The 57671-nt window shown below is 57.4% G+C and carries 47 protein-coding genes and 1 pseudogene (1 of these 48 running past the window's edge); 34 read left to right on the forward strand and 14 right to left on the reverse strand.

Translation table 11 applies throughout. The features are described from left to right. The first annotated feature begins 87 nt into the window (after positions 1 to 87). Complete coding sequence (locus BGIM_RS0105685) at positions 88 to 945, forward strand: class I SAM-dependent methyltransferase (protein ID WP_020468832.1); 858 nt, start codon at positions 88 to 90, stop codon at positions 943 to 945. A 1-nt stretch (position 946) separates the two neighbouring features. On the opposite strand, the gene BGIM_RS0105690 is transcribed toward BGIM_RS0105685, so the two are convergent. Both BGIM_RS0105690 and BGIM_RS0105695 read right to left on the reverse strand, forming a co-directional pair. Further along, positions 947 to 1666, reverse strand: coding sequence for a UDP-2,3-diacylglucosamine diphosphatase (locus BGIM_RS0105690; protein WP_020468833.1), 720 nt, complete (start codon positions 1664 to 1666; stop codon positions 947 to 949). Positions 1667 to 1796: 130 nt separating this feature from the next. Beyond that, on the reverse strand, positions 1797 to 2171 hold the full coding sequence (locus tag BGIM_RS0105695) for a hypothetical protein (protein ID WP_020468834.1): 375 nt from the start codon (positions 2169 to 2171) through the stop codon (positions 1797 to 1799). Between the two features lie 130 nt (positions 2172 to 2301). Between BGIM_RS0105695 and ptsP the strand changes: the two genes are divergently transcribed. Next, a complete protein-coding gene (gene ptsP, locus BGIM_RS0105700; RefSeq protein WP_020468835.1) occupies positions 2302 to 4050 on the forward strand; it encodes a phosphoenolpyruvate--protein phosphotransferase in 1749 nt (582 codons plus the stop codon). Between the two features lie 8 nt (positions 4051 to 4058). Here ptsP and BGIM_RS0105705 read toward each other — a convergent pair whose 3' ends face one another. Then, complete coding sequence (locus tag BGIM_RS0105705; protein WP_020468836.1) at positions 4059 to 5321, reverse strand: TIGR02996 domain-containing protein; 1263 nt, start codon at positions 5319 to 5321, stop codon at positions 4059 to 4061. Positions 5322 to 5338: 17 nt separating this feature from the next. Further along, complete coding sequence (locus BGIM_RS0105710) at positions 5339 to 6181, reverse strand: zinc metalloprotease (RefSeq protein WP_020468837.1); 843 nt, start codon at positions 6179 to 6181, stop codon at positions 5339 to 5341. Positions 6182 to 6358: 177 nt separating this feature from the next. Here BGIM_RS0105710 and BGIM_RS0105720 point away from each other — a divergent pair, with 177 nt between their 5' ends. From BGIM_RS0105720 to BGIM_RS0105750, 7 genes are all read left to right on the forward strand, one after another. Continuing rightward, a complete protein-coding gene (locus BGIM_RS0105720; RefSeq protein ID WP_020468839.1) occupies positions 6359 to 7933 on the forward strand; it encodes an AAA family ATPase in 1575 nt (524 codons plus the stop codon). Between the two features lie 186 nt (positions 7934 to 8119). Continuing rightward, positions 8120 to 10903, forward strand: coding sequence for a tetratricopeptide repeat protein (locus BGIM_RS0105725; RefSeq protein ID WP_020468840.1), 2784 nt, complete (start codon positions 8120 to 8122; stop codon positions 10901 to 10903). 142 nt (positions 10904 to 11045) lie between these two features. Then, on the forward strand, positions 11046 to 15089 hold the full coding sequence (locus BGIM_RS0105730) for a PVC-type heme-binding CxxCH protein (protein WP_020468841.1): 4044 nt from the start codon (positions 11046 to 11048) through the stop codon (positions 15087 to 15089). Then, entirely contained in the window at positions 15086 to 15556 is a 471-nt protein-coding gene (locus tag BGIM_RS0105735) for a carboxypeptidase-like regulatory domain-containing protein (protein ID WP_020468842.1), read from the forward strand. The genes BGIM_RS0105730 and BGIM_RS0105735 overlap by 4 nt, the downstream gene beginning before the upstream one ends. Before the next feature lie 324 nt (positions 15557 to 15880). Further along, positions 15881 to 16777 (forward strand): DUF1559 domain-containing protein, encoded by an 897-nt coding sequence (locus BGIM_RS0105740; RefSeq protein WP_020468843.1) that lies wholly within the window; start codon positions 15881 to 15883, stop codon positions 16775 to 16777. Positions 16778 to 16871: 94 nt separating this feature from the next. Further along, the gene (locus tag BGIM_RS0105745) at positions 16872 to 17345 is read left to right on the forward strand and encodes a hypothetical protein (RefSeq protein ID WP_157368629.1); all 474 of its coding nucleotides are present in this window, start codon (positions 16872 to 16874) and stop codon (positions 17343 to 17345) included. A 134-nt stretch (positions 17346 to 17479) separates the two neighbouring features. Next, complete coding sequence (locus BGIM_RS0105750) at positions 17480 to 19051, forward strand: UxaA family hydrolase (RefSeq protein ID WP_020468845.1); 1572 nt, start codon at positions 17480 to 17482, stop codon at positions 19049 to 19051. Between the two features lie 52 nt (positions 19052 to 19103). On the opposite strand, the gene BGIM_RS66960 is transcribed toward BGIM_RS0105750, so the two are convergent. Next, the gene (locus BGIM_RS66960) at positions 19104 to 19997 is read right to left on the reverse strand and encodes a DUF1559 family PulG-like putative transporter (protein WP_086026090.1); all 894 of its coding nucleotides are present in this window, start codon (positions 19995 to 19997) and stop codon (positions 19104 to 19106) included. A gap of 183 nt (positions 19998 to 20180) precedes the next feature. Between BGIM_RS66960 and BGIM_RS0105760 the strand changes: the two genes are divergently transcribed. Together BGIM_RS0105760 and BGIM_RS0105765 are read left to right on the forward strand one after the other, a co-directional pair. Beyond that, complete coding sequence (locus BGIM_RS0105760; RefSeq protein WP_162136222.1) at positions 20181 to 21428, forward strand: tetratricopeptide repeat protein; 1248 nt, start codon at positions 20181 to 20183, stop codon at positions 21426 to 21428. Further along, positions 21428 to 22144, forward strand: coding sequence for a hypothetical protein (locus BGIM_RS0105765; protein ID WP_020468848.1), 717 nt, complete (start codon positions 21428 to 21430; stop codon positions 22142 to 22144). Before BGIM_RS0105760 ends, BGIM_RS0105765 begins: the two co-directional genes overlap by 1 nt. A 3-nt stretch (positions 22145 to 22147) precedes the next feature. Here the strand turns inward: BGIM_RS0105765 and BGIM_RS57010 are convergent, their stop codons facing one another. After that, positions 22148 to 24313: an HTTM domain-containing protein gene (locus BGIM_RS57010; RefSeq protein WP_020468849.1), complete on the reverse strand. Its 2166-nt coding sequence runs from the start codon at positions 24311 to 24313 to the stop codon at positions 22148 to 22150. Between the two features lie 2 nt (positions 24314 to 24315). Then, positions 24316 to 25701, reverse strand: a complete 1386-nt coding sequence (locus BGIM_RS0105775; RefSeq protein ID WP_020468850.1) for a magnesium transporter — start codon at positions 25699 to 25701, stop codon at positions 24316 to 24318. 494 nt (positions 25702 to 26195) lie between these two features. Between BGIM_RS0105775 and BGIM_RS62520 the strand changes: the two genes are divergently transcribed. The 4 genes from BGIM_RS62520 (at position 26196) to BGIM_RS0105795 (ending at position 29668) form a co-directional block, all read left to right on the forward strand. Continuing rightward, positions 26196 to 26726: a hypothetical protein gene (locus BGIM_RS62520; RefSeq protein WP_020468851.1), complete on the forward strand. Its 531-nt coding sequence runs from the start codon at positions 26196 to 26198 to the stop codon at positions 26724 to 26726. 323 nt (positions 26727 to 27049) lie between these two features. Beyond that, entirely contained in the window at positions 27050 to 27595 is a 546-nt protein-coding gene (locus BGIM_RS0105785) for a DUF2617 family protein (RefSeq protein ID WP_020468852.1), read from the forward strand. Positions 27596 to 27683: 88 nt separating this feature from the next. Beyond that, the gene (locus tag BGIM_RS48875; RefSeq protein ID WP_020468853.1) at positions 27684 to 29264 is read left to right on the forward strand and encodes an NADH-quinone oxidoreductase subunit N; all 1581 of its coding nucleotides are present in this window, start codon (positions 27684 to 27686) and stop codon (positions 29262 to 29264) included. Further along, positions 29261 to 29668 (forward strand): hypothetical protein, encoded by a 408-nt coding sequence (locus BGIM_RS0105795; RefSeq protein ID WP_020468854.1) that lies wholly within the window; start codon positions 29261 to 29263, stop codon positions 29666 to 29668. Before BGIM_RS48875 ends, BGIM_RS0105795 begins: the two co-directional genes overlap by 4 nt. A 10-nt stretch (positions 29669 to 29678) precedes the next feature. On the opposite strand, the gene BGIM_RS0105800 is transcribed toward BGIM_RS0105795, so the two are convergent. Together BGIM_RS0105800 and BGIM_RS0105805 are read right to left on the reverse strand one after the other, a co-directional pair. Further along, positions 29679 to 30482 carry a fused DSP-PTPase phosphatase/NAD kinase-like protein gene (locus tag BGIM_RS0105800; RefSeq protein WP_020468855.1) on the reverse strand — a complete coding sequence of 268 codons (804 nt, stop codon included), beginning with the start codon at positions 30480 to 30482 and terminating at the stop codon, positions 29679 to 29681. Positions 30483 to 30598: 116 nt separating this feature from the next. Continuing rightward, positions 30599 to 31105: a Clp protease N-terminal domain-containing protein gene (locus tag BGIM_RS0105805; protein WP_020468856.1), complete on the reverse strand. Its 507-nt coding sequence runs from the start codon at positions 31103 to 31105 to the stop codon at positions 30599 to 30601. A gap of 317 nt (positions 31106 to 31422) precedes the next feature. Here BGIM_RS0105805 and BGIM_RS0105810 point away from each other — a divergent pair, with 317 nt between their 5' ends. The 8 genes from BGIM_RS0105810 (at position 31423) to rpsT (ending at position 39888) form a co-directional block, all read left to right on the forward strand. Further along, a complete protein-coding gene (locus BGIM_RS0105810; RefSeq protein ID WP_020468857.1) occupies positions 31423 to 32529 on the forward strand; it encodes a thiamine pyrophosphate-dependent dehydrogenase E1 component subunit alpha in 1107 nt (368 codons plus the stop codon). 39 nt (positions 32530 to 32568) lie between these two features. Next, positions 32569 to 33627, forward strand: coding sequence for an alpha-ketoacid dehydrogenase subunit beta (locus BGIM_RS0105815; RefSeq protein WP_020468858.1), 1059 nt, complete (start codon positions 32569 to 32571; stop codon positions 33625 to 33627). A 36-nt stretch (positions 33628 to 33663) separates the two neighbouring features. Then, positions 33664 to 34902, forward strand: a complete 1239-nt coding sequence (locus BGIM_RS0105820; RefSeq protein ID WP_020468859.1) for a dihydrolipoamide acetyltransferase family protein — start codon at positions 33664 to 33666, stop codon at positions 34900 to 34902. Between the two features lie 138 nt (positions 34903 to 35040). Further along, positions 35041 to 36498: a c-type cytochrome gene (locus BGIM_RS48880; protein WP_052639680.1), complete on the forward strand. Its 1458-nt coding sequence runs from the start codon at positions 35041 to 35043 to the stop codon at positions 36496 to 36498. Next, positions 36498 to 37601 carry a hypothetical protein gene (locus BGIM_RS0105830; protein WP_020468860.1) on the forward strand — a complete coding sequence of 368 codons (1104 nt, stop codon included), beginning with the start codon at positions 36498 to 36500 and terminating at the stop codon, positions 37599 to 37601. The genes BGIM_RS48880 and BGIM_RS0105830 overlap by 1 nt, the downstream gene beginning before the upstream one ends. A 143-nt stretch (positions 37602 to 37744) precedes the next feature. Further along, positions 37745 to 38596, forward strand: coding sequence for a 30S ribosomal protein S2 (gene rpsB, locus BGIM_RS0105835; protein WP_020468861.1), 852 nt, complete (start codon positions 37745 to 37747; stop codon positions 38594 to 38596). A 152-nt stretch (positions 38597 to 38748) separates the two neighbouring features. Further along, the gene (gene tsf, locus BGIM_RS0105840; protein ID WP_020468862.1) at positions 38749 to 39591 is read left to right on the forward strand and encodes a translation elongation factor Ts; all 843 of its coding nucleotides are present in this window, start codon (positions 38749 to 38751) and stop codon (positions 39589 to 39591) included. 33 nt (positions 39592 to 39624) lie between these two features. Next, positions 39625 to 39888 carry a 30S ribosomal protein S20 gene (gene rpsT / locus BGIM_RS0105845; RefSeq protein WP_020468863.1) on the forward strand — a complete coding sequence of 88 codons (264 nt, stop codon included), beginning with the start codon at positions 39625 to 39627 and terminating at the stop codon, positions 39886 to 39888. Between the two features lie 162 nt (positions 39889 to 40050). Here rpsT and BGIM_RS0105850 read toward each other — a convergent pair whose 3' ends face one another. Both BGIM_RS0105850 and BGIM_RS0105855 read right to left on the reverse strand, forming a co-directional pair. Next, complete coding sequence (locus tag BGIM_RS0105850; RefSeq protein ID WP_020468864.1) at positions 40051 to 40560, reverse strand: hypothetical protein; 510 nt, start codon at positions 40558 to 40560, stop codon at positions 40051 to 40053. Positions 40561 to 40673: 113 nt separating this feature from the next. Further along, positions 40674 to 41495, reverse strand: a complete 822-nt coding sequence (locus BGIM_RS0105855; RefSeq protein WP_020468865.1) for a sugar phosphate isomerase/epimerase family protein — start codon at positions 41493 to 41495, stop codon at positions 40674 to 40676. Between the two features lie 101 nt (positions 41496 to 41596). On the opposite strand from BGIM_RS0105855, the gene BGIM_RS0105860 reads away from it, so the two are divergent. Beyond that, positions 41597 to 42562: an ROK family protein gene (locus BGIM_RS0105860; RefSeq protein WP_157368630.1), complete on the forward strand. Its 966-nt coding sequence runs from the start codon at positions 41597 to 41599 to the stop codon at positions 42560 to 42562. Continuing rightward, the gene (locus BGIM_RS0105865; protein WP_020468867.1) at positions 42559 to 43212 is read left to right on the forward strand and encodes a phosphoribosylanthranilate isomerase; all 654 of its coding nucleotides are present in this window, start codon (positions 42559 to 42561) and stop codon (positions 43210 to 43212) included. The genes BGIM_RS0105860 and BGIM_RS0105865 overlap by 4 nt, the downstream gene beginning before the upstream one ends. 1 nt (position 43213) lies before the next feature. On the opposite strand, the gene BGIM_RS0105870 is transcribed toward BGIM_RS0105865, so the two are convergent. Then, positions 43214 to 43945, reverse strand: coding sequence for an ATP-binding cassette domain-containing protein (locus tag BGIM_RS0105870; protein WP_020468868.1), 732 nt, complete (start codon positions 43943 to 43945; stop codon positions 43214 to 43216). 154 nt (positions 43946 to 44099) lie between these two features. Between BGIM_RS0105870 and BGIM_RS68170 the strand changes: the two genes are divergently transcribed. The 3 genes and pseudogenes from BGIM_RS68170 to BGIM_RS68180 all read left to right on the forward strand — a co-directional run. After that, on the forward strand, positions 44100 to 46829 hold the full coding sequence (locus BGIM_RS68170) for a WD40/YVTN/BNR-like repeat-containing protein (protein ID WP_052639682.1): 2730 nt from the start codon (positions 44100 to 44102) through the stop codon (positions 46827 to 46829). Between the two features lie 141 nt (positions 46830 to 46970). Then, entirely contained in the window at positions 46971 to 47183 is a 213-nt protein-coding gene (locus BGIM_RS68175) for a superinfection immunity protein (RefSeq protein WP_040888265.1), read from the forward strand. A gap of 1081 nt (positions 47184 to 48264) precedes the next feature. Continuing rightward, a pseudogene (locus tag BGIM_RS68180) lies at positions 48265 to 48630 on the forward strand (arsenosugar biosynthesis-associated peroxidase-like protein); the annotation flags it as partial. Between the two features lie 199 nt (positions 48631 to 48829). Here BGIM_RS68180 and BGIM_RS62525 read toward each other — a convergent pair. Together BGIM_RS62525 and BGIM_RS48905 are read right to left on the reverse strand one after the other, a co-directional pair. After that, entirely contained in the window at positions 48830 to 48979 is a 150-nt protein-coding gene (locus BGIM_RS62525) for a hypothetical protein (protein WP_020468872.1), read from the reverse strand. A 145-nt stretch (positions 48980 to 49124) separates the two neighbouring features. Further along, positions 49125 to 50213 carry a DUF1559 family PulG-like putative transporter gene (locus BGIM_RS48905; protein WP_020468873.1) on the reverse strand — a complete coding sequence of 363 codons (1089 nt, stop codon included), beginning with the start codon at positions 50211 to 50213 and terminating at the stop codon, positions 49125 to 49127. A 676-nt stretch (positions 50214 to 50889) separates the two neighbouring features. Between BGIM_RS48905 and BGIM_RS0105915 the strand changes: the two genes are divergently transcribed. The 6 genes from BGIM_RS0105915 to BGIM_RS0105940 form a co-directional block, all read left to right on the forward strand. Continuing rightward, a complete protein-coding gene (locus BGIM_RS0105915; protein ID WP_202947221.1) occupies positions 50890 to 51603 on the forward strand; it encodes a cyclase family protein in 714 nt (237 codons plus the stop codon). Beyond that, positions 51600 to 52745, forward strand: a complete 1146-nt coding sequence (locus BGIM_RS0105920; RefSeq protein WP_020468876.1) for an ABC transporter substrate-binding protein — start codon at positions 51600 to 51602, stop codon at positions 52743 to 52745. Before BGIM_RS0105915 ends, BGIM_RS0105920 begins: the two co-directional genes overlap by 4 nt. A gap of 338 nt (positions 52746 to 53083) precedes the next feature. Further along, entirely contained in the window at positions 53084 to 54664 is a 1581-nt protein-coding gene (locus BGIM_RS0105925; protein WP_020468877.1) for a DUF1553 domain-containing protein, read from the forward strand. A 26-nt stretch (positions 54665 to 54690) separates the two neighbouring features. Beyond that, entirely contained in the window at positions 54691 to 56010 is a 1320-nt protein-coding gene (locus tag BGIM_RS0105930) for a DUF1501 domain-containing protein (RefSeq protein ID WP_020468878.1), read from the forward strand. Beyond that, positions 56007 to 57077, forward strand: coding sequence for a hypothetical protein (locus BGIM_RS0105935; protein ID WP_020468879.1), 1071 nt, complete (start codon positions 56007 to 56009; stop codon positions 57075 to 57077). Before BGIM_RS0105930 ends, BGIM_RS0105935 begins: the two co-directional genes overlap by 4 nt. A 27-nt stretch (positions 57078 to 57104) precedes the next feature. Further along, on the forward strand, positions 57105 to 57671 hold the 5' portion of the coding sequence (locus BGIM_RS0105940) for a DUF1559 domain-containing protein (protein ID WP_020468880.1). The gene runs 300 nt beyond the window's last position; 567 of the gene's 867 nt are visible here — the first part of the coding sequence; it begins with the start codon at positions 57105 to 57107; the stop codon falls past the right edge of the window.

Here is a 57671-nt window from a genome sequence, read left to right on the forward strand (position 1 = left end):
ATTCGGATAGTCATTTGGGCTTGACCGGACTGAACAATAAAGTTAATCCGTAACATGATGAGGAAACCCCACGGAGTTCGACTCGCGATGAGCGTTCCCGAGCCACAAACCGGTTACGAGTGGGAATCGATCCCCACGCCGCTTCCGGCGGAGGCTGTGGAACCGGAGCCGGCCGTCGATTGGGCCGAGGGGTTGGCTGAACAAGAAATCTGGCGGGTCGCCCCCTCCCGGCACCCCGCCGGAGGGACGTTGGAACCGCTGTCGGCGGAATGGTTTCGGCATTTGGAAGGCAAGCGTTATCGTCGTCACGGCCGTTGGGTTCCCAGTCTTTTGGAACTCTCCCGGCACACGAAGCAAAACATCCTCGCGATTGGCGATGGGTTGGGAACGGACTGGGTGCGATTAGCCCAACCGGAGACGCATGTTTCCGTCGTCGAGCCAAATTCGGATCGCCTGCGTCTCTATCGCAAGCATTTCGCCACCCGCGAGGCGGCCATCCAGTTGCATCATGCCCCTTGGGAACATCTGCCTTTGTCTGATGATCGGACGGATGTGGCGGTGTTGTTTTTTCACCAAGCCCCGACGGGTGATTTTCCCGCCCTGTCGCGGGAGGTTTTCCGCATCCTTCGGCCCGGCGGCAAAGTGATGGTGGTGGTGCCGGGGAAATTCAACGCGACTCGCTGGCAGGGCATTGCCTTGCCGTGGCGATGGTGGCAGTCCAAAAAATCCACCGACAGCCGTTTTACCAGCGCCGGACTAAGGGAATTATTCGCCGGATTTGAACAGGTGAGTGTGCGGAAGCGCCATTTGCGGCGTTCGGAACTCCCCTATCTGTGGCGTTGGCTGCCGTTGCCGGTTCTCGAACGTCTGATGGGGCGTTTTCTGATCTTGAAGGCTTTCAAGCCCCTGCAATCCGCGCCGCCGACCGTGCGGCTGGCGGCGTGAATCATACCAACAGGGTTTCCTGCGCGGTTTCTTGACGAATCTCGCTGTAGGAATGCAATTCCACCCGCCCGTCCCGGACGCTCAAGAATCGACAGGGCTTTTCGGTCCAACAACCACTGTTGTAATAGGCAATCGGACCACTCTCATTGGCCAGGGCATGATGGGTGTGCCCGCAGGCCGCTGCGTCGCATCCGATTTTCCGGGCATATTCGATTGACCGCGTTTCGATCTTGGAAGCGCACCGCAGGAAAATCTTGCTCTTCCGCTTGGCTGTTCGTGCGAAGGAATGAGTGGAATCGATTTTCTGCAATACGCGATAAATGAAGTCGCCAATGGCCGTGATGACCGGATGATCGTCGATAAATTTGTCGAAGCGGTGGCCGTGATGAAAAAGAATTTTTCGACCGCCACTTTCCAGCACCAGTTCATCCCGAACTTCGACACCCAACAGGTGTGAGATGATTTCCGCCGGGCCGTCGTGGTTTCCGTTGATCCAGATGATTTCGATGTCGTCCGACAACTTCCGCAGCAGAGACAACACCTTCCAATGATGTTTCTTGAGTCGGCGAAAATCGATGGAGTCAAACACGTCCCCGTTGAGAATGAGGCATTTCGTCGGACGGGAGCCGTCGGCGATCTCCTCGAGGAACATGGTGAGTTCGCGGGCCTGACAGTTCTCGCTTCCCAAGTGCAGATCAGAAATGACCAACGCCTCGGTCATGCGTGTCTCCCGTGTGAGCGTTTAAAACACACTAGGCGCGGGAAACGAGCAACTCATGAAGCATGCGTAAAGGATCGGAGAAGCATTGGAATTTCCGATCTCTTTTGAGAAATGAGGCAGAGCGGGGGGATTATTCCTTCTTGGGTTCCACTTTTTTCGGTTCGGCTTTCTTCTTCGGGGCCAAGACGGCCGGCGAAACCACTACCTTGGTCACGATCTCTTCGCCGTCCTTGAGTTCGGTGGTCAGCACCACATCATCGCCGGATTTGACGGATTTGAGACCGTCCTTCAACGCGGTCACGTTCAATCGTTTCCCGGCTTTCACCTGCGAGAGAAATTGAGCCTTGGGATCGACTTTGAAGGACTTTTCCTTCTTGTCCACGGTGATGCTGATCGTGTTCCCCTTGGCATCAACCGCCGTGACCTTTTCTCCATAAGTGTCTGCGAAAACAACCCCCATCAGGAGGGTCGAAAGGGCCAGGGTGAAGAACAGTTTGCGGAGCATGAATCCACCAAGGGAAGAGGCGGGCGATGTTTCGTGCAGTATAGCCATCTAACGGTTGCCAGCCATAAAAGTTCCGGTCTCCACACGGCAACATCTTTCTCCTCTGCGGCGAAACGGGTAAAGTAAAGGCATGATCCGAGGATTGCCAATCTCGCCCGGCGTTGCCGTCGCCAGGGCGTTTCGACTCGACCCCGCCCTGGCGCGACACAACCCGAGCCTGCTCGACGCGGCCGGATTGTCGTCCGAGGTGTCCCGCTTTGACAAGGCGTGTGATGCGGTTGCCACGCAATTAGACTCGACCATCGAGCGCATTCGCGTGCAACTGGGCGAGGAATCGGCGGGCATTTTTCGCGCCCACCGGATGCTCGTGCGCGATCCCGCCTTCGTCGCCAAGGTGAAGGGATTCATCCTCCATCATTCCCTTGACGCGATTTCGAGCCTCAACAAGGCGTTGGAAGAATACGACGTTTACTTCGCCAAAATCCACGACGACTATCTTCGGGAGCGGATGACGGACATCCGCGATGTGGTCGAGCAACTCATCCAGCAACTGGCCGACGTCAACACGTTTGCCCACATCTCGACGGAAGAGGCGGTCATCCTGGTGGCCCCCGAAATCCGCCCTTCGCAAGCGGCCCTCTTCGACCGGCTGGCCGTGTCGGGAATCATCACCGAGGCCGGTGGCAGCACCGGGCACGCGGCCGTTCTTGCCCGCACGCTGGGCATCCCGGCCGTTTCGGGGCTGCAGGGGTTGATGTCGAAAGTCCACGCGAACGATTTGGTGATTGTTGATGGCCGGGAAGGAATCATCATCATCAATCCCGGACCGGAGGTCGAGGCGGCGTATCGGAAACTGCAACGGGAATACGTTGACCTCCGGCACTCGCTCTTTGAAAACCGAGATCTGAAAGCGATCACCAAAGACGGCGTCCGCATTGAATTGTTCGCCAACGTCAACACCGCCGCCGATGCGGTCACCGCCACCGAGGTCGGGGCCGATGGCGTGGGTTTGTTTCGCACCGAGTATGTGTTTCTGACGCACCCGTCTGTGCCGACAGAAGAGGAACAAACCGAGGAATATCGAAAGGTCATTGAAGCCGCTCCGAACCATTCCGTTGTCGTCCGCACGCTGGATTTGGGCGGGGACAAGCATGTCAAATATTTCGCCCACCATCGCGAGGCGAACCCGTTCATGGGCTGGCGAAGCATCCGCATGTCCTCGGAACATCCGGAGTTTTTTCAGACCCAACTTCGGGCGATCCTGCGGGCGGCCGTCGGGGGGCAGGTGAGCATTCTCTTCCCGATGATTAGCACGGTGGACGAGGTACGGAAACTCAAGCGCCTCGTGGACCGGGCGAGAATGGCCCTTCATCAGCAAAAAGTCCCCTATGGCGAGCAAGTCTCCTTCGGAGTAATGGTCGAGGTGCCGGCGGCGGCGATTTGCATCGATCACATCATCCGCGAGGTGGATTACGTCAGCATCGGCTCGAACGATCTGATCCAATACATGATGGCCGCCGACCGGGATAATCCCCGCGTGGCCCATCTTTGCGACCCGTGCCATCCGGCCGTGCTGCGCGTGTTGAAAAAGATCATCGGCAAATGCAACGCCCACGCGAAACCGGTGACCCTCTGCGGCGAGATGGCGGGCAAGCCGGTTTGTTTGCTTCCGCTATTGGGTTTTGGCCTTCGCCGGATGAGCATGAGTCCGTCGTTCATCCCCACCATCAAAGAGATGGTGCGGTCGATCAAGGTGGACACGGCCCACCGGGTGGCCAAGAAAGCGTTGCGAATGCAGACGGCCGCCGAAGTCCGGGCCTACCTCACGGATCGCTTGCGAAAGATGTGTCCAAATGTGGTGAGTCTGGACACGATTTGACGGGCCGTTCACGATTCTCGTCGTTGCATTTGCCACAACAGCGATGAGAGTGATGGCCGGGACGTGAGCAACTCGTCGTCTGTTTTGATCGTCAAAGTTCCTCCGGACAATTTTCGACGACTCATTTCCTGAAGCCGGTCAACGCTTTCCCGCGTGATGAGATTCCCCCGCAGATCCAGTTTTTGCAACCGGCCCATCAGGGGGCTATTCGCCATTTCTCGAATGCTGTCATCCGACAGCCCGCAATTCACAAGGCCGATAGTTTGCAGATTCCTCGTATTGAACGAACGGATGAGGTGGGACAACCCCGAATCCCGGACCGGGTTTTGATCCAAGATCAAGGTTTTCACCTTGGAGAAGGGCGGGGATTCGACAAGTTCCTCGACTCCCTCGGAAGCGATTTCATTGGAGGACAGATTGAGTTCCGGGTCGTGTTTCACCAGTTGATCCATCAACATGGAGTTGGCGAACTCGCGAATACCCACGCCCAATCGGTTTCCCTGCAAGTGGATGAATTTCAAATTTGGAAGGGCGTCGAATTCACGCAGGAGAACATCAAGATCCCGCGACGTCATCAGGTTGCCGCTCAGATCAAGCGTTTCCAATTCGGACAGGTGTTCTGAGGTCAGGATCGCCCGCAAACTGTCGGCGTTGATCGTGCGGTTCTCGACCAGCCGAAGGGTCTTCAGTCGGCTCATCACCGGGGAATGCAATAGCATGGTCAGCGCCATGTGGTCGATGCCGGTGAAACCGAGATCCAGCCATTCCAGATTCCGCAGGTGGCGGGCGCGGGCCACCGTGGCGCATCGAAAACCGTCGAGCGTGGATTGGGAAAAATCCAGTTCGACCACGAATCGCATCAACGGCGACTGGAAGATTTTCGGGGCCGATTCGCCGAGTTCAACTAGCCGAAATCGTCGGATCGGATAGCGTTGATACCCATTTTCGCCGATCGCCAGAAACTGTCTCGGCGTCACCGTCACCGCCTCGATCATCCCTCGCCGGAACGACAGCCCCTCCACGATTTGGCCGATCTTTTGCGTCCATTCGTCGGAATAAGACTCAAGCAGGGAGTTTTCGTACATCCGCAGCGTTTCGGTGTTGGGATCGTCCTCGGCCATCTTCGCCAGGGCGCATTGCACCCTGATGAAGTCGGCCCGTGGTTGATGGCCGTGTTCGTCCAGCCAGTCGGCGTAGATCAACCGGGGAAGATCGTCGGCATTGTCTTCCCGAATCCGGTCGATGAAGGCGGCTTCCTCGGGGGAGAACATGAATCACCCCTCCCGAATCAGCGGTTGTCCCACGGAGCGTCGTCGACGTATTCATTGGCCCGGTATTGTCGGCGTTGGGCGCGGACGATGTTCAGCAGTTGCACATTTCGTATCGTGGCGATGGCGAAAAAGACGCCCACAAAAATACTCGCGGGCAGGGTGATTTTGTCGTAAATCGGGATTTCCGGCATCACTTTGGCAAAGACAACGGCCCCCACATAAGCGACGTAGGCAACTCCCACAATGATCGACATGATGAGCGTGGCGATCAATCCCTTCACCGGCGAGAAGTAGCCGAAGACTTCCAACATCACCCGGCCGCCCGGATAAGGATAGATCGGCAGCAACCCGATGATGCCCCAAAACAGCCCGACCACACAGAGGATGAAATAGGCGAACTGGGAGTAAGGCGGGCTGGCGACGGCCCATTTGAATTCTTGGTTTGAATAATACACGACCGCGTAGAGCAGGAAGCACGAGAACGGCGAGGCGAGAGCCACGATGATCCGTTGGAGCGCCGTCGGCGGTTCGGCCTCGGGGATAACCCCCCCTCCAAACTCTTGGATGACGACCGTGGAGTAGAGACCGTAGGAACGATAAACGATCCCCTGCACCAGCGTCGTAAAAACGATCGCCACGAAGATGCAGGCGACATCCACCGCAATGCCGCCCACATTCGGCCCGATGAACACATAAGCCAATAGGGCGGAAATCAGCCAAAACGAGGGCAGGATGCGATAGGAGATGCCAAACACAGTCCAACGGAGTTCGCCCGCTTGTCGCGGCGGAGCCTGTTCTTCGTACACGAAAAAACCTTTCAAACGCGGGTGATCCACGTCATTGTAAGCGGATTGGGCCATCAGGAAACGACTTGGCGAATTCCCGCGCGAACCGACATCGCAACCCCTCTCTCCGTTTGGTACATCATTTGACAGTTCCGGTATAATCCCGCGCGGGGGCAGGGGAGCCTCCGGCTCGCGGTCTGCCGGAGTTTATCCGCATTCGTTTCCCCAAATTTCACCAAGAGAGGCTCGACCATGGAAGACATCTGGAAATACATGGCCGGCGGCGCCCTGATCGGGGCGTTGGGCATGCTGGCCGGCTTCTGGTCCAAGATTAAGACCGTGCTTTGGCGGATCGCCAATCTGTTCGTGCAACAGATTGAAATCCCGACCGAGGAGGCCCACAACGCCCTCGTGGCCCACCTGATCGCCAAGTATAAACGCTCCCGGATGTACGACCGAATGTACGGCGCCTGGTACGCCCACCGGCGGGACGGCAAATACGGGCTGGTCCCTTACGAACAATACGGCACCCGAAGCATGATCTTCTGGAACGGTTGGATTCCGTTCTTTTACAACAACGCCGTCGAAGCCAAGGCGAAGGCCGGCAACAAGAACCAAGGCGGCAACCATGAGGACGCGACCAAGGTTCATTCCACGCTGACTTTCGTTCGTTGTTGCCTCAACGTCGAACGGTTGTTGCTCGATGCCTGCGACGCAGCCAACGATCTGACTTGGAACAACGCCAGCACCGAAGAAAAGGCCAAGGCCCGTTTCGTCATCAACTATGTGCCGAAACGGGGCGATGAGAACGATGCCCGCAACCAGCACGCCAACGGGCTGGCGTGGTATCAGCAAGGCTATTACCGGTTGCTTGGCCTCAAGCCGGAAGATCTCGGCAAGATGCCGTTGCACAAAGGCCGGGCATTGGACAATCTGATCTTCCCGATGCGGATCAAGAATCTCATCAACGAGATCGAACTCTGGCGGAACAACCGGAAATGGTATGCGGAGAAGGGCATCCCGTGGAAACGGGGCTGGCTGTTGTACGGCCCTCCGGGGACGGGCAAAACGGCCCTGGCCCGCGCCTTCGCCGAAGACTTGAACATGCCGATTTACGTGTTCAATCTTGCGGAAATGTCCAACCATGAGTTAATCAAGGCGTGGACGGACATGCAGGTGAATGTGCCGTGTGTTGCCCTGATCGAAGACATCGATAACGTGTTCCACGGCCGGGAAAACGTCGCCCGGCGGAACAGCATGATGTCCATGATGTTCGCGCGGGACAAGGACAGCAACGGCCAGAAGGACGACAAGGGGGGCCGGGATTCCTTCTCCCCGCTGACGTTTGACTGTTTGCTGAACTGCCTCGACGGCGTGGAACGGACGGACGGGATCTTCACCATCCTGACCACGAACGATCTGAGCAAGATCGACCCGGCATTGGGCCAGCCGCGAAAGTTGCCGGACGGGATGACGGAGTTCATCTCCACGCGACCCGGCCGGGTGGACAAAGCGGTCGAGTTGACTTACATGGAAGTGGCCGACAAGAAGTTGATGGCCAAGCGGATTCTGGGCGAATACCCGGATGAATACCTGAAGATGCTGGAATTCGTGGATCACTTCACGAATTTGCAGGAAACACCCGCCCAGTTCCAGGAACGGTGCGGTCAGGTGGCCCTGCGGTGCTTCTGGAAGGAAACGCATCCGGAACAGTATGCGGAACACTACCCGGAACAGGGGCCGCCCCCGCGAGAAGTATATCCGGCCAAGAAGGATTTCCCGGCCAGCGAAACGGTGTCGGACGGGGATTTCGTCCAAGTGCCATAATGTCGTGGAACGATGCGGACAGGGTGTTGAAAGCCAGCGCCCTGTCCATCGCCCACTTGCAATTCAAGCCAAGCAATTCGCCCCGACCAACAGGTCTTCATCTTCCGGTACTTCGAGAAGCAGGTTTCCAGACACAACATTAGCGGCTACCATGCACAATGCCTCTCGTCCTCCGGGGAGAATGCCGTGCGTTGTCTCAGCCTGGCTTTGTTGTTTGCGGGAACCATGTCTCTGGCGTGGTCCCAAACACCCGCTCCCAAGTCAGCCCCGGCCACCCCGGAACAATTACGCAAGGCCGTCGAAGATTTGGCCCACTCGCGTTTTGCCGTGCGGGAAAAAGCCTCGCGCACCCTATGGGAAGCCGGACGCCTGGCCGAGCCGGTCCTCCGGGAAGCGGCCCAAAGCAAGGATGAGGAAACGACCAATCGGGCCAAATCTATTCTGGAAAAATTCGATTGGGGGATTTACCCCGACACGCCGCCGGACCTGTTGAAACTCATCGAGAACTTTCGCGGTGGCGACCAAAACCAGCGACAACAGGTTCTGGCCGATATGATGCGGCTGAAACCCACCCGTTTCAGCACTCTCCGCAAATTGATCGCCCGCGAGACGAATCCGGATCTCCGGAAGGAAATGTATTTCAATTTGTCCTTCCAAGCCCGTGCAACCGTGCCGGTGTTGATCGTCGCCAACCAACTTGATGAAGCCGGCGAACTTCTCGAAATTTGTCTCTCGCATGGCAACAACGCCTCGCTGGGGGACTTCGCCACCTTCCTCTATCTCCGCAAGCAAACCGACCTGACCATCAAGCGACTGGAAGCGGAGGTTGCCCTCCTGAAGGGGACTGACCGCGTTCGTGCCCAAGAAACGCTCGCCTATTTGTATCGCACGAAGAAAGACTGGAAGCAGGCCGCCAAATATGCCAGCGCGGCCGACAACAAGGAACTGCGATCTGATGTGGCCTGGGAATCCAACGACTGGAAAACGCTGGCGGCCGCGCCACTGGTTCGCGGGGAGGACGATGGCGACCAACGCGGGCTGGCGGCGGCCTACCACCGTATTTCCGGGGACAAGGCCAAGTACGACGAGGCCATTGCCGAACTCCGCAAAGACTTGAACGGCGTCGAGGGGGACGACTTCACCGCCCGCGAGTTTGCGAAGGCTCTCTTGCTCAACGGGGAAGGGGGGGAAGCGATCAAGCTGCTGAAGGATCGGCCGGGCACCGCCAGCGCCATTGTCTTCGATCTCTTATGCGCCCAGTTGAAGTTCCGCGAAGCCTTTGCGTTTGCGGACAAGGCGTTGAAGGAGATTGAAAAAGAGGAAGATTTTGAAGTCCGCCAACTGGAACTGAATTTTCGCCGGGTGATTATTCTCTCCAACTTGGGGGAGACCGATTCGGCGACACAACTTTGTCGGAAGCAACTGGACATCATCCAAATGAAGCCTCAACTCGTCCCCCAGGCGAGTTTGATCGTCAAGGATCTTGTGCGGGCGGGCCATCGGAATCTGGCCATCGAATGCGCGTCCAAAGTCTCGTCCATGCTGTTAAACCGCCGGGGAGACCGGGAAGACATCACGGATGTTTTCGACAGGCTTTACGAAGACATGGGTTTTGTGCCGTTCACTTGGTGGCAGGTCATTCGGAAGGCCGAGGGTGAAAAGGACCCGTTGGAACAATTCCAACGCCTGGAAAAACTATTTGCCGGAAAAGGCGCCGCCAAAGACATCGAACTTCTGGAAAAAGGGCTGACACACAAACTGGAACCGGAACGCCCCTCCGGCCCTTTCGCGCCTCCGGTGGATCGTCGGCAAAACGACTTTGCCCTGGCGGAACTCTACCGCCGACACAGGGATTCCAAAAAAGCCGACGCGGCCTACCGGCGGTCGGTGGGCTTGAAGACGCCGAAGCCGCAACCAAAAGTCAAAACGGAGACACCGTCGAACGGGGTTGAGTTCGAGCCGAATGATGTCAGCGATGAAGAGGCTTTCAGCCACGAAAAACTCCTTGGCTATGCCGATTTTCTTTCCAAGGATGGCCGTCACAAAGAGGCGGCCGAGATGTACGAACGGGCGTGGAAATCTCAGCCGGATCACCCGCTGGCTCTTTTCCTTCAAGGGCAATCGCTTGTGAAAGCCGGGGAGGAAAAGAAGGGCCGGCCGATCATCGAAGCCTCGCATTGGGTCCCGTTGGGCAATGAGGTCGTCCGCTCGATGTTCGGCGATGAACTGGCCAAGCGGGGATTTGACGAGGATTCCCGCCGGGAAATGCAATTGATCCTCGACACGGGTTGGTTCCGCAGCTTTTATGTTGGCAACGTCCATTTGCGGATGGCCCGTCTCCTCGCCCGGCAAAAGGATTTCGCCGGGGCGGCCCGGTATTACGAAAAGGATGTCATCAGTCTGTTTCGCACCGGGGCGACGTTTCAAGATCCGCGAGCCTATCTCACCGTGCCGGAACTGTCCCGGAGTTACCGCCTGCGGGCGATGCTCGCGGCCGGGAAGGTGGACGAAGCCTTGAAGGAAGCCCGACAGAGCCTTGACCTGTTGCCGGGCAACGTGGAACTCGCCATCGACTTTGTGCCGGAACTTGACCGGTCGGGTCGCAAGAAGGAAGCCGACGGGTTGTACAAGCAACTGCGGGACGCTTACGAATCGGCCATCAAAGATTTCGGCTCCAGCGGCGACTTGCGGAACAGCCTCGCTTGGGTGATGGTGAACTGCAACCGTGATCTCGAAGAAGCGAAGAAACATGCCGAGAAGGCGGTCGCCCTCCATCCCAATTCCGCCGGCTATATCGACACGCTGGCCGAAATTCACTTCCGGCTCAAGGATCGTCCCAAGGCCCTCGAACTCATGAAGAAGTGTGCCCAACTCGAACCCAAAAGCCCCTATTTCCGCAAACAACTGGAACGGTTTGAGAAAAAAGCCTTCGATTCAAAACCGCCGGACGAGGAAACGGGAGACGATTAATCTTCCGCCTCTTTTCAGTTTGTGTTCGTCTCCGTCTGGAGTTTCTGGTTTCTAGTTTCTAGTTTCTAGTTAACCGGATCAGCACCCTTCACGTTCTTGGTTTTGAACGAGAAACTAGAAACCAGAAACAAGAAACTCTCCCATGCGACTCCTCCTTTCCCTCCTGCTTTTTCTTCCATCAATGGCCCTCGCGGACGACGGCGTTTTGCCCGTCGGCACTGATGGCAAACCGTTGAACCTCGATTTCGAGACCGGCACCCTGAAGGATTGGACCGCCACCGGCGATGCCTTCAAGGATCAACCGATCAAGGGGGATACCGTTGCCGCCCGAAGGGGCGACATGCGGAGCCGCCATCAGGGGCAATGGTGGATCGGCGGGTATGAAAAATACTCCGACAAGCCGGTCGGCACGCTCACCAGCGTCGCGTTCAAAGTCACTCATCCGTGGGCAAGCTTCCTCGTGGCCGGGGGGCCGCATGAGAACACCCGCGTCGAATTAATCCGAACAGACACCAAGGCGGTGTTCTTCAAGACAAGCGGATCAGAAACCGAGGAGTTGTCCCGCGTGGCCGTCGATCTTCGGCCGCTCAAGGACAAAGAGATTTTCATCCGCATCGTCGATCAGAACGCCGGTCCGTGGGGGCATGTGAACTTTGACGACTTCCGGTTCCATGCCGAGGAGCCCAAGATTGCTCCCCGGCCCAAGGCGACCGCACCGGACGCTTTCAAATACGCCGGGCTTCCCCCGGAGGAAGCCGCCAAGGCGATGACTGTGCCCAAGGGGTTCTCTGTGAAACTCTTCGCGGGTGAGCCGGATGTTCATCAACCGATCGCCATGTGTACGGATGACCGGGGCCGTCTCTGGGTGGTCGAAGCTTATGCTTACCCAAAAAGGTTGCCGTTCGATGGCCCTTTGCTTCCCGAGGCGGAACGGAAGAAGGGGGACAAGATCCTCATCTTCGAGGACACCGACGGCGACGGGAAATTTGACAAGCGGACCACCTTCATCGAGGGGTTGAATCTCGTCAGCGGCATCGAGCTCGGTTTCGGCGGCGTGTGGGTCGGTGCCGCCCCGTATTTCATGTTCATCCCGCACGATCAAGCAACCGACAAGGCCGGTGAACCGAAAATCCTCCTCGACGGTTGGGGCTATCAAGACACCCACGAAACGCTGAACAGCTTCATCTGGGGGCCGGATGGCTGGCTCTACGGCTGTCATGGCGTCTTTACTCATAGCCGCGTCGGCAAGCCCGGAACGCCGGACAAGGACCGCACGCCGATCAACGCGGGCATCTGGCGTTACCACCCGACCAAACACGAATTCGAGGTCTTCGCCCAAGGCACCAGCAATCCGTGGGGGCTGGACTTCAACGAGCATGGCGAGGCGTTTGTCGAAGCCTGCGTGATTCCGCACATGTGGCACATCATCCAAGGCGGCCGATACCAACGACAGGCCGGATTCCATTTTAACCCTTACACCTACGCGGATATCCCCACAATTGCCAAACACCGGCATTATGTGGGCGCGACGCCGCACTCCGGCAACGGCCGATCCGATGAAGTCGGCGGTGGCCACGCCCATAGCGGCCTGTTGTGCTATCAGGGTGGCTTGTGGCCGAAGGAATATCACGGCAAATTGTTTATGGGCAACATCCACGGTCACCGTCTTAACGTGGATGTCATCACGCCCAAGGGAAGCGGCTACGAAGCCGACCGGAACCCGGATTTCCTGCTGACGAACGACCGCTATTCGCTGATCGTCGGCCTGCAACCCGCCCCGGACGGCAACGTCTACATGATCGACTGGTACGACAAGCAAACCTGTCACCGCCCGGAACCGGAAATTTGGGACCGCACCAACGGCCGTGTTTACAAGATCGTGCATGAGAGCACCATCCCGGTGAAGGGACTTGATCTGCAAAAGCTGTCAGACGAAGAGTTGGTGAAATTGCAACTCAGCGACAACGAGTGGATGGTTCGGCACTCACGGCGAATCTTGCAAGAGCGAGTGGGCATTGATACTCGACATCTAAGGGACGTGTTGAAGGTGGTGGTTGATGTTCAACCGGGTCACGATTCCAAGCGGTTGCGATTGATGTGGTTAGTGGCGGCGTTGGATGAAGAACTGACGATGGGCCGTTTGCAACCCAAACAACCTGACTCGCCGGTCCAAGCCTATGTGATCCGAATGTTGATGAATTCAATTTCCAAAGAAGCCGGAGAGAAATTGCAGAGCGTGCTTCAAGCAGCCAGTCGAGACAATGCTCCGGTTTCCCACCGGGTCATTGCCTCGGGCCTTGGCAAGTTGCCCCTTGAGAGCCGGATCGTTGTTTTGAAACAATTGTTGTCACATGCCGAGGAGGCGGCCGACCACAATCTTCCGCTGCTGTATTGGTATGCTCTTGAATCCGTCGCCGAAAAAGATCCGGCGACGGCGATGAAACTGGCCACCGAGGGGAAGATTCCTCTGTTGGTCCATTTCACGGCCCGGCGAATCGCCACCACGTCCGGGATGGTGGAGAACGATTTGCTGGCCAAGGTTATTGGCGAGATGGCCAACAGTGCTGATCCGCGACTGGCCACTTTGCTCGACGGTGTCAACGATGGCTTCAAGGGCCGCCGAAATCTCGGGATGCCCGAGAAGTGGTCGGAGACGATGGCGGCCGTTGAGAAGACGAAAGACGCCAGACTTCAGGCGGCGGTCTCAAACCTCGCGGCCGCGTTCGGCGATCCGAAACAATTGGCCAAGTTGCGGCAATCGTTGACCAACACCAAACTGGTCCCGGCCATCCGGCTCAAGAATCTCGACACGCTCCTGAACGCCCAAGACAAGGAACTTGCCCCGGTCCTGCGGGCGCTCTTGGACGACAATGCTCTCCGTGGGGCCGCGATTCGGGGATTGGCTGGGTATGATGATCCGGCGGCCCCGGCGGCAATTCTGGCGAAGTGGAAGACGCTTAACTTGGATGAACGCCGGGATGCTCAAAACACATTGGCGGCCCGTCCCGCTTCCGCGAAGGCACTGTTGAAAGCCATTGAGGAAAAAGTCGTGTCCCCGGCCGATGTCTCGGCCGACGTGATTCGCTCGATGCGAAACCTTCCGGACAAGACGCTGGCCGCCGACATCACGCGGGTATGGGGAACCGTCCGTGACACCCCGGTGGCCCGGCAACAGGCGATGCGGGAGATGAAAACGCTGCTGGCGAAACCCGGCCAGCCGAAGCCGGATTTGATGCTCGGCCGGGCGTTGTTCGCCAAGACCTGCCAGCAATGCCACAAACTCTTTGGCGTTGGCGGTGCGGTCGGCCCGGACATCACCGGATCCAACCGGGCGAACCTCGATTATCTGTTGGAAAACATCCTCGACCCCAGCGCCGTGATCCCCAAGGATTACATGCCCACCGTTTTCCAACTGGCCAACGGCCGGACAATCACCGGCATCGTGAAGGGGCAAAACGCGAACGCAGTCACCGTTCAAACCGCCAACGAAGTGCTGGTCGTCAACATCGCGGATATCGATTCGCGGAAGGAAACGACCGTGTCCATGATGCCCGAGGATCAACTCAAGCCATTCAAGGAACACGAAATCCGGTCTCTGTTCGCATATCTGCAAAATCCCGCCCAAACGTCGATGCTGGCCACCGTCGAGAACTCCAAAGACTTCTTCAACGGGAAAGACCTGACCGGTTGGATCGGCAAGCCGGAATTGTGGTCGGTTGAGAACGGCGAGATTGTCGGCAAGACAGATGGGCTGAAGCGGAATGAATTTCTGCGATCAGAACTCGCGGTCGAGAACTTTAAGCTCACTCTCCAGGTGAAGCTAACGCCGAACAAGGAAAACAGCGGCGTGCAGTTCCGCAGCGAAGCCCTTCCAGACGGGGAGATGCGCGGCTACCAAGCCGATGTCGGGGCGGGTTGGTGGGGTAAACTGTATGAGGAAAGCGGCCGGGGCTTGTTGTGGGATAAATCCGGCGAGGCCCATGTGAAATCGGGGGAGTGGAACACCTACGAAATCGTGGCCGATGGTTCGTCAATCAAGACGTTCATCAACGGCAAGGCCTGTGTTGATCTCACGGATGAACCGGGGGCGAAGCGAGGGATCTTCGGCCTGCAACTTCACTCCGGCGGGGCGATGGAAGTCCGTTACAAGGATTTGAAACTGCAATTGTTGGAAGCCAAGAAATGATCCGTCCGGCGCTGGCTGTCGTCCTTCTCGGTCTGCTGACTCATTCGTCCGCTCACGCCCACAAGATGCTGGCGACGTGTCGGCTCACCGAGACAGAAGTGTTAGTCGAGGTTTACTACGAGGACGATAGCCCGGCCGACGGGGCCAAAATTCAGATCCGACAGGGGGATGCCGTTCTGGTGGAAGGCCGAACGGATGACACCGGGAAATGGACCGCCCTTCGCCTGGCGTCGGGCGAGTACGTCCTCCGGGCCGAACATTACGGCCATGTGGTGTTGGAACCGTTCACGGTGCCAGACTCCAATCTGAAACCTGAAGAAACACCTTTAAAGCGTGAGCCGGCCGGTGTTCGCTGGGCGAGAATCGGCGTCGGAATTGGGGTGATCGTTGGTTTCTTCGCGGCGATATGGGTGGTTTGCAGGGAGAAAAACACACAGGGCCGGAACCAATCGGCTCCGGCCCCGTGAGAATGAAATCGGGCGACGGTTGAATTTCCGTCAGATGATGGCGGGGAATTGAGCCGGGGTGACATCCCCCGGCTCGCTCGTCCCTTTTGAGGAGTGTTACCCCCTCACTCATTGAATTGCGACGAAGGTTGATGCCGAACAAAAATTTCGGCGTTTATTTTGAGTCGATTTTTTTGACAAATTCTTGCCATTTCTGAAACTATTCCGGGCAAAAACTGCTCCAATTCGGGCATTTTGCGGTGGATTTATTGTAACATTCTTGTTACCCTAATTTTACTTTCATTTCTTTTTCACGTCATTTGAAAGTAATTTTGGAGTCCAAAAATGGTGCCGTATTCTTTGCCGCAAATTCGCGGTCGCAGAGGTTTTACTCTCATTGAGTTGCTCGTCGTCATCGCCATCATCGCGATTTTGATTGGCCTGCTTCTCCCCGCCGTGCAGAAGATTCGGGAAGCCGCCAACCGGATGAGCTGCTCCAACAATCTCAAGCAGATGGGTTTGGCCTTCCACGGTCACCATGACACCCTTGGCCGCCTCCCAAGCGGAGGGACGACTTGGTCCAATCCCCCAACCTTCTTGGCGGTTGGCCAACCGGCCACTCTCGATCAGCAGTTGGCTGGCTGGGGCTTCCAAATTCTGCCTTACATTGAGCAAGACGCCGTTTGGAAGGGTGGCGGCGGCGCGACAACGGATGATTGCCAGTCCAATGCGATGGGGGCCAAGATTAAAACGATGTTTTGTCCCTCCCGACGTGCTCCGCAGGCGATTTCTGGGGCCAATTGGTATGGCCCGGCATCAGCCAACACCCACGGGATGACGGACTATGCCGCCGGCAATCTGGAGCAAACCGGTCCGGTGGCCTACGGTTACGTCGGTTACAATTTCGCGGCCATCACCGATGGCCTGAGCAACACGCTTGTTCTTGGCGAAAAGATGTTGAACCGGGCGTTTTTGGGAAGTTTTCAGGGTGATGACAACGAAGGGTACACCTCCGGGTGGGATCACGACACGGTCCGTTACACCAACATCACACCGATTGCCGACGTGAACACTCCCGCCGGCGGGGACGGACAACAGCGTTTCGGCTCTTCCCACACGGGCGGGTTGAACGTTGGTTTGAGCGACGGCTCCGTTCGATTCGTGCGATTTAGCGTCAGCCAAACCACCTTTGCCGCCCTCGGTTCTCGCGCCGGTGGCGAGAATTTGGGAAATGATTTGTGAGCAGGTCGGCATTTTTTGACGGACATCGCTCGGTCTTGAGCGATGTCCGGTTTCGTTGATGGCTCCGTGCGTCCAATTTTTGATCGGTATCCCAATGCACATTGCACGTTCTCAGCCGGTGCTAATGCTGGCGGCGAGTTTCGTTTGTTTTTTCGTCGTTGGTTGCGGCGACGAGAAAAAGGACAACACCCCCAAAGTATCCCTGCGGGGAAAGCTGGTCGACAAGGGCAATCCGTGGTCTTTCGATGAAAGCAAGATCAAGTACCCCAAGGGAGTGTCCGCCCCGCCGCTCGCCAATGCCCCCAATTCGTCTCCGATCCAGATCAAGTTTATCTTGGCCGAGGGAAACGGAGATGTGGTGACAGCTCAAGTGAATGCTCAGGCGGGCACATTTGAAGTGAACGGCATCAAACCGGGCAAGTATAAAATTGCGATTTTCCTCACCTCCGGCCTGCCTGTGGCCAGCGATCCGTTCGGTGGAAAATTCAGCATGGACAAAACGCAGGTCGTGCGGGACATCGCCGGGGGCGAAGATTTGGTGATCGACATCTCAAAGCCGCAGGGTTGATCGCTTTTATTCACCAGCCATTTGACGGGGCAACCTCTTGAAGGTTGCCCCGTTTGCGTTCCATGCCGTTCGCCAATCTTGTAAACTAAAATCATCTCTTGTGTTTCCCCCGAGCCATTCAGGAAAGTACCCCGATGCCGGTGATTCCGCTGAAAACTCTCGCCGTCCATTTGCGTCCCCAAGACAACATCGCCGTCGCGGCCAAGCCGATCCCCGCCGGGACGGAAGTCCAGATCGACGGCCGGCCCGTTGTTGTTCCCGGTCAGGTGAAACTCGGGCACAAGTTTGCCGTCCAGCCGATCAAGGAAGGCGATCCGATTCTCAAGTACGGCCAGATCATCGGGTTCGCGGCCAAGAACATCGCCACGGGGGAACACGTCCACGTTCACAACGTCAAACTCGGAACCTTCCAGCGGGATTACGCCTACAGCACGGAGATCCCGGAACCCCCCGGACCGCCTTCCCAAAATCGCACCTTTATGGGGTTTGACCGGGGACCGGAGCGGGCCGCCCACCAGCGATACGGCACCCGAAACTTCATCGCGATCATCAGCACGGTGAATTGCTCGGCCGCCACCAGCAAGTATGTGGCCGAACGGATCAAATCGAGCGGCATCCTCAAGAATTATCCAAACGTGGACGGTGTCGTTCCGATTGTTCACAAGCATGGCTGCGCGATGGCTTACGACGGGTCCGACCACAAGCAACTCGACCGGACGCTGGCCGGGTTCGCCCGGCATCCGAACGTCGCCGCGTATATTCTGATCGGCCTCGGGTGCGAAACCGGTCAGGCGATGCACTTGGTCAATGGCGAGCATCTGGAACTGGTGACCCTCGGGATTCCCCGGCAGCAACCTCTCGTGCTGAACATTCAGGAAACCGGCGGGATCGCCAAAACGGTCGATGCTGGTGTCAAAGCAGTCACGGCGATGTTGCCGGTCGTCAATGAGTTTCGCCGGGTGGAACTCCCCGCCAAACACATCATGCTTGGGACAAACTGCGGCGGGTCGGACGGGAATAGCGGCGTGACCGCCAACCCGGCGTTGGGCGTGGCCAGTGACTTGATTGTCCAGCAGGGGGGCACGTCGATTCTCGGGGAAACTCCTGAAATTTACGGGGCCGAACACCTCCTCACCCGCCGGGCGATCAACCAGCCCGTCGGCGAAAAACTGGTCGAACGCATCAAGTGGTGGGAATGGTACACCGGCATTTTCGGCGTCGAGATCAACAACAATCCCTCCGTCGGGAACAAAGAAGGCGGCCTCACGACGATTTACGAAAAATCGCTCGGGGCCATCGCCAAGTCCGGCACCACGGCGATGGTGGACGTGGTCCACTATGCCGAACCGGTGACCGCCAAGGGCTTCGTCGTGATGGACACCCCCGGTTACGACCCGGTGAGCATGACCGGTATCGTGGCCGGCGGGGCCAACGTGTTGGTGTTCACCACCGGTCGCGGTTCGGTGTTCGGTTGCAAACCGTCCCCGTCCATTAAAGTGGCCACAAACAGCCCCTTGTACAATCACATGCTCGGCGACATGGACATCGACGCCGGGAAGGTGCTTGACGGCGTACCGGTGGAAGAGGTTGGCCGGGAGATCTTCGAGAAGATTCTTTCCGTGGCCAGCGGCGAGAAAACCAAGAGCGAACTGAACGATGTGGGCGAGGAAGAATTCGCCCCGTGGAGCATCGGCCCAACGCTGTGAAATGAAATGACGGGCGAGGCGAATTCATGTTCGCCTCGCCCGCAAGGACCCATCAATCCACATTGCCCGTCACGCCGCTGTTGGCGTTCCAGAAGCCGCAAAAATAGTTCATATCCACGGTAAACCGGATGTTGCGAACCGAGCCGTCCGCGCAGGAGGTCGGGCTGACCCCCGTGTGGTTGCTTCCTTGGGTGTAATTGGAATCCAGCGTCAGTCCGCTGGCAACGTTGTTAAATGTCGCGGTGTTGGAGTCCCCTTGGATGCCGATCCATGATCGGTTCGTCCACCACGGCTGATTCCCGCTGTCTCCGCCGGTTAGTGCGTCAAACAGCATGTCGTTTACTCCGCCGGTGGTGTAGAGCGAGGGTTTCAAGCCCCGGTGGCACACCAAGCCCGTGTTTGAGGTTCCGTTGGTGATGGTTCCGAGTGTGAAACCAACGGGCCATCGCCCTTGGGAACTGCACCAGCCTCCCATGATCGTGTACCACCCGGTCACCCCGGCCGCGGAAGCCTGCCCCGGTCCTCGGTGATTGTTGTCCCACGCGGCCGAGTGAACGGTGCCATAATCAATCCTGGCGCCCACGCTGGTGTTCCGACGACTCGGGCACAAATAAATCGACACGGGAGCGACTGTCCCGCCGGTGTAGGCCGGATTGTTTCCCTGTTCGATGTACGGCAGGATAATCACCGGCCACGCCTGCAAGGGTTCGCCCGGAGGTAACAAAGAATTGTTTCCCCCAAGGGAGTAACCCACGGGAAACCGTGAACTCACATCGTGATAATTATGCAGTCCCAAGCCGATCTGCTTGAGATTATTACTGCACTTCATTCGATTGGCGGCCTCGCGGATTTTCTGAACGGCGGGCAACAACAATCCAATCAGGATCGCAATGATGGCGATGACCACCAATAACTCGATTAGGGTAAAGCCCCGGCGTTTCGACATGATGACATCCTCAAACGAGAAGAAAATGACGGACAAAATGTCGGATGCAGGGTAACATGGCCTCCCGAGACATTCAAGAACACATTGGATAATCGACGAAAAGTTCGCATGGCATCGATTGGGCAAACTCGCTAAGATGCGCCGCACAAGCCGAGTTTGAAGACTATTTTTCGGGAGATGTTCATGGATCGGGCCCCCCTCCGGGTGTGTCTGGCGGCCACCCTTGTGTTGCTGACCACGGGATCGTTCGCGTTTTCAGCGGATGATGACCTTCGTGAAAAAGCGCTGAAACTCAATCAAGTGACCGGCACCACCGCGATGAGCGCCCGGTTGTTTGAACTCATGAAGGACAAGGAAACAACCAAAAAACTTCTCGTCGAAGCCGTCAAGATGGCCAAGGACGAGAAGAAGCCCCTGAAGTTCAACGCTTGCTTCATCCTGGCGAGAGCGGCCCAAGGCCTGAAGGATGTGCCGACGGCCGAGATCTTCTACAAGCTCTGCGCCGACGACGCCACCAAGCTGGGGAGCGCCAGCAAGATCATCGACGTGTTCGACAACATGATCGACTTGTACTCCCAGAACAAGAAATTTGACGAGGCGATCCGGGCCTGTCAGGAATTCCTCGACATCCAGGTGGATGACGTGGAAAGCCCGATCAACCAGATGAAGCCTTTCATCCTCGAAAAGCTGGTTCTCGCCACCGCCCGCAAAGGCAAGATCGACGAGGCGTTGAAGATCGCCGACAACCTGATCGAGAAGGACAAAGGCGGCTGGTACTTCGTCCGGCTCAAGGCCGAAGTGTACCGTGAAGCCGAAAAGTATGGCGACGCCGCCGACTCGTACCTCCAGACCATCGACCGGCTCAAGAACAACAAGCGGTTGGAGGAAGCCCAGCGGGAGATGTTCATCAAGCGAATCCGCTATGGCCTGAGCAACATTTACGTCGAACTCAAGCAGATCGACAAGAGCGCCGAGCAACTCGAAATCCTGATGAAAGAAGACCCGGACAATCCTACGTATATGAATGACCTCGGATTCGTCTGGGCCGATCACGACATGAAGGTGGACGAGGCCGAAAAGCTGATTCGCAAGGCCATCGAAAAGGATCGCGAACAACGCAAGAAAATCGAGGATCTCCCCAAGGACGAGGACGTGGACAACGCCGCTTATCTCGACAGCCTCGGTTGGGTGCTTTTCAAGCAGAAGAAATATGCCGACGCCAAGAAAGAACTCCTCACCGCGACCAAATTGGAAGACGGCAAGCACATCGAAATTCTCGACCACCTGGCCGATGTTCACATGGCGCTTGGTGAAAAGGCCGATGCCGTCAAGATTTGGAAGGATGCCCTCAAGCAAGACAACCTCTCCCGCCGGGAGAAGGAACGCAAGAAGATCATCGAACAAAAACTGGCTGACGCCGAAAAGAAGTGATGTGGACCACCGAGACCATCGCCGGGCGGGATGCGGAGATCTTTCTTCCGTCCCGCCCGTTTCGTTTTCCTGTTCTGTTCCTCACGGATTGGGATGACCAATCACCTCGTGAAAATCCTGTCTGGGAACGCCTGTTTGAAGATTTTCAACTCTCCGTCTATGTTTTGAAAACAGGCGATTCATGGTGGGCCGACCGCCCGGCGCCGGGCTTTTCCGAAGACATCACACCGCAATCGTGGCTGATGACTCAAGTGGCGCCGAGAGTTCGGCAACAACGAGCGTTGTCTCCGTTTGGGCTAATCGGCCTTGGGGCCGGAGGACAGGGGGCTTTGCGGTTGGGGTTCAAGTTCCCCAAGGAATTTCGTGCGGTTGCCAGCATTGAAGGGACCGTCGATCTGCAAGAACTGCATGGCCGGGGAACCTCCCTCGACACAATGTATGCCACGAAGGAACATGTCCGGCAAGATACTCCGGTGCTGCACTTGCGCGGGTACGATGTGCCCCCCTATCTTTGGCTGGGATGTTCCCCGGATAGTTTCTGGCGGCGCGGCAACGAACGGCTTCACGAAAAACTGGCCGCGCTGGGATTGCCGCATGTGATTGACTTCGGAACGGCCGTGTGCGGGCATTCGTGGTCGTATTACGACACAATGGCCCCCCGCGTGGTGCGATACCTCGCGGAGGGTCTGCAAGCCGAATCGCTCAAATTGATGTGACGATCACAAGGCGCCTTTGAAGATCAATGATCGCAGGCCGCCCAGTTTCATGGCCGATCCCGCGATGATGGCTGACACGCAAACCAGCATCAGCGGCATTTCCGGCCGGTTCCCGTTGTTGTCAACATAAGCAAGAGTCAGCCCGAAGATTCCGCAAAGGGCGACCGCGATTCCCCCGAAGAAAAGCCCCGATGCGAATGGCAGGGAGGTCGACGGGGTGTCGTAGGATTCATTTTTCGGCGACATCAATCGAAGAATCCAACTCACCGGTTTCGTCAGCGCCAGATATGTCAGACTGTCACCAAGCACGGCATTGCCGGCCGATTTGTTGCCTCGCGGATCGGTCAGGGTCACTGACTTGGCGGTCGGATCTTGCACGAAGGTGATCTGGCCCGCCAAATCGAGTGCCCGCAAAATGGCGATCCGGCGCGTCTGGCTTGCGGCCTGGTCGTTGTATCGCACTGTCAGGCGGTCGCCCGTGCCGGGAAGAACCCCGATTCGCTCACGGATCAGCTTCGCCGGGAAATAGCAGAGCAGCAGGACAAACATGTTCATGGCGAACACACAAAGTCCCATAAACACCGCAATGGATGTGTGGAATAACAGCGACCACACCACCATCACCGGCCTCGCCCTTGTCCACACCAAAAAGATGAAGCTGACTTCCAGCCCGATGGTAAAGACAATGCTGAAGCCGGTGAATAGCAACGCCAGCATGCGGTGATCGGCCAGCCAATGCAACGCGTTTTCGTAGATGGGGTATGGCACGAGCCCGAAATCGGGGTTCGCCAGCGTCATCCACCCGGCATTGTGATTCCACCAGGCATTCCCCTTGAGCTTCGAGGCTCCGGAGGCCAGGTAAATCACCCCGTAGTGCATTTGAAAAAGCCGGAGAACGAAATTGGCCTGCCATGAGGGTTGCGGCCCGTTCATCACATTCTCGGCCCACGGCACCGGCTTGCCTCCGGCGGCCATCAAGGCCCGGCTGGCACGATAGCGCTTCCGCAGGGCGTCGAGGGAAAAGGTGGCGCCGCTTGGTCCAATCATCAGGTAGGCGAGCAGGATGGTTTGCATCGTATCCTGCCCGAACATGTGATTGCCCGAACGATGGATGTACGACAGGCTGGTGAGATACAACAACACGCCCATCGTCCGGGTGTATAAGCCCACGGTGAACATGATGGCAATGCACATGACCATCATGTGGAAGGTCCACATGGACAACGGGTTCTTCAGATGAAAGTAGGCCGAGAAAATCGGAGTGGACTTCATCTCGAATTGCCGGGGGTCCATTCCCCACTGGTCCAAATAGCGGAGGAATTCCTGCCGCACTTCCGGATTGGCCGGCAACCCGAACTGTTTTTCGCCCGGTTTGAGCGGCTCGTTCTCGGGAGCTTCAGAAAACTCGGATTGCCTTCCGGAAGTTTTGGATGAAGCCCCGTTTGGATCGGGCGACCATTCGGGTTGTTTTCCGGGCGTTTTGCGCAAATCTCCCGCGAGAAACCGGACAAGATCCTTTCGCGAGTCGAACGGATAATAACTCAACCAGGAAAGCACGATTTCTTGTTTGAGCGGATCGACAGGCAGCAAGTCGGTGAAGGTTCGGATTTCACGCCAAAACGCCAGCCGTTCCGGAACGGACATCTTCCAGACGAATGGAGGAAACGTCACCGGAGAATCGGCCATCTTCGGATCGGATGATTCCAGCGCCTTCGTCACCCGGTTGAACTCGGCTTCGGTCGCCAGACGGGCGACGGAATTGGGGAGGAAAAAGCTCGATTGTTGTTCCTCATAAGGAAGCCCGACCACCCGGGCCAAAAATTGAAGCTTTTGTTTCCGGTCCTCAATCGATTCCGGCAATCCCCTCATGAACTCGATCGCCGCTTCCCGGCGGTGGGGGGCATCCTCCAGCTTGACCGTTGGCTCGAAGACTTCCCAACTGACCGGGAAACTCACATAAGACCGTTCCCGTCTCGCCTGGTTTTCCATGTCTTGGTTGGAAAACGCATCCGGTCCCATCAGCCACTTGAGGTCGAAGCTGTAGGCAAACGTGCTGTACAAAACCAAAATCCCGGTCATGATCCGCATGAATCCGAGCGGGGAGGGATCGGTCGGCGCGAAGAGAAACCGCCCCACTGCGCCGATGATTCCGTTTGCAATCCGTCGCATGGTCACTCCTTGGGCCGTTTGCTGCCTGCATGCACTGACACATAATCGGTGAAGTACCGGTCGTATTCCGACTTCATGACCGGCTTGTCATTCGGCTCGTATGTTTTCAAATCCAAAATGGGTATCATCCAGTACAACTCGGGATCGGTCGGGTTCATCAACTTCCCGTTGGTGTCAAATTCCCCTTGGAAATAAGGATTGTAAAGCGTCGGATAGTACGGGCTGAGGCGATAGGGTTTTCCCACAACGGGATGATCTTCATGCCATTTGAACGCACCGGGGTTGGTCAAATTCATGGTCGGCATGTTCATCGTGCGAAATCGCTCCATCGTCAGAACTTCGTGCAAGGCGCGATAGATTTTCACGGAGGCGACCTTTCGGCCGGGCCTGCCATATCTCTTGGCAAAATGCATCGCATACGAGGGGAGCGTGTTCCGGATGACGAAATCCTGTGGCGGGAGGAATTGCGCGTTGTCCGGGATGCTCCCCTTGGGAATTCTCCCCAAATCCGCCAATCGGCGTGTGTTCGTCTTCTGGAGTTCCTCGGGGAAGAGGGGGGTATAATTCAGTTGAATCTGGGCCACCACATCAATCAGGGCGATTCGGCGATAAAAGGACAATCGCAACGGGTCCATGGAATCCCGGTTTCGCCGGGGCAAGCTCACCCATTCCGTGTCCGGATCATTCTCAATCTCATCCGGCTTGGAGGGTTCCCCTTCAAGCGGTTCGTATTTCAGGCAAATCCAAAGCTCGCTCGGCGGCCCCGGCTCCGGCGAATAAAAGTGATAGGCGTTGTTGATGTAAAGAAACTGGCTGTGATACCGGGAGAACTGCCGCCAGTATTCCTCCACCAAGACCGGCGTGGCCGGGGGGGAGAGGATGGAAGTAATGACGCCCGACACATAAAAGGCCATTAGGGCAAACGTCAGAACCAAGACGGCCCGGATGGGCAGCTTGGTGAAACCGGCGGCGATGAAAGCCACCACGCCGATGACCCCGCCAAGCAACTGAACCGAATCCCAAGAATTTGGCACCGCCCCGTACCAAGTTCGGATGGGTTTGAGCACCATCCACTTGATTTCTTCCGGCGGTTGTGTGCCAACCCCGTAACAAAGCAACCCGGCCACCCCGAGGGGGAGCCAGCTCAACCAGTCCCTCGGTCTCATGCTCACGGCCGAACCGGCCAGAACAACTCCGATGGCCGCCAGAATGACGCGAGGACCGTCCATCCAATGGGGATCGAATGTTCGGGAAGGCGCCCCCGAGGCGATGCCGAGGACAAAAGCGGTGATCGTAAACACCACGCCAATTCCCCCGGTGACGAGAACCCGTTGAAGAGAGCAGGGGGGTTCTTGGGTCTCCGGCGGGGCGAACGGGTGGTCCGACATGGCTGACTCCTGACGGTGTTCGATTCTTCCTTATCGACCGTTGAATGGGAAGAGCGTGAGAACCCTCTCGTGCCAGAGACAAGGATTGACCGGTTCTCGAAGGGATTCCACAATCAGATCCGGCGGGATGCTCTTCCATTGCTTGAACACGTTGGAGAGTTCAGCCGTTGGAAACTTAACTGTAAACACTGGCTTGAAGCAACTATTGCTTTCTCAACGAAAAACTTTCCCGGCGAGGTAATAGTCGTAAATTCATGGCTGACCGTCAGTTCTGGTATTGACAGCATAACCGACAGCTTTTACTATTTCTCCTATTCGATGCAAACACCGTAAGTACCCCGCCTGAATCGCTTACCCGAACCTTCCTCAGTTTTCGGATGATCTGATTTGATCCCTTACCAATTATGGGGACCAAAAAAATCTTCAAAACGAAGCATGTTCGGAACGGTGTGTTAGCCCGAAACCATCTTGTTCACCTTTGGAGGTCTGATCGAATGTACAGTATCGTGTTGGTTGCCGCCATGGCCGGAACGCCCGCCGTCCCGGCTTCGCATTTTTGTTGCCCGAAGCCGGTCGTCGTGTATTCGTGCGGCGGCGGATGCGTTGGCAGTCATGGCCTTTGCGGCGGACTTGGCCTGAGAGACAAACTGCACGCCTGTCTGGACAAGCTTTGCCACAAGCCGGCCCCCTGTCCCGAACCTTGCGCGCCCGTCGTGGCCGCTCCGGTTTGTGACGTTTGCCCGCCTGCGACAATTGTGACCGCTCCTCCGGTGGTGCAACCGGTCCCGATGCCGGTTCCCATGCCGAAGCCGGAAGTGAAGCCGGTCCCCATGCCGATGCCGGTTCCCATGCCGAAACCGGAAGTGAAGCCGGTGCCGAAGGTCGAAGCCAAGCCGGAAGTGAAACCGGAAGTGAAGCCGGTGCCGAAGGTCGAAGTGAAGCCGGTCCCGAAGGTCGAAGCCAAGCCCAATCTCGGGCCGACGCCGGACGTGAAGCCAGCCGTCAAGGACGACAGCAAGCGATAATTCGCTTGACTCAATCCAAGAACGCCGAAAACCCGTGACACAAGTTGTCACGGGTTTTCGGCGTTCTTGGACATTGCGGAGGCCCTTTTTGACGAAAATGGCGATTCAGAAGCCCCTATTGCTTCGTTTTTCCGGGTGTCCAATGTGTCCAAATTTGAAATTCCTCCATGTTTTCATGGGTTTTTCCGCCTCCCTTTTCTTTTTAGGGTGTTCAATGTGTAAAGTTTCAGGCAGCGCAAATCCGGGTTGTTCTCCGGCGTGACCAAGTTATAATTCGCGCAGCAAGACCACTGCGGAAGGGGCGAACGTGTCGCCGTGAAGTCATGAACGCTTCGATCCATCGACCACCCATGGAGGCCGTTTCGCTCCATCTCTTTTGCCGGCCCCTCCACCCGGAACTCTTCGAGACGCTCGCTACGCGGACGGTGCGAAAAGACGACTACAAACTGACCATCCGCATCACCCCGGAGGGGCATGTCATCACTTGGGAGACGCCGGAACTGGTGCTGACGGAAATGACCGCCGCCCGCGGCCAGGATTTGCCCGACCGGGGCAGGGTGTGGCGTCACAAACTCCAAGGCGAACATTCGGATGCTTTTCGAGCCTCCACGATCATCAGTTATCAAATGAGTTCCCAGACGGAGGTTGTCTCCGCGAAGCTATTCCACCGACTGCATGATGAGTTGCTGACCGATGGCCAAAAACGGGGGTTTTTGCACCTGTTTTACCCCGGCCACCGTTTTGCCCTTTCACCGTTGGGATATGTCACGGCCGACGCCCGGCCGGGGTGTCTGGTGGTCAATGCTTTTCACACTTTTCCGCAAGATCTGGCCATCATCCGGACGCAAACCTTGATTGAACGGGTCTGAAACCGCGAGAAACGCGGGGATTGTTCGTCGGGATGGCCTCGCTTCCCTAAATCAACTGCTCGCGGGATGACTGTTTAGCGAGACTGGCATGTTCCCAATTGCGGCGACGTTGGAGCGACTCACAGCCGACTTGACCCGCGATCTGTCTCTGTTCATCCCCGAACTCATCCTTTGCGGAACCATTCCCTTTCTATTGCTGTTGCGGCTGCTGTTTTCCACCAAAACCATCCCCCTTGCTCCGGTTGCCCTGGCGGCCGTCGGAACGGCATTAGTGTTCGCCCTGAGAACCGATCTGCCGACCCACGGGGGAACGGTCACCTTTGGCGGCATGCTGCTGATTGATCGTTTCGGTCTCTCCGTTCGCGTGGCCTTGCTGGCGTATTTGCTGTTGGCCATTCCGTTGGGGGTGTTGACCAAAATCCCGGACCGCGAGGACGCGGCCGACTTTTTCACGCTAATGATCGGAGCCACGATCGGGCTGATGCTGATGACATCGGCCCGTCATTTATTGATGGTCTTCATCGCGGTCGAGATGGCCAGCGTTCCTTCTTATGCTCTCGCCGGTTTTCTCAAGGGGCGACGCCCCTCCAGCGAGGCGGCTCTGAAGTACGTTGTTTTCGGGGCCGCCGCTTCGGGGACGATGCTTTACGGCATTAGTCTGGTGGCGGGCACTTTCGGCACCGGGGACATGGAGGAGATCGCCGGGCAAATCAGCTATTCGAGAACCCAAATCTCGTTGTCGGCCTTTGCCGGGGTATTGCTCATTTTTGGCGGGATTCTCTTCAAACTCTCGGCCGTGCCGTTCCATTTCTGGTGCCCGGATGTGTTCACCGGAGCCGCCGCCGAAGTCGGGGCGTTTTTGTCGGTCGCGTCAAAAGCCGCTTCTTTGGCCCTCGCCGCCCGGTTGATTTACTATCTCGGGGGAACCGGAGTTTCCCATACGAATGCCTTGGCGGTCCTTTGGGCGATCATCGCCGGCGTCACCATGACTTGGGGGAACCTTGCGGCATTCGGACAAACGAACGTCAAAAGAATGCTCGCCTATTCGACCATCGCCCATGCCGGGTTGATGATGATGACGCTCACCGTGTTCGATTATCGAGCCGTGCCCCCGCTTGTGTATTACATCGCCAGTTATTTGTGCATGAATCTCGGGGCCTTCGCCGTGGTGGCGTTTGTCCGCAACCAAACTGGCTCCGAAGAACTCGACACATTCGACGGGCTGGCCAAACGCTCTCCCGTGTTGGCCTTAAGCATGACGGTTTTCATGCTCAGTTTGCTGGGTTTGCCGCCCCTCGCCGGGTTTGCGGCCAAGTTTCAAGTGTTTGCCCACCTTTTTGAGAACGCGCATCGGTATCAACACGGTGAGATTGGCGTATTTTCGTGGCTTTACACCGGCTTGCTGGCGTTGGCCGCAATCAACACCGCCCTCAGCGCGGGGTATTATCTCGGGGTGGTTCGCCGCATGTTCCTCGACACGGGCGAAGAGGCGAAAGCCCCCCTGAGCGTTCCGTTCGGGGGCCGGGTGATTTTGAGTGTGTTGGTCGGAGGAGTGATCGCCTTGGGGGGCTGGTGGAACCCGTTGACGGAACAGGGAATCATGGCGGCGAAATCTTTCCAACATAAATCCGCCAAACAGAAGCGTTTGGAAATGAGCCAAGAACAATGACTTCGCCCCTTGATCCCGCCATGCTTCGAGAAACATATCGCCGAGAAGGGCTTTCCCTCCTCCAATACATCCGGCAGGCAACCCCCTACGCCGGGCGAGCCGACCGGCCGCTTGCGGAACGGGTGAGAAAGATGGCTGATGATGAAGGGCAACTGATGGAGGAAATGGCCGGTCAGTTGTCGGAAGCCCGCGTTGTGGTGCCGTCTCTTGGCGGTTTTCCGTCTGTCTACACGAACTTCAATTACTTCGACGTGAGAAAGCTGCTTCCCTATTTGATCGCCGATCACACGAGACTGATCGATATTCTTCGGCAGGAAAAGCCGGAGTTGGTCGGACTGCGAGCGGCCGAATTGCTGAAGCGGAAAGAAATCCATCTCGCTGAAATGAACTTGCTGGCGGGTTGAAAGAGGGCAATCAGGGAGTGAGATGTTTCACGGCCGCCCGGAAATACTCGTTCTGCTCATTAACCAAGCCAAGTTGCGAAGCCCGGAGACGGGCCTCTTCGTGGGTGAGAAATTCAGCCGTCCGCAAATGCAAATACCAAACCGAGGCGGCGAAATTGCCATCCCGCGCGTAGACAAACACCGGGCGAGCCTCGGTGTCGCCGATCAACTGGTTGAACTCGTCAACGAACGCCTTGCCAAAACCTTCCGGCGTGATTTCCCAGCTCACGAACTTTAATTCCCTCTTCTCGGCCTGCCGTCTATCCGTCGTGTCGTCATCGGTGGGGGTTCGCAGGTAAACCACCGTCTTGTAGCCTTTGGATTTGAGCCAGTCCAAGCCCTCGATCTCAGGCCGCAATCCGGTGCTGACGCCGTCCTTCACCTTGGCAAATCCCGCGATGCCAACAGCGATTGGTTTTTGCGGCTTCAGAATGGCCGAAACCGGTGGATCCGGGTTGATCGACTCCTTCGCCTTCGGAGGAGGAGCCGAGGGGGCCGCACTGGAGGAATCGAAATACTCGGATTTGGATTTGGCCGCCGGTCCCATCGATTCGGGCAACAGCAACTCCGCACCCCCGCTGTTTGACCGGGCGCGGGGAACAGGCGGAAGCGGTGGCGGCGGGCTGTCCGGGAGATTCTGGGGCGGGATGGTGTAACCCGGACCGCCGGACCCGTAGCCGCGCGGCGGGGAATCCCGATGACACAGCGAGCGACCACACCCGGTGAGCAACAGACTGCCGGTGAACATCGCAATCAGGGAGAGACGAACGCTCATGGGTTTCTCCGTGTCAGAACGAACCATAAGCCATTGTAAAACGAACAAACCCGTTTCGGGCTTGTCGAAGCCGCGAAACGGGCGAACACTTCCACGGATTGGGGGGATTTTGACGGTTAGACAGTTTGGGAGGCCACCCGGCGGGCCAGATCGGCCTCGGCGGCTCCCAACATCACCCGAAGGACCGAGGCCGAGTAACCGCTTTCACGAAAGCACGCGGCCACGCAACCATCATCCGCAAGAAGGGTCCAAAACAGATCCGAAGGTCGAATCAACTGCTGACGTTGCTCAACCGCCCGTCGTCCGGCGGCCCGAATGATCTCAAGAGTGTTTGTCGAGCAAAATTCGCGGTGGAGCCGCACGAAGGGAATTTCATCAGATGGCTGGAAGAACAGCCTGCTGAACTGGCGGCGTAATTTCTCGGGCGTTGTTTCCAGTGATTCGCACCAAGTGGAAATCATGCCATCGGGTTCGGCCAGCATTCCCATGAAGAGATGCGGTGAACGAATGGTTTCCCAACGAGTGTCGATGGTCGCCTGCACGGCGGCTTGAAGCATCCCTCGGGTGGCCGGGGCAAACTTTGTCTCGTCCAACGGACCGCCAAGCAGGAAGATATCAGTCATGGAAGGCAGAAATCCGGTGGGGTACGACAGGGAGGTTTGTGCAGCGTATGCCAGATTTGGCGATTGTGCAAGCCATCCGGAGCCTTTCCGGCTTCCCGAAAGACAAGTTTCCGCTCAATCATCGTTCAAGTGTTTGTCCTGCAATAATTTTTAGGCGGGATGAGGATATCGATATTGGGGGTCACAAATGATGCACCGCTGGTATGATGTCCCCTGATTCTTGAGGAAAACATTCAAGATGGCTTGGCTGAAGATCATTGTTCGTGGAACACCGATGTATAATTCATTGCCAGACACCAGTTTCAGGAGGGTGGAGGATGCCCGCCTCTGACATTCCCCCGAACCATCGAGACGATGAAGAACGATCTGTGGCGTATGGCGTCAAGCCATCTCGTTTCGTGGAGAGCGGCGGGGAAATCCTCGATGCGGAGCGTTGTCTCGAAATTTACCGTTTGATGGTGCGAACGCGGGCATTGGAAGAACGCACCATCAAAATGTCCAAATCCGGCGAAGGGTACTTCTGGGTGGGCGGTCCTGGTGAAGAAGCCGTCAATGTTTGCCTCGGCTTGATGATTAAAAAAGGGCAAGGACCGGCGTTTGACTATCTCCATTTGCATTACCGCAACGCCGGGTTGTTGCTGGCGATGGGGATGCCGATGGTCGATCACATGCGGCAAATGGCGATGACCGCCACGGATCGTCATTCGATGGGCCGAAACTTTGTCGGTCATTACGCCATCGCCGCGTGGAATGTGGTGCCGGTGACAAGCGTCATCGAAGTGCAATACACGATGGCCATTGGCACGGCGATGGTCCAAAAGCGCTTTGAGAGCGACGGCGTGTCGGTGGCGGTTGGCGGCGATGCGGGAACCGCCCAAGGGGATTTTTCCAGTTGCATGATCTGGGCGTCGCGGCCGGGGCAGGAAGTTCCCGTGCTGATGCTGGTCACCAACAACGGTTACGGCATATCAACCCCGGCTCATACGCAGCATTCCGAGGAACACATCTCGGATCGGGCCACCCCCTTTGGAATCCGTTCGGACAATGTGAATGGCAACGACCCCGTGGCCACTTGGCGTGCCTTGGAGAGAGCCTTCAATTACTGCCGGCGCTCCCGGAGGCCGTATATGCTTGAAGCGGCGGTTTCACGGTTGCACGGTCATTCCTCATCCAGCGGGGCCGCCCGTGTGGGGGGCGAGCCGGATGTCGTGAAGATTTTTGAAGATCAATTGATCGGCTCGGGCATTCTGCATCGTGAACTGGCTGAGATGATCAGGCATGACGCGGCCGAGGAGGCTGATGCCGCCGCGGAGCAAGTGGCCACTGAACCGCGCCCGCTGCCATCAGATGTCGAAAAACACACATACGCGCCCAGTCCCGTGGATGCGATTTACCCCGATGATTACACCGGCCTGCCCCGATAGAATTTGATCGGGTCGGCTTCTCTTACCCGGTGCGGAATCATGGCAACACTCGTCCAGGCCGTCCGGTTGGCCCTTCATTACGGGGAGACCCATTTGGGGGTGACTGACATCTTCGGCGAAGATGTCGGCCCGCCTCTCGGGGGCGTCTTCACAGCCACCCAAGGCTTGAAAACGGCTTGGAACACCCCTCTCGATGAACGTGGAATCGTCGGCGCGGCGATGGGCCTCGCCTTGGCCGGGGCCAAGCCTGTCTTCGAGATTCAATTCTGTGATTATGCCTTCAACATGATCGATATGTTGAAAGTCGCCGGAAATCTCCGCTGGTCGAGCGCCGGGGCCTATGAAATGCCCATCGTGATGATGGTCCCCACCGGCGCCGGCATCCGGGGAAGCATCTACCACTCGCATTCTTACGAAAGCCAGGCCACCCGGCTGGCGGGTTGGAAGATCGCCATGCCGTCGGATGCCCTTGACGCTTATGGCCTCATGCTCTCGGCCATCGTCGATCCCAACCCGGTGATGGTGTTGCTGCCGAAAGCCCTCCTTCGGGTGAAAGGCGACAAACTAATACCCGGCGAACCAAGCGATCCGGCCGAACTGAGCCGCCGCATTGACGCTCCGGTGGGGGATCGCAGCAATTGGCAGCCGGACTGGCCGGACGTCCGCGAATATTTCGTTCCGTTCGGCTCGGGCGAATTGATGAGAGAGGGGCCGACGGCCACTGTCTTGAGTTACGGCCGTCTTCTGCCGGTTTGTGTTCAGGTGGCCGATGAATTGCGACAATCGCACGGCATCGAGTGTGATGTGATCGACCTGCGAAGCCTGTTCCCTTACGACTGGCCGATGATCGCCCGAAGCGTTCGCAAAACCGGTCGCGTGATGATCGTCAATGAAGACACCGAAGTGACCAATTTTGGCGAACACCTTCTTCGCCGGATTGTCGAGGAACATTTTTACGATTTGCTGGTCCGGCCCCGGTTAGTCCAGGGAAAGCATTTGCCGGGAATCGGACTGAATCCTGTTTATGAAAGCAATAGCGTGCCGCAGCCCGACCACATTCGGTCGGCCCTGCTTGCCCTTGCCACGGACCCGGCATAACCCAGAACAGACAACCGCCAAACGTGGAGCATTCTCATGGACTTCCCGCTTCCCGAATTGGGCGAAGGCGTTTACGAGGCCGAGTTGGTCCGTTGGCTGGTGGCGATTGGCGACACCGTCAAACGCAGCCAGCCTCTCTTGGAAGTGATGACGGACAAGGCCACGATGGAGGTGCCGTCTCCTTTTGCCGGAAAAATCACCCGGCTGAGCGGCGAACCGGGGCAGAAACTCAAAGTCGGCGACGCGGTGTTGGGTTACGAATTGATCGGCGCGAAACCGGAACCCGTTCGCATCTCCGAAGGCAACGGGGGAACGGTCTTTAGTCCTCTGGCCCCGGTGGCGGCCGTCAGTCAATCCAACGGTCATTCGCCACGGGCTGAAAATCATCTGCCGGTCGCGGCTCCCTCGGTGCGGCATCTGGCCCGCAAACTCGGCATTGATCTGGGAATGGTTCGCGGGAGCGGTCCAAGTGGTCGCATTCTCATTGATGACCTGACGCCGTTGATTAACAGACCGGTGGAGAATTCCGTGAAGACGGCGTCTCCAACCCCCAAACTCGATGTTGGCCGGCCCGGAACACGGATCAAACTCGCCGGGCTTCGCCGGCGAATCGCCCATCATCTTGTGGATGCGATCAGACGCATTCCGCATTATTCCTACATGGATGAATGCGATGTGACCGACATGGTCCGGCTTCGTCAATCCCTGCGTGATCCGTGCGCGAAAGCAGGGGTGAAGCTCACCTATCTTGCGTTTGTCATCAAGGCCGTCACGCTGGGTCTGAAGGAAGTGCCATTCGTCAACGCTTCCTTGGATGACGATGCGGAAGAGATCGTTCTGCATGATCGTTACAACGTGGGAATTGCCGTGGCGACACCCACGGGGTTGGTCGTTCCGGTGATTCATGACGCGGACAAGAAAGATGTGTTTGCAATCGCCAAGGAAATCGAAAAGCTCAGCACGGATGCCAAAAACGGCAAGATTCGGCTGGAAGACCTGAAGGGTGGGACATTCACCGTCACCTCCATCGGGAACATCGGCGGGTTGATCTCCACGCCGATCATCAACCACCCCGAGGTGGGCATCATCGGCATCGGCAAAGTGGTGAAACGCCCCGTCTACGACGAACATGACCAACTTCGACCCTCCGAGATCATGTATCTCTCGTTTTCCTTCGATCACCGTGTCGTTGACGGGTCGGTCGGGGCGACATTCGGTAACGTCGTCAAACGCCACTTGGAAAACCCGGCGACAATGTTGATTCCAGTCGAATGAAATCGCAAATGATGTGGGATGTGAATTCCCATTGAGATGGAAAGATTGTTGTCGAAGCCATCCAATAGCGGTTAGAAACGCAGGGCGAATCCTGAATTCAACCGTGTTGGTAAATCCCGACGCACGGCACTCTTTCTCATGAATGAAGCCATTCTGTATCCGGTGAATGATTTCGGCCCTTTGATGAAAGGGCTGAGCATCGGCGGACTCGGAATCTTCCACGTTTTCACGGCCCATTTCGCCATCGGCGGAGGTTTGCTCCTCACCTATTTTCAATGGCTGGCGATGACCGGGAGATGTCCCCCGGCCCGGCGGTTCATGGAAGGGTATTTCCGGACATTGGTGCTAATCAGTTTCGTCACCGGCGCGCTGACGGGTGTCGGGATGTGGTTTACCAGCATACAAGTCAGCCCGGTGACCATCGGGCAGATGATTGATGAGTTTCACTGGCTGTGGGCCGTGGAATGGACATTCTTCTGTCTGGAGGTCGTTGCTGGATATTGTGCCTATCGGTACGGCTCCCGTTTAACCGATCAGGCGAAACTCACTCTTCTCGCCCTCTACTCGTTCGCCGCTTGGATGAGTTTGTTTTGGATTAATGGCATCCTCTCCTTCCAACTCACGCCGGGCGTTTGGTTGGAAACGCGGTCGATCTGGCATGGATTCTTCAATCCCACTTTTTTCCCGTCGCTCATTTACCGAACCATTGCCGCTCTCGTCGTGGGCACGTTGGTCGCGATGGTCGCAATCAATATGGCCTCCGGGTTTACCCGAGAAGAGCGAGCTGAACTGATTTATCGGGCAGCTTTGCTCATGACGCCAATGGCGTTGATGCCGTTGCTTGGTCTTTGGTTTGTCGGCGCCATGCCGCCCGAGAGTCAAGGTTGGATTATGGGCGGGTCGATGGCCATGACCATGCTCCTGACCATCTCGGTCGCGGCTTCGAGTATCGTCGGCGGGTATGCGATCATCGGATTGGTGCGCCGCCGGTTGTACATCAACGGGGCGACGGCAACGGTGTTGTGTGTCCTGGCGTTCGCCGCCACGGCCGGTGGCGAGTTTGTCCGGGAGGGCGTGCGTAAGCCGTTTACGTTGCGGGATGTGTTGTATTCCAATTCCGTGAGACCGGAGGAGGTCGCCAAACTACGAGTGAAAGGTTTGACCTCGGTTGATCCGTATCCGCTGAGGAATGAGAAAGATCTTCCTGTGCTGGACGGTGCTCCGCATCCTCGTTTGAAGACCGGAGCCCTCGTTTTCCGGCAACAGTGTAGTGTGTGTCACACGCTGGCGGGGGTCAACGCCCTCCCTCATCTGACAACGGGATGGGATGCGGACATGAAACGTCAGAACTTCGCCAAGCTCCAGAAACTCAAGGCGTTCATGCCCCCCTTCGCGGGCACGCCAGAAGAACTGGAAGGTTTGGTTCAATACATCGAATGGATTCAAAATGGCCGACCCCAAGACTGGCCGGATTCGCTCGGAGAAGCGGGGCGATCAAAATTGATCCTTGATCGAATTCACACATGGCTAAATGAGGCCGGCACGGAACCGAACTTGGTGCGACCCCGCCACCTCAAGCAAGGCGAGGGGAAATAATGGAGACCGTCTTCCCCTTCGGGCTGCCATTCGCCACCGGTTTTTACCTGTTCTTCTACGTGCTGACACTGGTGATCCATGTCGCGTTCATGAACTATGTGCTGGCCGGGTGTGGTTGGATCGCGATTGTCCGGCCGCGAGCAGGAAACGATACCCGTTCTGAATCGACGCGGATATTGAAAGACTGGCTGCCGCTGATGCTTTCAGGGGCCATCACCGCCGGCATCGCCCCGTTGTTGTTCGTGCAAATCTTGTACAAGCGAGAATACTACACCGCCAATCTCTTGCTGTTCAATCGCTGGATGGCCATTTTGCCAATCTTGATCGTTGGCTTTTACTCGCTGTATTTGCTGAAATCTTACTGGCTGAAATCGCGGGCGAACTGGATCATTGCCGTCATTTCGTCCGTGCCATTTGTTTGTGTCGCCTTCACGGGTTACTCGTGGACCGAGAATCATCTACTGAGTGTTCGGGACACCAATTATTGGAGCGAGTTTTACGCCACCCGTTCGCAGGTTTATTCTGAGTCGCAATTGATTCCCCGACTGCTTGTCTGGGCATTTGGATCGATCCCGACCATGTGCCTCATTCTTGCGTGGCAGCACTGGTATCGGGGAAACGGCCGACCGGCTTTGCTGGCAAAAGTGGCTCTCGTCGGCTTGTTGTTGGTGTCAGGGGCCGCCATCGGGTACCACGAAGTCACAAGCGACACGGTGAACGCGGCCTTCGTTTCGACACTTGCGATTCCATATTTCGTCATCGCCATTTTGGGATTGGTCCTTCAGGTGGCGGGATGGGTGTGGTTGCTTCGGCAGAAACAATTTTCCTTCACGGGCTTGGTTGTCACCAGTGTGGGACTGGCGTTTACCCTTGTTGGAATGACCGTGTGCCGGGAAGCGGTTCGCATTCACACTCTTGGAAAAGAACGATTTGAGTCGCTTTATCCGGTCCATGAAGAGGCTTTCGGCCGGGGTGGTTTCTTGGTGTTCCTCGCCTTCTTTGTGATCAATGCCGGATTGATCGGGCTATGTTTCTGGCTGGTGCGCACAAAAACGTTGCCCGTCGCAGATGCTCAACATGGTGCCAGCATCAAAAGCCTCTGAATCCAAGATCGCATCAGTCAATTGAACTCCGTTGAATTTCGTCTCTTCTCCGTTTGACCTTTCCGGCGACGGTTTCTAAAACAATTCCCTTACCGTTTCTCCCGCCGGATTGGGCGGGTCACGTGTCTTTTGGAGAATGCCTTATGGCAGTCGTTCAAGTTCAAGAATTGTTGGACGCCGGTGTGCATTACGGCCACCGCGCCAGCCGTTGGAATCCCAAAATGCGGCCGTATATCTACGGCAAGCGCAACCTGATCCACATCATCGACCTGCGGGAAACCGTTCGCGGTTTGCTTCGCGGCCACCGTTACCTGTCGAGCGTCGTCGCCAAGGGGGGGCTTGTCCTCTTCGTCGGCACGAAGCGCCAGGCCAAGGAAATTGTGGAAAAGGAAGCCCGTCGTTGCGGGATGCCTTACGTCTCCGAGCGTTGGCTGGGTGGAACCCTCACCAATTACCGGACGATTCGCAACCGCCTCAAGCGGTTGGAAGAACTTGAAACCATGTGGCTCCCGGCCGGGGAAAACCCGAACCGAGTCGACATGAATGCCTACATGCAATCCATGATGACGGAATCGGGCAAGCTGGACATTCACAAGGCCCCCGACACCGCTCTGGTTCGCACCTACTCCAAGAAGATGGTGTCCACGCTGTCGCGGGAACTGACGAAGATTCGCCGCAACTTGCAGGGCATCCGCGAAATGAAGCGTCTGCCGGACGCCCTCGTGGTGATTGATCCGAAGAAGGAACACATCGCCGTGAAGGAAGCCCAACGGATGGGCGTGGCGACCATCGCCTTGATCGACACGGACAGCGACCCGGACACCGTGGATCTGCCGATCCCCGGCAATGACGACAGCATCCGCTCGATCGAGTTGATCGTCGCCAAGGCCGCGGAGTCGGTGATCGAAGGGCGTGCCGCCCTTTCGACCGAAGACCGTGACCGGGCCCGGCCGCGAAACGCCCCGGCTCCTCAGCCGGCCAGTTCCCCGGTCTGAACCCTGTCGAGATGACAACCATCCAATGATGATGTGAATCGTGCGAGCAGCCCGCGCCAGGCGGGTTCGGACGACACCGGAACAGGGCTCGCCGCGGGCGCGGGCCGGTCCGAATCCCCGACGAGGGACGCCCGGTTCACTTGGGAGAAAACATGGCTACGCCGATTACCGCCGCCTTGGTCCAGGAACTCCGCAAGCGGACAGACCTGCCGTTGATGGAGTGCAAGACGGCTCTGCAAAACACCGAAGGCGATATCGAAGCGGCAATCGACTGGCTCCGCAAAAACGGAGCCAAGGTTTCCGGCAAGCGGGCGGGCAACGAAACCGGCGAAGGCCGGGTTTGCGTGTACGTCGATGCCGCGAACCAGACGGCCGCCATTGTCGAACTTCGTTGTGAATCCGCTCCTGTTGCCAAAAGCGATCACTTTATCGCCTTGGGAACGGACATCGCCAAGACGATCGTTGACAAGAACCCGTTGACGGTTGAAGCCTTGTTGGTCACGGAAGTGGCTCCGGGCAAAACCATTACGGATCGTTTCACGGACGTGATCTCCCTTTTGCGGGAGAACATGAAGGTGCATCGCTTTGAACGGCTCACCGAAGGGCAGTTTGGCTCTTACATCCATCACGACGGCTCGCTCGGCGTGGTGGTGCAAGTGACCGGCTCCCCGGCCGACGCGGCTTTGCTGCGGGATGTGTGCATGCACGTCGCCGCCGTTAGCCCGACGCCGATCTCGGTTACTCGGGAAGAAGTGCCCGCGAATGTGATCGCCAAGGAAAAGGAAATCGCCACGGCCAAGGCGATGGCGACCGGCAAGCCACAGCAGATTGCCGAAAAGATCGCCGAAGGCCAGTTGAACGCCTGGCTCAAGGAAAATGTCCTGATCGAACAGCCGTTCGTGAAGGACCCGGCCAAAACGGTCGGCCAGCTTGTGAAGTCGGCCGGCTTGGAATTGAAGAAGTTCGTCCGCTACAAAGTGGGCGAAGCCAGCTAAATTTATAACCAACGATTTTGATTCGAGAGCAACATGCCGCATACAAGCAGCGCCAAAAAGTCCCTCCGCCAAGATGCCAAGCGCAAAGAGCGGAACCGGGCCGTGAAAAAGGTCTTGAAGACCACCCTGAAGAAGTTTGCGACCGTGCTGCCTACCGGCACACCCGAGCAAAAGCAGGCCGAGTACAACGCTTCCGCGAAGCAGTTGGACAAAGCCGCCGCCAAGGGCGTGATCCACAAGAACGCCGCCGCCCGCAAGAAGTCTCAACTGGCCAAGAAACTGGCCATCAAGAAGTAATGTGTTGACAAAAGCCCCCGCCATGAAAGTGGCGGGGGCTTTTTTATGCGCATCAACAAAAGAGCCGGATGACGGGAGCGTTGGAAACAAGTGCGTCAATACCGCACTTGTTTCCAACGCTCCCGTCGCCCGGCTCTTTTGTAATCCGAAATCAAACCAAACTTACTTTTGTTCGGTTCCGCTTGCTTGAAGCACGGAGGTTGTCTTGGTGGCCCCGCGGAAGTTCGTGAGGTCGTGTCGACGGATTTGGATCACTCCGGAGTCGGAGCTTCCCATCGTGTAGACGCCGAATTTGCCCGTGGCGACTTCGCACACATACAAGGCGGCCTGACCTTGGGCGATTTGACCCGTGGTCATCATGAAGTGAACATCCGTCTTGGGGGGGATTCCGAATTCGGAAACCAAATCCACCTCGGCCCATCCGCCCATCTTGCCGGTGGTGCGGTCAATCACCGACGCCACCAGTTTGCCGCCCCGGTAGTCGAGCATCCACACGCCGTCGGTCTGGACTTTGCCGTTTACGGACACGGCCCCGGTGCACATGATGTAATCTTGGAACCGGTCGCCGCTCGAAGCGTGCGCCGGTTTTTCGGAACCAGTGAAAAGCATGGCCCCGAAGAGTCCGCAGCAAATCCCGGCGATTCCGGCCAGCCAATTTCGAGTACGTCGCATGAAACGGACCTCCATGTCCCTGTGCGTCATCTGTGACATGAAAGCGAATACCCCGAATCATTTCGCGTGTCCAGCCCGTTTTTGATTTTCCATCTCGGGCCGGTTCTCCTTCCTCATCCGCGCAGTCCGCCGGACTTCATCAGTTTGTCCGTGGCCTCGTAGGCTTCCTGAATCCACTCGTCGATCTTGGCCGGTTCCGGAGAGTATTCCAATTCAATGCTGATGGCTCCGTCGATTTCCAGTTTGCGAATCTCCTCCAGATAGGGACCGAAGTTCACCACCCCGCGACCGGGGGGAAGATCGCCGTGGACTTTGCCGTCGCAATCGCTGATGTGGACATGAATCGCCTTGCCCTTGAGTTTCCGCAATTCCTCCGGTTTCACGTTCGCCAGATGAAGATGCGAAATGTCGATGTTCGCCCGGACATTCGGGTGGTTCACCTCGTCGATGAAGCGAACCATGTTGGTCACATCGTTGAGCAGCGACAACTTGAACGGTTCCAACTCCAAGGCGATCTCCAACCCAAGATTGGCGGCCGTGTTCGCCAGCACGCGGGTGTTTCGCACAGCGACTTCCCATTGCTCAGCCGTGGGGATCACCTGTCGTTCCCAAATGTATTCCCCGAGAACCAGAAGCAGGTTTTGTGCCTCCAATTCGTAACAGAAGTCGAGATAGGCTTCGCAACGGTCCAGATGGAATCGTTGCACGGACGGGTTGAAGTCAATGAGTCCGGTCGCCACGCAGGCCACGCTAATAATTGGCAGGCCAACCCGTTCGCATTCCCGCCGGATCAATCGGCGTTCTTTGGCGTCAATGTCCAGCGGATCGGCGAAGATATCGATGGTGTCGAATCCGATTTCCTTGGTGCGCCGGATACCGTGGGCCGTGCCTTGGCCCGCCTGCGCCCATGCGGAATTGATGAGGCCGAGTTTCATGGGGAAACACCGGAAGAGGAAGAGTGTTCCCGAGATTGTATCGACGCTTTCCCGGCCTCGGGTTATCCTGAAGCGAACACTCCCACCCGATGGTTGACGGCATGTTTCTCGGCATTGAAATTGGCGGCACAAAATTACAGGTTGGCGTCGGACCAAACGACGGCCGACTCACCGGCCTTTGGCGCGGCACGGTGGATGTCGCCCGTGGCGGCGAAGGTATCCGCGAGCAGTTGGTGAGGGCCGTGCCAGAGTTGCTGCAATCGGCGAATATTTCCCGAGATCAAGTTCGAGGGCTGGGCATCGGTTTCGGTGGTCCAGTGGACGATCACACGCAAAGCGTCATTAAAAGCCATCAAATACAAGGATGGGATGATTTTCCCTTGGGCGCGTGGCTTGGCGAAGCGTTGAAACTGCCCACGGTGCTGGGGAACGATGCGGATGTGGCCGGTCTGGCCGAGGGGACGGTCGGGGCGGGGAAGGGCATGTCCCCGGTGTTCTACATGACGCTCGGTTCCGGTATCGGCGGCGGTTTGTTGATCGACGGTCGAATCGCCCGAGGCACGGGACGCGGGGCCGCCGAGATTGGCCACTTGCGGGTGCCTGATCCGCAACGAAACGACGGCCGGTTGGATGTCTTGGAGAACATTGCCTCCGGGTGGGGAATCGTCAACCGCGTGAAGCAAACAGCCAAAAGTGAACCGGCGATGGCCGCGAGGCTGATTCAAATCGCCGGAAGCGCGGAGACCATCACCGGGCAAACGGTGGCGAAGGCCGCCCAAGAAGGCGATCCGCTGGCGGTGTTGACGCTCAACGGCGTGACGGATGCCATCAGCGATGCGATCTGCGCGGCCATTGTGTTGGTTTGCCCGCAACGGTTCGTCATCGGCGGCGGCGTGTCGTTAATGGGAGAAGAGTTGATCTTTGAACCGATTCGCCGAAAGGTGGCCGAGAAAGTCTTCAAGCCGTTTGCCGGGTTGACGGACATTGTCCCGGCAGCGTTGGGTGAAGAAGTCGTCGTTCACGGGGCCATCGCCCTGGCTGCGAGTCGCTTCGGAGGAAAAGCATGAAACCGCTTCGCATCAAGATTTGTGGCGTGACCCAACCGGAAGACGCCGTGATGTGTGCCGAGGCCGGGGCCGACGCTATTGGCATCAACTTCCACCCCGGTTCGTCGAGGTATGTGGACCCGAAGAACAGCCAGCCATTGTTGCGGGCCATCAATCCGTTGATGGCGACCGTCGGCGTGTTCGTGGGATTGCCCATCCGGCAAATGACGGCAATGGCCTATCAAATGGGGCTTCGCGGTATCCAGTATCACGGGGAAAATCGTGATCTGGCCGACCCGTTCCCGTTCAGCCTCATCTCGGCTTTCCGAATTCGGGACAAGAAAAGCCTGACGGACATCACCACCTATCTGGAGATGTGCCGGTCGTTCGGCTCGCTTCCGGCGGCAATTTTGGTGGATGCTTTCGTCGATGGCCAGCACGGCGGCACGGGGAAGACCGCCCCATGGGATTTGCTGGTGAACTTCAAGCCGGGAGTGCCGTTGATTTTGGCCGGGGGACTAACCCCGGAGAATGTGGGAGAGGCAATCCGATTGGTGAAGCCTGATGCCGTGGATGTGGCGAGCGGGGTGGAAAGTTCGCCGGGCAAAAAAGACCCGCAACGGGTGCGGCAGTTCATCGCCAGCGCCCGCGAGGCGGCCGCCCGGATTTGAATCATTCCTTGACGAGCGAGAAGAAAATCTCTTCCAAGTCTTCTTCCGCGTGGCGTTGGCGCACTTCGGGAAGGGTGCCGTTTTCCAGCACTTTTCCGCGATGAATGATGACCACGCGGTCGCAAGCCTTTTCCACTTCGCGGAAGATATGTGTCGAATAGAGGATGCACTTGCCGCGTTCCCGTAGTTGTCGCACCTGTTGCAATACCACTCGTTGAATCAGCACGTCGAGTCCGTTGGTCGGTTCGTCGAAGATCAACACCGGCGGATCGTGGATCAGGGCGCGGGCGATGGACACCTTTTGTTTCTGCCCGGTGCTCATCTTCCCGCCGGGGACATCGGTGATGTCGTGCATTGCCAGTGTGTCGAACAATTCCAAAATGCGGGCTTCCAGTTTTTCCCCGGCCAAGCCGTGCAACTTGCCGTAATAGACGAGCATCTCGCGTGCGGTCATCCGGTCGTAAATCCCCGTGCTGGCCGAGACGAATCCAATGTTCTGCCGAACCTCGTTGGGTTGCGTCACCACATCGAACCCGTTCACCGTGGCCCGACCGCCGGTTGGTTTCAGGAGGGTGCAAAGGATTCGCAGAGCGGTGGTTTTCCCTGCCCCGTTGGGGCCGAGCAATCCCAGAATCTCCCCCGGTTTCGCGGTGAAGGAGACGCCGTCAACGGCCAAGACGGGGTCGCCGTTGGGCTTGCGAAAATGTTTCACCAAGTTTTCGACCGCGATCATCGACACATCCGGGGAACGGTTAAAACGATTCTTCCGATTGCACCAAGACCAGCATGGGACTTCCGCGAAAACCGGGAAGGGGATGGAGGCCCGATTTTCCGGAAATTAAGATAACCTTGCCCGTTCCACCCAGTTTGGCGCCCGGACGCACTCCATGATCGCATCTCGATTGCTCATCGGCGGCCTGCTTTGCCTCGGCTTGTTCATTATCACCTCTCCCGGCCGGGCAGACCCGCAAGATGACCGCAACAAACAACTGGCCGACCTCGAAAAGCAACTCGCCGAACTACAAGCCAAACTTAAAATCCTGCGGGAAACGCCCATTCCCAAAAAGCTGACCCCGGCCGAGGAGATCATTCCCGAGGCATGGGTGAACAAGTTCGCCTGGCGAAGCATCGGCCCGGCCACGATGGGGGGCCGTATCACCGGGTTGGCCGTGTATGAGGCCGACCCGACCACCTATTGGGTGGCGACCGCAACCGGCGGCCTTTTGAAGACCACCAACAATGGGATCAACTTCGAGATCCAGTTCGACCATGAGACGACCAACTCCATCGGGGCGGTCGTCGTGGCGCCTTCGAACAAGGAAATCGTCTGGGTGGGGACGGGAGAAAACAATCCCCGAAATAGTGTGTCGTGGGGGGATGGCGTTTACAAATCTGTGAATGGCGGCAAAACATGGACGAACATGGGGTTGAAATCGTCGTTCCAAATCGGGGCGATTGCAATTCACCCAAAAACGCCGGACGTGGTGTACGTCGGGGCGTTGGGGCGTCTCTATGGTCCGGGCGGGACACGCGGTTTGTTCAAGACCGAAGACGGCGGCAAATCTTGGCGAAACGTTCTCCCGCAAATCGACGAGAAAACGGGCGTCATCGACATCATCATGAGTCCGCACCAATCGGAGACGTTGATTGTCGCCGCTTGGGAGCGCCAGCGGGATGAGTTTGATAGTTTCCGGGGCGACGCGAAAGTCCCGGCGGGTGCGGACGCTGATGCTTATGCTCCGTCGGTCGGGCATGGTCCCGGCAGCACGCTATACAAGACCATTGACGGCGGCAAAACGTGGACGAAACTGGTGAAAGGTTTACCAACGGTGAAAATGGGCCGGATCGGCTTGGATTGGTCCCGCAAGACGCCGAACACGGTTTTTGCGATCATTGACACCGAAAACGGCGGAAACGGAGTCCACACCGGCGGTGTGTACAAGAGCGCCGACGGCGGTGAATCATGGACCCGTGTGAACAGCATCAATCTTCGGCCGTCTTATTTCAGTGTCATGCGCGTCGATCCGTCGGACGATGACACGCTGTATGTCCTTGGCCAATCGCTGGCCCGCAGCACGGACGGCGGCAAGACCTTCACGGCCGACAAGATCAATGCCGGTGTTCATCCCGGTCAACATGCCTTGTGGATCAACCCCAAAGACAGCCGCCATCTGATCGTCGGAACGGATGGCGGTTTCTATGTGACGCATGACAAATGTGGGCGATGGGCCCACATGAACCATGCCTTTGCCTTGGGCCAGTTTTACCATGTGGCGGCGGACACCCGAAAACCATATCGGGTGTATGGCGGTTCGCTAGATAACGGTTCTTGGGGAGGTCTGTCGCAAACAACGCGCTGGCCGGAGTCGGCCAGCGCGGATTGGGGCTTCGTCAACGGTGAGGATGGCTTCGCATATTGTGCGGACCCGAAAGATCCCGACTTGCTGTATGCCCGGAGCCAGAACGGGGCGTTGATGCGGCGTGACCTGCGAACGAACACAGTTGTCTTCTTTCGGCCGCGTTCCGGGCCGGGCACGACGGCCGCTTTGCGGTTCAACCGGAACACACCGTTTCTGCTGTCGAGCCACAATTCAGCCATCTATTACGCGGCCGGGAATTATGTGTTCAAATCCGTGAAACAGGGGGACGACCTGCAAGTGGCCTCCCCGGAGATTACCCGCACGAAACGAGGCACGGCCACCACCCTCTCCGAATCGCCCAAAAACGCCGATGTGGTTTGGGTCGGCACGGACGACGGAGCCGTCTGGCTCACGAAGGATGGTTGCAAGACATGGACCAACCTCACGGAAAAATTCAAAGCGGCCGGTCTGCCGGGCCATCGCTGGGTGAATTGCATCGAGGCTTCCAAATGGGCCGAAGGCCGGGCGTATGTGGTGTTCGACGCCCACCGCTCGGATGATGAAACTCCCTATGTGTTTGTCACCGAGGATTTCGGCCAGACATGGAAATCAATCACCGCCAATCTGCCGACAGGTTCCACTCGTGTGTTGCGGGAGGACATCGTCAATCCAAACCTGTTGTACCTTGGCACAGAGTTCGCTGCCTTCGCCAGCGTCAATCGCGGAGCGGCCTGGACAAAGATCAACGGCGCCGCCGGGCTTCCCACGGTCGCGGTGCATGAGTTTGCCCAGCCGGTCACCGCAAATGATCTCGTTGTGGCCACGCACGGGCGTTCGGTATGGGTGTTGGATGTCACCCCGCTTCGGCAGATGACTCCTGAAATTCTCAAGGGAAAAACAAGTCTGATGATCCCCTCCTCGGCGATCCAATGGCAAAGTGTGCTCGGCGGTTCGCCATTCGGCGCCTCGGCCCGGCGATACGCGGGGCAAAACCCTCCAAGGATCGCCCATTTTGATTACACCATTTTCGGAAAGCCAAACACCGTTGGCATCAAAGTGCTGGATGTGACGGCGAAACGCCGGACGCCTTATGGCAGCGGGTTGGGCAAAGTCCGGTGGGTGGCGGAGCGGACCATTGGCTGGCTGCACAACTTTCGGAAACTGAGGGTCGTGACCGAGAAGACCCAACAGATGCAACTGGCCCTGTTGAACCTCGGTCTCAGCCTCATCTGCTTTGGCTGCTTTTGCAGTTCATAAAGTTAGAGGCTCAAGCCGGTTGAGAAAATCCAGAAAGATTCGGTCGATACTGTCGATGATCGGAAACCAAATCCGACATCAAAAAATGACACGGCCGACGACGAAAAAATGAAGCAGACAGACATCGCCGCTGCCGTCGGGATGAGCATCGCTTCAATTATCGTGATCATTGTCATCACCGTGGAATTTTCATTGATCCCGTTCTTCATTACAATGATGAGGGGGCACAATAATCTAGCACCAATTTTCCTCATTTGCCTCTTCTTTGGCTGGTCATGTATTGGCTGGATTATCGCATTAGTCTGGTCATTTTCAGACAATACCCGAGCAAACAGATATCGCCAAAGGTGGTAAGACTCAATCTGCTTCTGGCTCATTGCCAAATTAATTTGGGAATGAGCTGGTTGATTGGCTCTGTCCAAAATTATTTAAGCGGGATGACAGAAAGGTTTTAAGAGCGTTCGGAAAACAATGAAGAGAACTCGTGAAAATGAGGGATTTCGCCTCATTGTTTCCGAACGCACTTACCTGCATACTGCCAAAACGCTAAAAAACGCACTAATTCTCGAATACCCTTAAATATTTGCTGGAAGCAGTGGCGGCGGATTTTGTGATGACGAAATCGTGAAGATTTAACCGTCCGTATTTTTGCACACCTTTCGATTTTTAAAAGGACAGAACGATGAAACTGCGGAACAGTGTCGAAGCCGCCGCCAGTCTTAAGGCGTTGCAAGAATGTGGCTTGCTCAACGGACACGAAATTGAAGTCGTCAACCGATTGGGCAAACCAGATTCTCCGGTCGATCAAGCTATCACACTGGCGGAGACGGTGCATCTGCATATCAAGGTGGACGACACGCACCAGCTTCCGATCAATGAATTCTTCAAAGCGGGCGCGAGCCTGGACCACCAGAAAGACGGGTTTGTCAAATACCGTTTTCCCGGCGCCGTCAATGCCATCTTTTCGCACATCAAAGTTTCGCAAGATGAGTTGATCGAGACGCCGGAAAATCGCCGCCCTCGTCCGTTCCTTGACCATATCGGGGTGGACATGCGTGACGAAACGGCCGCGGTGCGTCAAACTTTCGACTCGCTGCCGGGAGTCGCGGCGACGCACAACTGGGCGCATGCCTCGCAGGGCGGAGCGGGGCGCCCTGTCTATTGCTGCCACGTCGAAGTGGCCGAGAAACACTGGCTTTATCCGCCGGATCAGGGCGAACACAAGGGCATCCCCTTGGAGTTCGCTTACGGCCCGCTGAAGGTGAATCCGGGCAAAGTGGGTTGCGATTTGCGGCCGGCCAATCCCGACAAAATTGACCCGGCTTCGATTTCCTGTTGCGGAACCGCCCCCGCCTCATCTTCAGTCGAATCCACGGCCTCCTGTTGCGGGACCGCCGACGAATCCGCCGCCCAACCCGCATCAACGGGCGCGGGATACTATCAACCGCAGGATTTGGGACGATTCGCCGAAATTGGCCGCACGAACCCCAAATTGGCGGAGGGATTCTTCGGTTATTACGGCCAGGTCATGGCGGATGGAAATCTGACCAGGCGTGAAAAAAGCCTGATCGCCCTCGCGGTGGCGCATGCCTTGAAATGCCCCTATTGCATCGACTCCTACACCTCAACGCTCCACAAGATGAATGTGAGCGAGGCCGAGATGTTCGAGGCCGTGCATGTTGCCAGTGCGATGGCGGCGGGGATCACATTGGTTCACGGTGTGCAGATGATGAACAAGATCGACCAGATCGGCGCGAGTCATCAAAATGGGGTGGCTCTCGGCGTCAAGTCGGGAAACTGATACCAAGCGATGGCCAGATTCAGAGCCGGAAAGGAACCCGGCTCTTGGAACTGTCGGCAGTCAAATTGACTTTTACCACAGTTCGGTGGATGCCCCGGCTATCCGGCTCCGCCAGCACTTCTGTCACAACTCATATCCCGCAAATAGGGTGAATGGCAAAATTCACAAACCATAACAGCGTTGCGCAGAGAAAATACGACTAATCGTTCTTGCCCTTCACCGGAGCGCCTTTGAATGGAGCCAGCTTGGCGCCGGGAGCCGGCTTGGGACCATCGCCCGGTTGGGGAGCGGTGGGTGTCGAACTGCCACAACCGATGCCGATGATCGACATCATGACCAAAAGAACCATTGATTTCTTCATTAAGCCAACCTGCATGGTGATGATGACAATGAAGCCGCAAACTCATGCTCATGCTCATGCTCATGCTCATGCTCATGCGCAGAGTTGCGGCATATAAGCAAAGATGCGCAATGCGACCGGCTTATTATCGAATTTACCAATCCGAGCCCAAGACCAAGCCATCGTTTGGAATAAGCGCGAGATTGTAGGTATATTGGCTCATGCTCGCCGACAGACCTCGCACACTGCCATCGCCCATTCCCACCATTACCACCGGATGAGAGCTCGCCGCGTTCAAACCAATCATATTGGTGTATGAGCCTTGGGGGTTTGACTCGGCCGCCGCTTTGGCCGCCGCGCACTGGCCCGGAGTCACATTCGCGTGAAATTGAGCGTTGGGTGGAGTCCGATTAAGGCTGGGATAAGTGGCGTTGGTGTAATAAGCGATATTCGGCCAGTGATAAAAATTCCAAGAAAGATAGTTGAAAGCCCATCCGTAAGGATATGCCGAGCAGGTTTCGAGGGTTTCCGCCCAGTAAATCGTGTTCGACAAGCCGTCGGTGACGCCAGCGATACTTGCGGGGCCGCCGAGGAACGAGGTGCCGCCAGAATAGGTTGTTGTCGGCAGGCCTTGGGCGCTCGCAGTCGGAGCAACTCCGGGTGTGCTGCTGGGCGTGACAGTGCATTGTCCCGCAAATACGAGGTTATTGTATTGGTAGTTGTTCCATCCAAACACTGGGTCTGTGTACCCTGGAATATTATTGACCGTACCCGCCGTGTTAACGAATTTCCAATTTGATGGAAGCGTATTGGAAGCCCAGTCAGACGGGCAGATATACGATCGGATCGTTGGGTAACTGCCATAAGGAGCACCGGCCGTGGTGGTTGCCATAAATGTCGTCATTTTGCCGAAAGCATTCGACTGCTCGATGTACGGCAAAATGAATACTTGGGGACTGAAAGGCCCGTTGGGACCGAATTTGGCAGTGGGGTCCGCGGGATCTGGAGGACTGCCCGGAGGATAAGTGCCAAATGCGGACGGCATGATACCATTGTTGGTGTCCGCGCAACCAATCGTCGCCAGGGTGATTTGTTTTAGGTTGTTCGAGCATGCCATGCGGTTGGCGGCCGACCTGATCTTCTGGACCGCCGGGAGAAGCAGGCCGATGAGGATCGCAATGATGGCAATCACCACCAACAATTCGATGAGCGTGAATGCTCTTCGAGCGTTTCGACGGAACATGAATGACACTCCTAGGGGGAAATTGAATCAGGCGGGTTCCGGGCGGCGCGCACAATGATGCCCTGAAATCTCAGGGCTTTGTGGAGTTGTCGGGCTGACAACCAACTCGTTTCATGAGGCTCGAACTTCGGCAATCCGTGCTTGCCAAGCGTTTTCGTCATTCGCACGCCCCAAATTGGATTCAGGCAAGAAATTTGGGACCACGGGTCTACTGATACAATGACAATAGGGCAGTTGACAATACGTTGACGCCCCGACTTTCTAGAAATTCATTTTTTTCCGTACTTGTTCGGCGCGAGCATGAATGGCGTCAAAATTGCCATGTTTTCCGACAACAATGCTTGAGAACTAAATAATTATTCCACGACGAGCGTCCTAATCCGGCCTGTCCGGTTGCGGTGCAACCCGGTGCGGATCGACGAACCTGGACTCCCCCAAAGAAGCAAAAAGGGGTGAATTTGGCTCCCCCCGGACTTCGCGGAAAGACCGTGCTTTCATTGGCTCCTTGGTTACAATGCCCCAAAATTGGATCAGCCCGCCGACACCGTGAGAGGCGTCATTGATGTTCGATGAACCGTTTGAAATCATTGACCTTGGCACGTATTTGGACCAAGCCGCTTACCCGCCGTTTGGCTACCAAGTGAAGCACGTCAACCACAAACAGGGGGCCAAGGCGATGATTAACCGTCAGCGCCGCCTTGGCCACTTCGAGAACCACACGCGTCTCACCAACGAAGATGACTTCCCCGACTCAATTGGTTTTGCGTGGAGTTACGTCCAGCTCACCGACCACACCGGCAATCACATCGACGCCCCCTACCACTTCGGCCCCGTCTGCGAAGGCAAGCCGGCCAAGACCATCGACCAAGTGCCGCTGTCGTGGTGCGCCGGGCCGGGCGTTCGTCTCGACTTCCGTCAGTGCATGGGCCGCGACATTACCCTCGATGAAATCCGCCGCGAACTCGACCGTATTGAAATTGAAATGAAACCGGGCATGATCCCGCTGCTGTGGACCGGAGCCGACGCTAACATCGACGACGAAACAAAATATTGGCCGTGTCAGGCCGGCCTGTCGCTCGAGGGGCAGAGCTACTTTCTCGACTGCGGAGTGCGGCTCATCGCCATTGACGCTTACGCGATGGACGTCTCGTACAACACAATGCAAGAGGAGTTCCAGAAAGACACGCCGATGTTCTACCCGGCGCACTTCTCGGGGCGCGAACGCGAGCATCTCCATCTGGAAAAGCTAACGAACCTGGGTTCGCTGCCTCGGCCGCACGGCTTCTATTTCACGGCGTATCCGATGAAAATCCGCGGCGGCAGCGCCGGTTGGGTCCGGCCCGTGGCGATGGTTCCGCGCAGTCATTTTCCGAACGGACAGACATCATGATGAAGACCTCGCTTGATCGCCCGCTCACCCGCCGGGGTTTACTCGGGGCGGCCGGTGTCGGCTTGGCCGCGGCCTTGGGTTGCTCGTCTCGCAATTCTGACGTGGGTGGAAACGGCGGCGAATTCAAGGGCCAAAAACTGCGAGTGTTCGTCTACACCGGGGCTGCGGAAAAGAATTTTCGAGAGTCGTTTTTGCCTCGCTTCGAGGCGAAGACTGGCGCCACCGTCGTCGTTGATCCGGGCTGGTGGGACTCGATCCCCAAGTTGAAGGCATCACCGCCGGGGCAGCCGGCGTTCGATCTGGTGCTCACTGACGCGACGCAAGGCTATCCCGCAATCAAAGAAGGATTGTTTCAAAAACTCGACCTGTCTCGCATCCCGAATGTGTCGAACCTCAGTCCGTCAGTTCTCGACAATTGGGTGCATCAGGACGGCTACGGCATCACGTTTCCCGATTCCTTGATGACGCTGGCTTGCAACAAGAATCTGATCGATTTCGAGCCGAAAAGCTGGGGCGACTTGCTCAAGGACGGCGTGAAGGGCAAACTCGGGCTGTACAACTCGTTTTACATGTCGCTTTACACCTTCGCCTGCATGAAGGTGTCGCAAGAGGGCAGGCCCGGCGCCGCCCATGCGGAGGTGAGCAACAACCTCAAGGGGGTCTTCGACTTTGCCAAAGCTCACCGGGACCGGGTCAAATTCTGGTGGCCAACCTCGACCGACATGGTGCTGAATCTGTCGCAAAAGAACTGCGCCATCGGCAACATGCACTCTCGTGAAATCTTGCAGGCGCTGCCGCACAGAAAGGAACTCGGGGCGATGGTGCCGGCCGAGGATCGCGCGTGCGTGCAGTACATGTGGGTCATTCCCGAAGGCACCAAAGTGAAAGCGCTTGCCGAAGAAGCGATTAACGTCCTGTTGAGCGAAGAAGTGCAGACCGATTACGCCAGACACGGCTCGATGACATCCGTTCTCTCGGCCGCCAAAAAAGTCGCAGAGGAAGACTCGCTCTGGAAGCAGATTTTCCCCTCGACCGAAGAGCAACTCAAGGCGATCCAATATTACCCCTACGAAGCATACTTCAAGGATTGGGACAACATCGTGGCAACCTGGGATCAAGAAGTTTTGCGGAAGGGAAGATGATCTGCTTCGTCGACCCAACGATATCTTGAGAACTGGGCAGATTTTATTGAATAGTGTTTGACTCGGACCAGTCCAGTAACAAGAATCTAACCTTGCCCTGATCCAGTTGTCACGCTCATGCCTGCGGGCAGATTCGAAAATGAACTGCACAATGGGTGTCATACCCAAAGCGTGAAAAAGCGTTGGCTGAGTTTGACGGCGAGAAGGAATCCGAACACGCCGCCGTCGGCACACCACCCCCGCCGGAAGTTGAATCGCCCGGTTAGGGGGGTCAGCCAGCCACAAGATCAAACTTGCCCCGAAAAAGTGATGGCGTTGCTTAATCGCGGAGGTTTTGTGTGATTCGCTTCCTGTTCACACTGGTCGCGGCTTCAGTTGCTTTGTTCTCAGCGAATGCCGCACCGCCCGATCCAACCATTCTGGCTGCGAAGATCGATGCCCGTATTGATGAGCAATTGAAGGCCAACGGCGTAAAACCGGCCGCCCCCGCGAGCGACGCGGAGTTTCACCGCCGCGCCGCGATTGATATTCTGGGCCGTATTCCCACCGTTGCTGAAGCCCGCGCATTCCTCGACGACCAATCTCCCGGCAAACATGCGAAGTTGATTGACCGTCTGATCGCCAGCCCAGCCGCGATCAATCACGCCGCAACGCTGTGGCGATATGCACTCGTGCCACAGGCGCAGCGTGTGCAGTTCATTGACGTGACCCTCGAAGCGTGGCTTCGGGCCGAACTCCGCGCTGGTCGCACGGCCGACCGGCTTATGTACAACCTCCTGACCGCGCCGCTGGATTACAACAACCGCGAGCCCGATGGCAAACTGCGCCCGGCGCCCGGAGTGTCGCCGGTCAGCTTCTACCAGGCGAACGACCTCAAGCCTGAAGCTGTCGCTTCTAGCGCGACCCGTGTGCTGCTCGGCATCAAGATCGAGTGCGCTCAGTGCCACAACCACCCGTTCGACAAATGGACGAAGCAGCAGTTCTGGGAGACGGCGGCGTTCTTCGCCCCGGTGCCTCCGCAGTTGCCGGATGAGAAAATCCGCCCGATCGCCGAACTGTCCCTTCGCAAGACAGTGTCGATGCCGGTGAAAGACAAAGAGACCGAGGTGACGCCGAAGTTCATGAGCGGCAACGTCCCCGACTGGAAGGGCGTGACGGACACGCGGTCGCTGTTCGCGGCATGGGCCACGGCGAAAACCAACCCATATTTCGCGCGGACGACCGCCAATCGCATTTGGGCTCAGTTCTTCGGCATCGGCATCGTCGATCCGGTGGACGACTTTAACACGGCGAATGTTCCGAGCCATCCCGAGTTGCTTGATGAACTCGCCGAGGCGCTTGTTGCGTCGGACTTCGACACCAACATCTTGGTGAAGGCGATTGGCCGTACTGCCGCGTACCAGCGAGCCAGCAAGGGAACCGAGAAGGCTCAGAACGATCCCCGGTTGTTTGCCCGGATGAGTGTGAAGGGGCTGTCGCCGGAACAACTCTTCGACAGCCTCGCCCAAGCCACCGGCTACCGGGAACCCATTCCGGCAGCGGCGAGGGCGGCGTTCGGCGTGAACCCCGACACGCCTCGCGGAGCTTACCTCGCCAAGTTCGCCGGCGGCGCCCAGCGAGCCGACGCGCAGACATCAATGCTCCAGGCACTCACCCTCATGAACGGCGCGTGGATGTCACGAGAAACCAGCCCGGAGACCGGCGAAACGCTGATCGCGGTTGCGAACGCCCCGTTCCTTGATGACGCGGCGAAGATCGAGACGCTGTTTCTCGCGGCCTACGCACGCAAGCCAACGACAGGTGAGCGGGAGAAATTCCTGTCGTACCTCCTGCGTGAGGGTGACGCCGGGCGCAAGGCCCAACTCGCGGACATCTTCTGGTCGCTCTTGAACAGTCAAGAGTTTCTGCTGAACCACTGAGACGAACATTCCGAAAGGAGATCGCCATGACCCCACGGCAAGATCGGATCACGCGGCGGCGGATGATGCAAATCGCGGCGGCGGGGGTGACATTTGGCTCGCAGTGCCCGTGGTTCGATGCGTTGGCGACTGCCGCCGACGACCCGAAGCGGAAGCGGTCAATGATCATGCTGTGGATGGGGGGCGGGGCGTCGCACATCGACACGTTCGACCCGAAGCCCGGTGAAAAAACCGGCGGGCCGTTCAAGTTCATTAACTCGACCGTTCCCGGCATCCGCGTTTGCGAACATCTGCCGCAGGTTGCCAGACAGATGAAACACCTTGCGGTCGTGCGGTCGATGACGACGACAGAAGGCGACCACCGGCGGGCGAGCGTCCTCATCCGTACCGGTCGGCTGCCGGAAGAACTGGTTCAGTACCCCACCTTCGGATCGCTCGTCTCGAAGGAACTGGGCGACCCGAAATCTGAACTTCCGAACTTCATCAGCATCGGGGGCAGGAACACTGAAGACAGCCGAGGCAGCAACATCCCCGGGTTCCTCGGACCGGATTACGCGCCGCTTCTCGTCGGAGACGGCGGGTCAAAGCGCCGCGGGGGAAGCAAGGATCTGACTGTTCCCGACATCAAGCCGCAGGTCGAGAGCGAGCGGGTCGTTGATCGCATACAGATGATGGACGACCTGAACGCCGAGTTCGCCGCAGGCCGCGAAGGGGAAGCGAGAGCAAGCGCCGAATCGGCCTACGCCCGCGCGTTGCGTCTCAGCACAGGCTCCGCAAGCGCCGCCTTTAACCTCGACCGCGAACCCGAAAAGCTGCGGGACGCCTACGGCCGGAATGCGTTCGGCCAAGGGTGTCTGATGGCCCGCCGACTTGTCGAACGCGGTGTCCCCTTCGTTGAGGTTTCCTTTGGCGGGCAAGGGTGGGACTCGCACTTCCGGAACTTCCCGTGGGTCCAGGAGAACTGCGCGGTCTTGGACCCGGCGTGGGCCACTCTGATGGAAGATCTCGCGGTCAGGGGGCTGCTTGAGACGACCACTGTGTTCTGGATGGGCGAGTTCGGCCGCAGCCCGTTTATCAACGGTCTGCAAGGGGGAGGCCGCGAACACTATCCGAATGCGTGGAGCCTCGTCCTCGGCGGCGGCGGCATCAAAGGGGGCCAAGCCTACGGGAAGACCGACAGGCTCGGTGGAACCGTCGAGGACAAGCCCGTCTCGGCTCCCGACTTGCTTGCGACGCTTTGCAAGGCGATCGGCGTCGATTACGTGAAAGAAAACATCTCGAACGTCAACCGGCCGATCAGCATTGTCGAAAAGACCGCGAAGCCCGTGACGGAGGTGCTCGCGTGACGACCGCCTTGCTGATGCTGGCCATGCTCGTCTGCGTGGATCGCCCGGTTGACGCGTATGACGTTCTGCTCTCAGTCGGAGACAAGCCCTCCCTTCGGCTGCGGTTGAAGATCGAACTCGACGGCCAGTCCTTGGCGAAACTAAACTTGGACGCGAAGCGTGCGAGCGAGACGCTGAAAGGCAAGCCGGGTGCGTTGGCGCTTGACCGGCTCATGTCGGAAGGATCGCTGCTCCGCGCCGAGGCTCTGCCTGCGGAACTTCCTCACCCCGTCGCTTTGTCGAATGCGATCTTCAAGACGCTTGACGCAAACAACGACGGCAAGCTCTCCCCGGACGAACTCGCCAATGCCGACAAGGCGCTTCTCGGCAAGTTCGATCTGGACGATGACGAGTCCATTACGCCGCTCGAACTCGTTCCCGATTTGCAATCGGTCGCTCTCCCGAAACGCCAGTCGGTTGCGGAAGTTCGCGTTGTTGTTGTGCCGGTGGAAGGCAGGGCCGACCTCGAACAAATCGTTAAACTCGGTCGCGGGACGACGTACTGGCGAGGCAAGGTCGGTGACATCCCGCTTGAGATCCACATTCGGCCCTCACTGCCTTCGGAGAAACCCGAGATGCCCAGGGCGTTGCTTGCGGCAGACCGGGCGGAAGTGAAGGCCGCGTTCGAGAAAACGGCATCGGGCGTCGTTTCTCTTATCGCAATTCCCGGCCCGGCAAGTTTGTTTGACCTCATCGACACCGACCGCGACGGTCAGCTTGGCATCGCGGAACTTCTCGCCTCGAAGTCTCTGCTGGCAAATTGGAAGCCGAGTGACACTGGAGTGTCGCTCGTGATCGTCCGCGGGGTGGCAAAGAGTCCTGCGATTCCGCTCTTTCGGACGTTCTCGCGAAAGAGCGGCCCGGAATGGTTCCGCGCGATGGACAAGAACGGCGATGGTGATGTTTCGCCTCGCGAGTTTCTCGGCGATCCCGAACAATTCCGCAAGATCGACACCGACGGCAACGGCCTCATCAGCTCGGAAGAGGCTGAAAAGGTCACGCCGTCGGTGAAGGAAAAGAAGCCCTGACCCGATTCTCGAACATTGAGGTTCAACATGATGTGCCGAAGCATTCTCATTGCCGTCGTCGGGTTGTTCGCGGCGAGCTTCTTGGTCACCGCGTTGGCAAAGGCCCGTGTGGAGGCCGCGTCGTCGCGGTCGAAGGACAACCTGCGCACGATCTACCAAGGGATGGACGGCCACGTCAGCGCGTATGGTTTCTTTCCCGGCAACGGCGCCCCGCCGCCGGAAGCCGTGACGACGCCCGATTGTCGCACGAAATATCCCGACAGCGAGTGGTATCGCTGGGGCTACGGCGATCCGAAACGCGCGGGCCGTCACCAGACGGGTAGCTGTCTCTACGCGATCCTGCCCTACATTGGGGAGGAGAAAGCGTTTCGCACGCAGGATCACTCGCGGGCCGTGCCAGTGTACTACATCGGCACGCGCCGTCCGGCGGTGCCGCAGACGACGCCGAAGGAACTCGACATCTATCCGAAATGGGCGCAACAGGACGCGGGCCTCGGACCGACAGGCCGCAGCGACTACGCGGCCAACACGCAGGTCATCCGCAGCGGTTTCAACCAGATGAAGCCGGACGAGATCAGCGACGGCCTGGGTGAA

Source organism: Zavarzinella formosa DSM 19928 (assembly GCF_000255705.1).
GTDB lineage: Bacteria > Planctomycetota > Planctomycetia > Gemmatales > Gemmataceae > Zavarzinella > Zavarzinella formosa.

Excerpts from the sequence above, each read along its gene's own strand:
- ptsP (WP_020468835.1), top strand. The coding sequence starts at position 2,302 with ATGATCCGAGGATTGCCAATCTCGCCCGGCGTTGCCGTCGCCAGGGCG.
- BGIM_RS0105740 (WP_020468843.1), top strand. The coding sequence starts at position 15,881 with ATGGTGCCGTATTCTTTGCCGCAAATTCGCGGTCGCAGAGGTTTTACT.
- BGIM_RS48875 (WP_020468853.1), top strand. The coding sequence starts at position 27,684 with ATGTTCCCAATTGCGGCGACGTTGGAGCGACTCACAGCCGACTTGACC.
- BGIM_RS0105750 (WP_020468845.1), top strand. The coding sequence starts at position 17,480 with ATGCCGGTGATTCCGCTGAAAACTCTCGCCGTCCATTTGCGTCCCCAA.
- BGIM_RS0105855 (WP_020468865.1), bottom strand. The coding sequence starts at position 41,495 with ATGAAACTCGGCCTCATCAATTCCGCATGGGCGCAGGCGGGCCAAGGC.
- BGIM_RS0105815 (WP_020468858.1), top strand. The coding sequence starts at position 32,569 with ATGGCAACACTCGTCCAGGCCGTCCGGTTGGCCCTTCATTACGGGGAG.
- BGIM_RS62520 (WP_020468851.1), top strand. The coding sequence starts at position 26,196 with ATGTACAGTATCGTGTTGGTTGCCGCCATGGCCGGAACGCCCGCCGTC.
- BGIM_RS0105800 (WP_020468855.1), bottom strand. The coding sequence starts at position 30,482 with ATGAGCGTTCGTCTCTCCCTGATTGCGATGTTCACCGGCAGTCTGTTG.
- rpsB (WP_020468861.1), top strand. The coding sequence starts at position 37,745 with ATGGCAGTCGTTCAAGTTCAAGAATTGTTGGACGCCGGTGTGCATTAC.
- rpsT (WP_020468863.1), top strand. The coding sequence starts at position 39,625 with ATGCCGCATACAAGCAGCGCCAAAAAGTCCCTCCGCCAAGATGCCAAG.
- BGIM_RS0105765 (WP_020468848.1), top strand. The coding sequence starts at position 21,428 with ATGTGGACCACCGAGACCATCGCCGGGCGGGATGCGGAGATCTTTCTT.
- BGIM_RS0105735 (WP_020468842.1), top strand. The coding sequence starts at position 15,086 with ATGATCCGTCCGGCGCTGGCTGTCGTCCTTCTCGGTCTGCTGACTCAT.
- BGIM_RS0105690 (WP_020468833.1), bottom strand. The coding sequence starts at position 1,666 with ATGACCGAGGCGTTGGTCATTTCTGATCTGCACTTGGGAAGCGAGAAC.
- BGIM_RS0105695 (WP_020468834.1), bottom strand. The coding sequence starts at position 2,171 with ATGCTCCGCAAACTGTTCTTCACCCTGGCCCTTTCGACCCTCCTGATG.
- BGIM_RS0105820 (WP_020468859.1), top strand. The coding sequence starts at position 33,664 with ATGGACTTCCCGCTTCCCGAATTGGGCGAAGGCGTTTACGAGGCCGAG.
- tsf (WP_020468862.1), top strand. The coding sequence starts at position 38,749 with ATGGCTACGCCGATTACCGCCGCCTTGGTCCAGGAACTCCGCAAGCGG.
- BGIM_RS68170 (WP_052639682.1), top strand. The coding sequence starts at position 44,100 with ATGATCGCATCTCGATTGCTCATCGGCGGCCTGCTTTGCCTCGGCTTG.
- BGIM_RS68175 (WP_040888265.1), top strand. The coding sequence starts at position 46,971 with ATGAGCATCGCTTCAATTATCGTGATCATTGTCATCACCGTGGAATTT.
- BGIM_RS0105805 (WP_020468856.1), bottom strand. The coding sequence starts at position 31,105 with ATGACTGATATCTTCCTGCTTGGCGGTCCGTTGGACGAGACAAAGTTT.
- BGIM_RS0105930 (WP_020468878.1), top strand. The coding sequence starts at position 54,691 with ATGACCCCACGGCAAGATCGGATCACGCGGCGGCGGATGATGCAAATC.
- BGIM_RS0105920 (WP_020468876.1), top strand. The coding sequence starts at position 51,600 with ATGATGAAGACCTCGCTTGATCGCCCGCTCACCCGCCGGGGTTTACTC.
- BGIM_RS0105760 (WP_162136222.1), top strand. The coding sequence starts at position 20,181 with ATGGATCGGGCCCCCCTCCGGGTGTGTCTGGCGGCCACCCTTGTGTTG.
- BGIM_RS0105830 (WP_020468860.1), top strand. The coding sequence starts at position 36,498 with ATGGAGACCGTCTTCCCCTTCGGGCTGCCATTCGCCACCGGTTTTTAC.
- BGIM_RS0105775 (WP_020468850.1), bottom strand. The coding sequence starts at position 25,701 with ATGTCGGACCACCCGTTCGCCCCGCCGGAGACCCAAGAACCCCCCTGC.
- BGIM_RS0105710 (WP_020468837.1), bottom strand. The coding sequence starts at position 6,181 with ATGGCCCAATCCGCTTACAATGACGTGGATCACCCGCGTTTGAAAGGT.
- BGIM_RS57010 (WP_020468849.1), bottom strand. The coding sequence starts at position 24,313 with ATGCGACGGATTGCAAACGGAATCATCGGCGCAGTGGGGCGGTTTCTC.
- BGIM_RS0105865 (WP_020468867.1), top strand. The coding sequence starts at position 42,559 with ATGAAACCGCTTCGCATCAAGATTTGTGGCGTGACCCAACCGGAAGAC.
- BGIM_RS62525 (WP_020468872.1), bottom strand. The coding sequence starts at position 48,979 with ATGGTTCTTTTGGTCATGATGTCGATCATCGGCATCGGTTGTGGCAGT.
- BGIM_RS0105785 (WP_020468852.1), top strand. The coding sequence starts at position 27,050 with ATGAACGCTTCGATCCATCGACCACCCATGGAGGCCGTTTCGCTCCAT.
- BGIM_RS0105810 (WP_020468857.1), top strand. The coding sequence starts at position 31,423 with ATGCCCGCCTCTGACATTCCCCCGAACCATCGAGACGATGAAGAACGA.
- BGIM_RS0105860 (WP_157368630.1), top strand. The coding sequence starts at position 41,597 with ATGTTTCTCGGCATTGAAATTGGCGGCACAAAATTACAGGTTGGCGTC.
- BGIM_RS0105850 (WP_020468864.1), bottom strand. The coding sequence starts at position 40,560 with ATGCGACGTACTCGAAATTGGCTGGCCGGAATCGCCGGGATTTGCTGC.
- BGIM_RS0105915 (WP_202947221.1), top strand. The coding sequence starts at position 50,890 with ATGATTAACCGTCAGCGCCGCCTTGGCCACTTCGAGAACCACACGCGT.
- BGIM_RS0105720 (WP_020468839.1), top strand. The coding sequence starts at position 6,359 with ATGGAAGACATCTGGAAATACATGGCCGGCGGCGCCCTGATCGGGGCG.
- BGIM_RS48905 (WP_020468873.1), bottom strand. The coding sequence starts at position 50,213 with ATGTTCCGTCGAAACGCTCGAAGAGCATTCACGCTCATCGAATTGTTG.
- BGIM_RS0105870 (WP_020468868.1), bottom strand. The coding sequence starts at position 43,945 with ATGATCGCGGTCGAAAACTTGGTGAAACATTTTCGCAAGCCCAACGGC.
- BGIM_RS0105730 (WP_020468841.1), top strand. The coding sequence starts at position 11,046 with ATGCGACTCCTCCTTTCCCTCCTGCTTTTTCTTCCATCAATGGCCCTC.
- BGIM_RS0105705 (WP_020468836.1), bottom strand. The coding sequence starts at position 5,321 with ATGTTCTCCCCCGAGGAAGCCGCCTTCATCGACCGGATTCGGGAAGAC.
- BGIM_RS0105685 (WP_020468832.1), top strand. The coding sequence starts at position 88 with ATGAGCGTTCCCGAGCCACAAACCGGTTACGAGTGGGAATCGATCCCC.
- BGIM_RS48880 (WP_052639680.1), top strand. The coding sequence starts at position 35,041 with ATGAATGAAGCCATTCTGTATCCGGTGAATGATTTCGGCCCTTTGATG.
- BGIM_RS66960 (WP_086026090.1), bottom strand. The coding sequence starts at position 19,997 with ATGTCGAAACGCCGGGGCTTTACCCTAATCGAGTTATTGGTGGTCATC.
- BGIM_RS0105745 (WP_157368629.1), top strand. The coding sequence starts at position 16,872 with ATGCACATTGCACGTTCTCAGCCGGTGCTAATGCTGGCGGCGAGTTTC.
- BGIM_RS0105795 (WP_020468854.1), top strand. The coding sequence starts at position 29,261 with ATGACTTCGCCCCTTGATCCCGCCATGCTTCGAGAAACATATCGCCGA.